Here is a 57671-nt window from a genome sequence, read left to right as displayed (position 1 = left end):
TAAACTGACTTAACTTGCAACGGCGGCCCTTTTCAGGTCGCCGTTTCTTGTGGCTGCACCTCTTGATTTCGACTACCTGATTGTGGGCGGCGGCGCGGCGGGCCTGAGTCTGGCCTACCACATCAGCCAGGAGCCGCGCCTGGCCGATAAACGCGTGCTGCTGCTGGAACCCGCCGCCAAAGACCAGAACGACCGGACCTGGTCATTCTGGACCGATGCGCCGATGCTCTTCGACAGCATTGTGGCGCACGAGTGGAGCCAGCTGGCGTTCCGCAGCCCCGGTTTCGAGCAGATATTGCCGCTGAAGCGCCACCGCTACAAGATGATTCGGGGCCTGGATTTCTACCAGTTTGTGCGGGCGGCACTGTTGGCCCGTCCGGAGCAGTTTACGCTGGTGCAGGCCTCGGTGGAAACGCTGGAAAACACGCCTGAGGGTGCGCAAGCCATTAGTTCGGCCGGCACCTACACCGCCCGCTACGCCTTCGATAGCCGCCCGCCGCATTTGGTACCGCAGCCGGAGAAGTATCACTACCTGCTGCAGCACTTCGTGGGATGGGAGGTGAAAACGAAGGAGGATGTTTTCGACCCGGAAACGCAGGAGTTCATGGATTTTCGGGGGGAGCAGCACCACGAGGCGCGTTTCATCTACGTGCTACCGTTCAGCAAGCGGCGGGCACTGGTGGAGTACACCTTGTTCTCAGCGCAGGTGCTGCCGCAAGCGGAGTACGAGTACGCCATACGTACTTATCTGGAGCAGCTGGGCGTAACGGATTTTCGCATCGAGGCCGTGGAGATTGGGGCTATTCCGATGACCGACCACCCCATGCCCGCGTCAGATGGGCCAAACATCGTGAACCTAGGCACGCGGGCCGGCCGGGCAAAGCCTAGCACGGGCTACGCCTTCAAGCGCATTCAGGAGCACTCGGCGCGGTTGGTGGCCGCGCTGGCCGCTACCGGCCGGCCTCCCCGTAACCTCACCGGCGACCGGTGGCAGTTCGGGCTGTTTGATGCGCTATTACTGGACATCATGCAACGGCGCGGCGAAACCACGCGCAACATCTTCACCGAGCTGTTTCGCCGCAACCCGGTGGAGCGCATCTTCGACTTTCTGGATGAGCGGACCTCGCCCCTCACCAACCTGCGGGTGATGAATTCCGTGACTCCATGGCCATTTCTGCGCTCTATTGGACACGTGCTGCGCGGCCGGCCCGGGCAGCGGAAGGCCTAACGCTATTTCACTGCCAACGACGCCTCGCTCTCCAGAAATGCGCGGGCGGCCTGCACGGTGGCCGGCGTGAGCGGCTGCAGGGCTGGTGCCGGAGCTGATAGGTTGAGCAGGTGGCCGCCGGGCAGGGCCAGCAGGTTGTCGAGGTCGTGGGTGATGCAGAGCACGGTGCGCTGCTGCTCCTGCACCCAGCTCAGCAGCAAATCGAACACGCGGCGGCGGTAGTACACATCGAGCTGCTGGGTGGGCTCATCAAGCAAGTAGAGCGGCGCTTCCTGCAAACTGAGCTGCGCCAGCCACACCAGCTGCTGCTCGCCGCCGGAAAGCAGCGTGAAGTCGCGCTCGGCGAGGTGGGCGCCACCTACGCGGGCCAATGCCGTTTCGGCCAGCTGATAATCGGTAGGAGAATAAGCGCTGAGCAGGCCGTGGTGGCGGTAGCGGCCCATCACCACCATCTCCCGCACCCGAATGGAAAAGCCAACAGCGGTACGCTGGGGCAGATAAGCCAAATGGCCATCGGCAGCCGGGCGGCGAAGCGTGCGTAGGTCGTGGCCACCTATTTCAATAGTGCCGGCGTAAGGTATCTGGCCAGTCAGGGCCCGGAACAGCGTGGTTTTGCCGCAGCCGTTGTGCCCGACGATGGCCACAAATGCCGGTGCCGGAACACATAAAAAAAGGTTGCGGAGCAGAACACGCTGTTCATACCCCGCAACCAGATTTTCGATGACGATTGTTGGCTGTTGATTAGTGATTATGAGGGCTTGCTTGTCAGGTGATTGATAACTCAAAACGGAGCGTACATCCAGCATTCAACAAGGTCCTTTTGCAATCAGCCGTCAACAATCGGCAGTTGCTTAGTATTCGTCTTCGTTGAACATGAAGTCTTCTTTGGTCGGATAGTCCGGCCAAACTTCCTCGATGTTTTCGTAAGGCTGGCCATCATCTTCCAGGGCCTGCAGGTTTTCAACTACCTCCATTGGCGCACCCGAGCGAATGGAATAGTCAATCAATTCATCCTTGGTGGCAGGCCAGGGAGCGTCTTCAAGGTACGAAGCGAGTTCCAGCGTCCAATACATAGTGGTGTGGGGTACGTAAAAAAGGTGGTCGAATGAAAAAGTCCGGCTATCAAAAACCCGGCCGGGACAGGTGAACTGACAACGTGGCCTGATACCCACGGTGAATTCCAGCGTCAGCTTTCGGCAGCCAACGTAAGATAACCGCTAAGGTTGTCCTACGCAACCAATCGTTGCCGCAATAGTGTAATCAACTCGTTTTTGGTTCGGATTTTACGGTCGAAGGCCCGGATTTTCCCTTGCAGCATTTGCCGGAAGGCGTCGTTGGCCGAAGAAGCACTGAGTTTGTCGAGATTGTCCTGCAGCGTCTCTTTTTCCTGCTGATCATACTTGATAAAGTCGCGCAGGGCTTGAACCCGCATCGTCACCTGCTCGTCGGGAGCCGCGGCTGCATTTTCCGGCCGTTTGCGGATAAAGTGCTCTAATGCACTCATTTCAAATACTTTGTCGCAGGCCAGAATGAACTGCTCCCACACCCGGTCCGACTCTTCGCCGCGCACCGGGCCCACCGTTTTCCAGGCTGCCTGCAGCTCTTTCGCCCGCGCTACAGCTTCATGCATCGGCTTGCCCAACAGGGCCGTGGCTTCCGTAACCAAGGCCCGCTTGCGGGTGAGGTTATCGTCCATGAAATGCTCTTTGGCGTCGGTGCGCTTGCTGTCAATGTGCACTTTTAGGCGCTCAAAAAACAGGTTGTGCGCAGCCCGGAACTGCGTCCAGAGGTCGTTGGCCTGCTTGCGGGGCAAGGAGCCGCCCACTTCTTTCCACTCTTGCTGCAGCTGCTTGAGCTTGGCGGTGGTATGCTCGAAGTCGTCGGAGTTCTGGAGTGCTTCCGACCTGCGAATCAGGGCTTTGTACTGGTCGGCCGCGTGGTTGGTCATGGCCTTCTTCTCGTTCTGGAAGGCTTTGCGCCGCTGGAAAAAGTCGTCAACGGCCACCCGGAAGCGGGTTTCCAGTTCCTCGGTGAGTTGCTTGTCTACGGGGCCGGTTTTAATCCAGGCCTGGCGCAGCTCATGAATCTGCTCACCGGCCGTGGCCCAGTCGAGCGTATTGCGGAGCTCCTCCGCCTGCTCAATGAGGCTGATTTTAGTGGCCAGGTTTTTCTCCCGGTTGCGGCTTACCGTCACTTTCACGGCCTCTTCGGCTTCGGTGAGGCGGTTGTATAAGCCGGTAAAGTCGCCCAGGCCATCGTAGCTGCCTACTTGTTCTTTCAGGTGTAAGGCCTTCATCAGAAACGAGCCCTTATTCTCGGATTCCTCGATTTTCTGTAGCAGGTCTTCTACTTTGGTGCGAAACAGGCGGAAGCGGTTGGCAAAATACAGTAGAGAAGCATCAGGCGAATCTTTTACCTGGCCAACCTGGCGGGCGGGCAGGTCCATAAACGGCCGGAGCCACACCTGGTCGCCTTCGACATAGCCATAGAGGCGGGCATCGGCCAGCAAGTGGTCTTGTTGTTCCATAATCTGATAACGCGAGGGCGAATAGGTGGTGTGATGAAAATGCGCAGCGGCAACACTCAGGGTGGAAAGATGGGCAAGTTTACGGCATGTTCCAACAAGACTGCCCAGCTTGCAGGGTAGTAAACTCCCTGGCCCCTGCCTACCTTTGGCAACTCCGGCTGGCAGCTACAAACTACTTGGCCGAACGTAACCCCACTTCTGAAGGTTGGGTCGTATTGGTCGGAAGAACTGCCCCAATGGCTGAAAATAGTATTTTCCAGCCAATGCGTCAGCTGACCGGATTTCAACCTTACTGCCACTCCAACTTTTTCCATGAGCGACCAGCCCACCATTATTTTCTCCATGGCCGGGGTAACCAAGGTGTACCCGCCCCAGAAACAGGTTCTCAAAAACATCTATCTCTCTTTTTTCTACGGCGCCAAAATTGGTGTGCTCGGCCTCAACGGTTCCGGCAAATCCTCTCTGCTGAAGGTTATTGCCGGCGTTGATAAACAGATTCAGGGCGACGTGGTGTGGTCGCCGGGCTACTCGGTAGGCTACCTGGAGCAGGAGCCGCAGCTCGATGCCACCAAAACGGTGCTGGAAGTGGTGCAGGAAGGCGTGGCCGAGACCGTGGCGCTACTCAAGGAATTCGAGGAAATCAACGAAGCTTTCGGCGGCGAAGACCCCGACTTCGACAAGCTGCTGGAGCGCCAGGGCACCGTGCAGGAGCGCCTCGACCAGCTCGACGCCTGGAACCTCGACAGCAAGCTGGAGCGCGCCATGGACGCCCTGCGCACGCCCGACCCCGACGCCATCATCGGCAACCTCTCGGGTGGTGAGAAGCGCCGCGTAGCGCTGTGCCGCCTGCTGCTGCAGGAGCCCGACGTGCTGCTGCTCGACGAACCTACCAACCACTTAGACGCCGAATCGGTGCTGTGGCTGGAGCAGCATTTGCAGCAATACAAAGGCACCGTCATTGCCGTAACCCACGACCGGTATTTCCTGGACAACGTGGCCGGCTGGATTCTGGAGCTGGACCGCGGCGAAGGTATTCCGTGGAAAGGCAACTACAGCTCGTGGCTGGAGCAGAAGTCCAACCGCCTGGCGCAGGAAGAGAAAACCGAGAGCAAGCGACAGAAAACGCTGGCCCGAGAGCTGGAGTGGGTGCGCATGTCGCCGAAAGCCCGCCAGGCCAAGAGCAAGGCCCGCGTGGCCGGCTATGACAAGCTGGTGAGCGAGGAAGCCAAGGAGAAAGAGCAGCGGTTGGAGCTGTTCATCCCCGACGGCCCGCGCCTGGGCGGCCAGGTGATAGAAGCCAACGGCATCACGAAAGCCTTCGGCGACAAGCTGCTGTTCCAGAACCTGAGCTTTGCGCTGCCGCAGGGGGGTATCGTAGGTATCATCGGGCCAAACGGCGCTGGTAAGTCCACGCTGTTCCGCCTGATTACCGAGCAGCTGCAGCCCGACGCCGGCAGCTTCACAGTGGGCCCCACGGTGCAGTATGCCTACGTCGATCAGCAGCACGACACGCTGGATGGCAACAAGTCGGTGTTCGAAACCATTTCGGGCGGCACCGAAACCATGCTGCTTGCCGGCCGCCCCATCAACTCGCGGGCATATGTCAGCAACTTCAACTTCCGCGGCGGCGACCAGGAGAAGAAGGTTGGCAGCCTTTCGGGCGGCGAGCGGAACCGGGTGCACCTGGCCACCACGCTCAAGCAGGGCGCCAACCTGCTGCTGCTCGACGAGCCCACCAACGACTTGGACATCAACGCCATCCGAGCTCTAGAAGATGCGCTGGAGAACTTCGCCGGCTGCGCCGTTATCATCAGCCACGACCGTTGGTTCCTGGACCGCCTCGCCACCCACATCCTGGCCTTTGAGGGCGACTCGGAAGTGGTGTGGTTTGAAGGCAACTTTTCCGACTACGAGGAAGCCAAGAAGAAGCGTCTCGGCGACGTGGAGCCCAAGCGCGTGCGCTACCGCAAGCTGGGCTAAGCGGTACAAGCTACTGCCATACATCAACGTCCTTTCCTGGTTTCGGCCGGGAGAGGACGTTTGGGTTTTGGGGAAGATGGTATTCAGAAAAATCAGAACGTCATGCTGAGCGGAGCCGAAGCATCTCTACCGCTTAGTTGGATTACTACTGCAACGAAGCGGTAGAGATGCTTCGGCTCCGCTCAGCATGACTGTTCAATTATTCTCAGCGGCTTATACCCGCCATTTAGTGCGGCATGTGGCTGATTTTGGCCTCATCCAGGTCAAGTTGGGCTTCCTGGTGGCGGAGCATTTCTTCCTCGAATACGTCCTGGCTGCGGAGCACGAACAGCTCTTCGCGCTGCACGCGCAATACGTCCAGCAGCACTTGGTGGTAGCGTTTCAGGGCCTGGCGTTTCGAGTCGTCGTAGTCGAGGGCTTCGAGTAGGTTGCCGGTGCGCTGGGCTTCGGCCTGCATGCGCTGCTGCAGGGCCTTGATCAGCTCGTTTTCCTGCATGTCCGCTACGTAGTTGCGCTCCATGTGCGTGAGGGCCGCCTGGCGTAGGTGCAGCCGAATGCCGGCTTCCTGGGCATCGGTGGGCATCCGCTCCTCCAGTGTATCAATACCCGTGAATCGGATGAGGGCCGGCAGTGTAAGGCCTTGGAAAACCAGCGTCACGAGAATGACCACGAAGGTGATGAACAGCATCAGGTTGCGCTGCGGAAACTCCTGCCCGTTGCTGAGCAGCAGCGGCACCGACAGCGCCGACGCCAACGACACCACGCCCCGCATGCCCGCCCAGCCAATAACCAACGGCCCCTGCCAGCCGGGGCTGGTTTCCCGGGTACGGATGCTGCGAAACAGCCAGCGCGGCACAAACGCCGCCGGAAACATCCAGACCAGCCGAATTAGAATAACGATGCCGCTGATAATCAGGCCATACGTAATGGCCTGCCCCAGCGAGTAGCTGCCCAACCCTTCCACCGCCACCGGCAGCTCCAGCCCAATAAGAATGAACACCAGCCCATTGAGAGCGAAGCCCACGCTGGCCCACACACTGTTGGCCTGCAGGCGGGTATCGGCATCGAACACGCGGTGCGAGCGAAACGACAGCAGCAGCCCTCCACTAACCACGGCCAGCACACCGGAAAAGTGGAACTCCTCGGCGAGCAGATACATGCTGTAGGGCGCAATGAACGTAAGCACCGTGTTGATGCTGGGCGTAGTAGGTAGGTGCTTATGGATGAGGTAGAAGCCGTGCGCCACCACCAAACCCACCGCCAGGCCCATTGCACTCACCAGCAAGAAGCTGGACACCGCCTGCTGCCATACAAACGTGCCCGACAGCACCGTGGCCAGCGCAAACCGGAACACAATCAGACTGCTGGCGTCGTTGATAAGACTTTCTCCTTCCAGGATGCTCGTTACGCGGCGCGGCACTTGCACATCCTTCAGCACAGAAGTGGCCGCCACGGCATCGGGCGGCGAGATGATGCCGCCCAGCAGAAACCCCAGCGGCAGCGTGAAGCCTGGAATCATGGCCCGGCTTACGTACGCCACAATGGTAGACGTGAAGAACACCAGCCCAAACGCCAGCAGCGCAATGGGCCGCTTCCACCGCCAGAAATCCTGCCAGGAGGTTTCCCAGGCCGCCTGGTAGAGCAGCGGCGGCAGGAAAATCAGGAAGATGAGGTCGGGGCTGATGACGATGCGCGGCAGCCCCGGCACGAAGCCCAGCGCCAGCCCGGCCAGCACCAGGAAAATAGGGTAGGAGATGCGCAGCTTCTGGCCCAGCATCACCAGCAGCAGCATGGCAAACAGCAGCCCCAGGACCAGCAGAATCGTTTCGTGTAACGTGTTGTCGGGCATAGGGGCAAAACAAGCAGAAGGAACGAGCTTGCAAGCGGAAGGTAGCGGCTGCCGGGCAAAAACGCTACCCGCAGTGGGATGGGCGAGTGCGCGGACCCGGCAGGAAGAAAAACAAGTTGTTTTTTTATTGCTGTGATTCAGGTAGTTATCAATATAAATTCAGGGCATCCCTAAGGATTTCCCGCTTTCTCCGACTAATGGGCAAACACCGAGCATCTTGAAAGATCAGTTCCTTCTCCTCATCAATAGCCACCCGGGCCTTATCCAGAAGGTCTGCAGCATGTACTGCCACTCCAGGGAGGATCAGGAAGACCTCTTCCAGGATATCGTGCTGCAACTCTGGCGGTCCTACCCCTCGTTCCGGAGTGGCTCCAAAGTTACCACCTGGCTGTACCGCGTTGCCCTCAATACTGCCATCACCCGGCTCCGGCAGCAGCCCAAGGCCGAGCGGTTTGCCGAGCTGGGGCCCGAAGCCTTGCAGGTACCGGCCGTGGAAGAAGGCCCCAGCGAGGAAATGGCGGCCATGTACCGGGCAATCCGGCGGCTTTCTCAGGTAGACCAGGCCCTGACCCTGCTTTATCTGGAAGATTGCAGCTACCGGGAAATGGCCGAGGTGCTGGGCATCTCGGAAACCAACGTGGGCTACAAGCTCAACCGCATCAAGGCCCAACTACGCACACTCATCAGCCTAGCCTAGCATGGAACTGGACGAATTCAAAAAAAACTGGGGCGCCGCCCGCCGCGGAGGGCCCGAACAGAGCAGCCCCACCCGGGAGGCAGTCGAGCGGATCATCGAGCGCAACACCCGCTCTTTGGGGGAACTGCGGGCGAAGAGTGCTTTCTGGAACCGGATTGGCGGGTGGAATGCCATTCTGCTGGTGCTGCTGGCGGTCGGCTACCTAGGGTGGCAGTACCACCGGGGCCTGGCCGGGGCCACGCTGGCCGGCAATCTTCTGCTGGTGGCCGTGCTGGTGGGGTTTGCGCTGTTTTCCGGGTGGAGCTACCGCCGCCAAGAGGAAATCTTCTCGCAGCATACCGATGCCAGCTCGCGGGAAGCGCTCCGCCGGACCCTGGCGGCGTTCAAACACTACTACCGGTTCACCAACGCCGTGTTCCTGCTTGGCTCCCCGGTGGCGTTCTATGCGGTGTTCGAGGTGCCTGGCATCGGCCTGTCGTTTGCCGCCAGCAGCCTTGCGGCTGTGGCCCTCACCGGTTTCTCATTCCTGCTTCGGTACGGCTACTACCGGGCGGTTTTTTTTCCACGCATCAGGGAAATGGAAGCCAACCTGCGCGACCTGGAAGAAACCCCCGGCTCCTGAGCTGCTTGCTGACGTTTTTCTATCAATTAATTCTTTCTAAACCCTTTTCCCTTTCACATGAAACAACTGCTACTCACCCTGGCCCTAGTCGTTAGCGGCCTGGCCGCCGCCGCTCAAAACTTTGAGGGTAAAGTCGTTTACCACAACACCTACACGAGCAAAACCCCTGGTCTCTCCGACGGGCAGCTCAGTGCCCTGATGGGCAACGTGCAGACTTGGTACCTGAAAGGCGGGGACTACCTCTCAGAGCTCAACGGGACGCAGGTGGTCTGGCAACTGTACCGCAACAGCGACAACAAGCTGTACAGTAAGTTTGCCGGCTCCGAAAAGCTACTCTGGCAGGCAGGCGCCTCGAACCCCGACAGCGTACTGAGCACCACGCTTCGCAAAGGCGCCACCGAGATTCTGGGCTACCAATGCGACGAGCTGACCCTGGTTTGCAGAAGCGGCATTCAGAAATACTACTTCAGCTCGCGCCTGCCCGTGCAGCAGGATCTGTACAAAGGCCACCGGTACGCCAACTGGTATGCCTACCTCTCGAAAGCCGGAGCGGTGCCGTTGAAAATTATGATCGAAACCCCGCAGTATAGCATGCAGAGCGTGGCCACCGGCGTGCATCCGCTCCCGCTCAGCGCCACGCTCTTCGCGCTTCCCGCTAATGCGCAGACCCTGAAGAGTTCTTACTAAAACCACCGGAGCTTCCTCCAGACAATCGGGCTGGCAAGCAGAAATCCTTCCGGCTAGCCCGGTTGCACAGGAAACGAACTTTTGTACTGGTGGCACTGCGCGTCTGGGGTGGAGGCGTGCTCGGCTCCTACGCGCTGCTGCGCAGCGGCTTCGCGCCGGACGTGCTCAGTGCCGCCACCGTTATTTTCATCATCGTCTGGTACTTTTTCTGTCCTGATCCGGCTGCTGGCTACGACCATACCACTGGTAATGGTGCCCGTTCCCGGCGGCAGGGCTGGGGAAGAAGGTCATGCCGTCCGCGTAGCGTGCGCCTCACCCTCGGCCCCTCTCCGAAGAAGGAGCGGGGGAGCCTGCCACCAGAATCGTTGAACGCACCCTTCTCCTCTTTCGGAGAGGGGCCGGGGGTGAGGCGCACAGTACGCGTTACCTTGCGCCCCGCATGACCGGCCTACCGCTCGACGAACCGCCTGTAGTGACATTCAATGTTACTACAAACTGAAACGTGTAGGGCCTGCACCACGGGGTAGCACTCGTGCTGGCTCAACTGTCGCACAGTCTGAAAGCCCTTTGATGCTTGGTATTGGTATCAAAAACTAAAATAGCCCCGCCCGCACGACTGCGGATGGGGCTGTTGGTTTCTGGTGAGAGAATAACAGCACGCTACCTCAGTGCCACCGGAAGCTTAGGCCGGTGTAGTGCCGTTGCTGACATCACTCTTGGCTTGCCGGGTGGCTTTGCGTGCCTTGGCTTCGGCGTTGCGGCCATAGCTGGCGTCGTCTACGCGCATGGCTTCGCGCAGGCGGGCATACAGCAGCGGGTGCGTATCCACCAGCAGTTCGGTGGCCGGTTTGAAGTCGTCTTTGAGGTGGCGGTTCAAATCCTGCACCAGCTGGGCGGTGGCCGTGGTGGTTACCTTGCCGGCTTCGGTAGCGGTTTAGGGCTGTCGATGCTGGCGTCGTAGGCCTTGGCGGCGGCCAGCTGCTGCACGGCGGCCGTGCTCAGGTTGTAGCGGCCTAGGTCGGCGGCGCGCAGGGCGGCAGCCTCACTCACGGCCATGGCCTGCTCGTTGAATAGCAGCGCGCTCAGGTTGCGGTAGTCGCTGCGGGTGCGCAGCTGCGTGCGGGCCGCTTCCAGGTTGCCTTCCTTTTTTTAGAGCAAATACAGCGCGTTGCTGCCCTTCACCAGCGCCGCTGTCAGCTCGCCGCGGTGCAGGCCCTTCTGCTCCGTGGCGCCCTCCGATTTGCGCCGGGGGCTGATGCCCGCCACCAGCGCCAGCTTGTTGCGCAGCTCCTCGGCCACCTCGGCAAAAGCCGCTACCGCCTTCGTTTCCTGTGGGTACTCCTCCAACACTTCTACCACTTTGCGGTGGCGAAATACCTGGGATTCCTGCTTGCGGTTCATATAACGGATAAAGAAAAAGGCGAAAATTGTATCACACCAGGAAGATGGCCATCCACGGCGTTATTTTCAACTGTTCACCTGCTTCCCGCTGTTGCCAGCAGCCTTCCCGCCCTCGCTAAGGCCATTCCCGCGTCCGGCAGCCGCCTTCTCGCGTGCGCCACCAGCACAAAACGGACCGTCAGTAAGATTTCTTTGTTTTCCAGCGGCCTTCCTGCGTTCGTCAGTTTGCTTCCCGCCATCGTCACCCAGTTTCCGCCGCCGCCAGTAGGATTTCTTTGAGCGGTGGCGGGGTTGCGGGAGTGGGTGGAATGGCCTTCTGCGTTGGCAGGGATAGTTCTTGCTGTAGCCATTAAGTAAGCCTGGCGGCGCTGCAGGCTGCCTGCCGGACTAGTGCGCTAGGCGGGTGTGATGGCAAGGGGGCCAAGCTGCCAGTAGGGAAGCGGACTAGTACCGGGTGTGCGGAAGGGGGAGCACCTATTCGCTACAAAAGGCACTATGATCTGGCGTCAGCGAGGTTTTGTTGATGCAGTTGTTTGGGGGCCATTACTACCTGCATCTTTGGCACTGGCATCTTCTGGCTTGAAGATGCTGAATCCGATGCCAGCCGCAAACCAGCGTTTTTTGTTATAGCGCCACGAAGCACTGCCTTCGCCTAGAATATCGGTTCCTAGTAATACTCCCACTTGTAGCCTTTCCCATTGGTACAAGCCGCACACCGATGGCGTAATGGCAGCTTGGTCTCGATTCTCAGTTACTAAGCTGTTTTTAGGGGTTAGCGTCACCGATGTTATACCCACGCCGACTAAAAGAGAAAAAGCATGTTCAGTACGACGACCGGGATGCACGCTGATACCTCCTAATACGCTAAGCGTGATATCCTTGGTGAAATCGCCGTTTTGCGGCCTAAACTTGAAAGGCATTACCACCGTCCCCGCAGTAGGGGTAATTAGTGCAGACAATACGTAGGCACTAGCATCTAGTTGAGCTTGCGAAATCACGAAATAACGTTCTAGTCCAGTGGATGGGTCATAATTAAGGTTGAAGTAATAGCTATTAAGAACCGAATATTGCTGATCATCCGACAGTTGTTTAGGAGTGCCAGTGCCCGCTATAGTGTAAGTAGCAGTATCAGCGGTAAGTAAATTGATAGGAACCTTATCAGCGCCATATATTGGGCCCCATTCGGCGAACTGTATCAGATAATTTCCAGCAGTATCTTATTGAGGCTTAATTATTGTGAAATTTGCCCCCGCAGGAGCAGTGCGTAAGGGTTTACTGGCTTTGTTGCCTGAAGCATCACACTCCTGTAATTGAGTATTTGCTCTAAGCCGATAGACAAGAGGCATCTTGTCTGCCGCAAAGCTTCTGGAAGTAGTTAGTGCTAGTAGCATAACACTGAGAACTACTAAAAAACGGTGTTGAATGGTAGCGGGCATATAGTGGAGAAAATTTCTTCAAGACAATGTCGCTACGAGTAGCGGATTGCTCTTTGAAGAGAGTAATACAGATGTGGAAGGACGTGAATCAAACTTCTCACTTTCCAGCCCTTTTTTCCTCCGTACTACCACTGAACCTTACGCCACCGGTACCCAACCTTCTCGCACGGCCTGCACTACCAGCCCGATCAACGTTTTGGCACCCGTTTTCTGGAGCAGCGTCCGGCGATGACTTTCCACGGTGCGCACGCTCAGAAACAGCCGGTCGGCTATTTCCTGGTTGCAGCAGTCGGCCACTACCAGGCGCAGCACTTCTACCTCGCGGGCACTAAAGGGCGTGGGGGGCGCCGTGTGGCGGGCCGGTAGAGGGCTGGTGTGCGTGCCGCCGGCCGTACCGCGGAGTAGGGCCGCAACCGTGGCCAGCACCGCGGCGGGTGCCACGTGGTGGCACAGCAGTGCCCCGGCCCCGGCCTGCAGCAAATGCTGGCGTATTCCGGCTGCTAAGCGGCGGCCCGTAAGCACCAGCACTGGCTGGCAACTGCGGATGCGACGAAGCTGCCCCAGCAGCAGCGGCAGTGGTGGCCCGCTCAGTTCACTGTCTAATACCACGAGGCTGTAGGACTGCTGTCGCAGCAGCGGCAGCAGTTGCGTGGTGTCAGGCGTGATGGTGCACGCCAGTGTGGGCCATTGGTCGCGGAGGGTGGCCAGCAGGCCCTGGCGGTGCAACGAGGGAGGCGCGGCTACCAGCATACTTGGGGTGCCAGTGCAAACGAATGTGCTCATAGCTTATAGCTTAGAAACGGTGGAGGCACACGTGGAAACGGCCGCCCGAAGGCAGCAGAAGCAGCTATAGCAACAGGGTGTGTGGTAGAGAGGGTAACCGGCAGAAAGGCCATTACCAGAGCAGAGAGTCTCTAAAATACAAGGTCACTTTCAATATATCAACATATTTTTATAAATATATTTAAAATATATATTGGATAGGTTAAATTAAAGGCCGCAAAATAAAGGGCTCGTGTGTGCTAGTGAACTGTAACTCGGGTACCAGTGGTAGAAGATGCGGACAATAAGCAGCGCGTAAAATAGCGGCCCTGATATCTAGTGCATCAGCAAAAAGCCCGTCCGCATGATGGCGGGCCGGGCTTTTCATCAACAGTACTATACTCGACTACTGGCTTACAGATTCTTCAGCCACGCCTGGCGTAAGGCTAGCTGGGCGGGCGTGGGGTTAGGCATCACTGTGAGCTGGTAGCGCTTCACCTCTTCTTTGGCCTGCAGGCGGCAGCGGATTTTCTTTGCTACGCCTTCGTGGCGGATGGTCAGCTCGCTTTCCTGGCCAACGGGGCTGGCTTCAATGCGCTGGATGAGGGCGCGGGCGGTGGCAGGCTGCACGGCTTCGCCCTGGTAGGCCACAAATTCGTCGCCGTTGGCCACGCCGCAGGCCTGCAGCGCTGCGCTCACCTGTTGAAACAGAAAGCGGCCGTCGGCGTTGGTGCGGAAGCCGGTGCCGAGCGTGGAGAGGTGGCGGCCGGTGCGCAATACCGGCGTGTACTGCACACCAACGCTGGCGTAGTACTCGGCCAGCGGCAGGGGCTGAGCTTGCTGCACATAGCGCGCAAAAAAGTCGCCGATTTCAGGATAGGTGAGCTGGGTGAAATCCTGGAAAAACGTCTTTTCCGAAAACGGCTTGTCGGGGCCGTAGCGCTTGGTGAGCTCCAGAATGACTTCGCGCAGCCCGCGCTTACCGCCCGACAGCTGTAGCAGCCGCAGATCGAGCAGGGCCGCCGTGAGGGCCCCGCGCTGGTAGATGTTGCCATACTGGCGCTGTCCCTCGTCGGAAAAGGAGTTCAAGCCCAGCTTGCTCAGCGAGTACGTGGTATCGGTGCGTTGGCGGTCATAGGCAATCTTGCCGCTCATTTCCTCCAGATATTTCTCCAGCGGCAGCAGGCCACCGCGCAGCTGCATCATGCCAGCGGCCCATTCGGTGGTGCCTTCATACAGCCACAAATGCTCGGAGCCGGTGGGCTGCACAAAGTTGAACTGCTGAATGATTTCGGAGTGAATGTTAAGCGGCGTCACGACGTGAAAAAACTCGTGGGCGGCAATGCTGGTGATGCCCGCCGCCGACTCCGGCGTGAGCGGCTCCTCGCGCAGCACGTACTCCGAGCTGTAGGAATGCTCCCAGGCGCCGTTGCTCCGGTCGTCGAAATGGTAGAGGAAAGTGTAGCGCTGCACCGGCAGCTGCACCAGAAACTGCTGGGCGGCGGTCAGCATCTGCTGCATCTCTTTGAGCAGCGGCTGCGCCTGCACTTGGTCGGTGCGGGAGTAGCAGAACAGGTCGATTTTGGTGGGGCCGAGCATAGTGCTGGCCTGCGTGAGGCGGCCCAACAGAAACGGCGAATCCACGGCTTGGTCATAGTTCTTGGCCATGTAGTAGCCTTGCGCATCCGCCGTCAGGGCCGTCCCGATTTTCCAGTCGGCGGGGTAGTTAAGTTTGATGCGTAGCGGGCGGCCCTGCCAGCCCTGCGGATAGCCCAGCATGGTCTGGCCATTGAGCAGCGCGTGGTCGGTTTCCAGCGACGAGCCGCACATGCGGTAGATGCTGTGCTCGGTCACGGGCGTGTCCCAGGTTTCGGCCATGGTGTAGCGGATTTCGCGCGTTTTCTCGGGCTTCAGCAGCTGCCATTGGTTGGTGGAAAGCTGCTTGGAAGGCAGCAACCGGCCTTTCTTGTCGAACGCCTCAAACTTGCGCACAAACCGGCCGATGTCCATGACCTGGTAGGTGCCCGGCGCGGTGGCCGCAAACTGATAGATGCCTTGCTCTTTGCTCAACTTCGGCAAGGCCAGCTGCACCTGAAACTCATTGCTGTTGGTGGCCGGATCGAGGGTGATGCTGTAGGCAAGCGGCTCCTGGGCCCGGGCTGCCGAGAGTGGGCCTGCCAGCAGCGCGGCAACAAGTAGGAAATGTGCGAGACGCAACAGGTTTTTCATATGCAAAGGAACACCGAATGGAAAAATAGTGCGGTGTTGCCAAGGATAGCAAAATTGGCTAAGCGTTGCGTGAAACTGCATAATCCAGCCATTCAATCTGGGTGGGCTTACCTGAACAGAGCAGGACCAGGCACAAAAAAGCCCTCCGCTTCCGAGGAAACAGAGGGCTTACAGTCAGGCGTTGGCCTTAGGCAGGCTTGGCGCTGGTGTGTGCGGCGTCCTTCTTGTGGCTGTCGTAGCTGGTTCCGTGGTCGTCTTCGCTGACCGCATCGGCAGCTTTCTTGGCGGCAATGATGGCAACTATGGCTACCCCGGCAATACCCAGAATGAGCTGCGTGGTGGTAAAGCGCTGGGCCGCTTTTTTGATCAGTACGCCACTGTGCTTGAGCAGATCATCAAACTGATCGGCTTCGCCCTGGAATACTTTGTAGCCGCTTTGCAGGGCGTTGATAACGTCTTCGGGCAGGATCTTTTCGATTTCCTTTTCTACGGTCGAGAGTTGGTTTGCCATATAGCGTAAGGGAGAGAACAGTGAAACACAAAGCCGATAAAGCGGCCCCGGAGGCACTATACGCGAAAACCCGCCGCCGGGCTACACCGACAGCGGGTTTTTTAGTTGTTCGTTGATTGCTGTTGGTTGATTGTTAATAGTTGTTGGTCAATGGGCTTATTTCTAACAACAATCAACCAACACCAATCAGCAACTAACTCACCACCACCAGCCGCGAGCTTACGCGGGCACCTTCGCGTATCTGGCAGTGGTAGGAGCCGGAGGCGAGGCCCGTGGCAAACGGAATCTGGCGGCGGCCGCGGGGCTGTACCCGGTCGAGCAGGCGCGCCACCTCGCGGCCCAGCGCATCGAGCACCACCACCTGCACGTGCCCGCCTTCACTCTCAAACTCCACCGTGGCGTGGTCAAGCACCGGATTCGGATACACGCTGAAGCCGGCTACGTTGGTGTTGGCGGCCGTGCTGGTGCCGTTCACGATGCCGGGGCGGATAACCGGCACATTCGGGAACTGGCCCAAGCTGGACGGCAGTAAGGCGTTAAGCGTCGTCTGGGGCACCCGGAACCAGTCTTTGAGCACGTTGGCGTAGATAGCCCGGAAGTCGAACTGCATAGCCACCTGGTCGTTGACGCCGGCATTGGCGGGCAGCACGGGGTTGGTACCGTGAATGATGGGGTTGACGCTGGTGCCGAACACGATAAGCGGCGCCGCGGCCCCGTGGTCGGTGCCCTTGCTGGAGTTGGCCTTGATGCGGCGTCCAAACTCCGAAAACGTCATACCCACCACCCGGTCCTGCACGGCCAAGCGGCGCAAGTCATCCTGGAAGGCTTCCAGCGCCTGCGAAATGCGGCCGAGCAGCGTGGCGTGCGTGCCGGTAGTGGTGCTGCCCGTAGTCGGCACCTGCCCGGCGTGAGTATCGAAGCCGCCCAGGTTGCAGACGTACACCCGCGTCTGGAGGCCGCCCGCTACTAGTTGAGCCACAATCTTGAGCTGGTCGGCGAGGGAATTCTGGCCGGCAGCAGGGTAGAGCGGCGAGAGGTTTCGGGCACGTGCTGCTGCCGCCTGAATTGCCGTAGTGTACACCTGCGTCTGGGCAATTACCTGCCGGATAAACGTCAGCTCGTGGCCGGCCGGTGTGTTAGGCGCCGTATCAACCCCACCTGAAAGCAGCTGGTAGAACGACGTGGTGCTGGCAATGGCCATGCCCATGTTCACGCTGGGGCCCTGCACGCAGTTGCTCACCACTGAGCCGATGCTGATGGCCAGCGGATCGGGGTTTTGGGCGTTGGGGTAGCCGGTGGGGTAGTTGGCGTATTCCGAGTTGAGGTAGCGCCCGGCCCAGCCCGAGGTGATGGTAACGTTGGAGTCAGATGCCGACGTCCAGATGTCGGTGGCGCGGAAGTGCGAGTAGTTGGGGTTGGGGTAACCCACGCTCTGCACCACGCCAATCTTGCCGTCATCGAACAGGTTTTTCACACCCGCCATAGCTGGGTGAATGCCCGTAGCAGCGCGCAGCGGCAGCACCTGGTTTTGCGGAATGGCAATTTCGGCGCGGGCATTCATCAAAGCCGGATACTGGTCAGTCGGGATGATCATGTTCAGGCCGTCGTTGCCGCCGTTCAGCTGAATCAGCACCAGCACCCGGTCGGTTTGGGTGGCGCCGCCGGTCAGCTCAAAAAGCTCCGGCGAGAAGCCGTAGGCCCCAATCGGCAGCCCGCCCAGCAGCGTGGGCAGCACAGTGGCAGCGGCGGTGGTCTGGAGGAAATGTCTGCGTTTCATAAGAAGGGTCTTGGTTAGTTGGGGTCTTAGGATCTTGGTGTTGCGAGGGCCAGAGGGCAAGAACCCGGACCGCCAGCTTGCCACTGACCGTCCAAGACCCTAAGACCCCAGGCCCCCAAGACCCCGACTAAGACAAATGATATTCAGCCAGGCCCATGATGGTGCGCAGCAGCGACTGAAGCTTGGTTTGCACGGCGGCGCGCTTGGCTGCATTGGTGGGCGCGGCCAGATACTCGTTCCATTCTATCGTCCACTCGAAATCAGGCAAACCCGGCAGCAGCGTGTCGTTGAGGTAGCTGAGCTGGGTGGCCGTTAGCGTGATGGGCAGCAGCAGCCGAACCAGCTCCGCAATCAGCAGATTGGGGTCGGCGGCGGTGGCGGCAGGCAAGGCCAGCACCAGCGCAATCGGGTCAATCTTGATGTTGGCGCCGCTGGTAGTGTAGCCGTTGTTGCTGATGAGCAGGTCGGTGAGTTGGTTGCGGCGGGGCAGCGTCACGGCATTGATCCACATTTCGTAATACTGTGGCGTCTGCCAGTAGGCCGGCCAGCCGGCCACGTTTGGCGGGTCGCCGAGTACCTGCTGCTGCAGGTTCGTGACGCCGTTGAGGTAGTTCCACATGGCGTACTGGGCCGTAGGATTGGTAGCAGCCGGAAACGCCACCTGCAGCTGCCGGGCCGTGCCCACCGTGAAATCCAGCGGGCTCTTAATCACGCAGCCCATGTTCACGCTGTCGAAGAAATGCTCACTCGCCAGCAACGCCCGCAATACCGGCGCCACCTCGTAGTTGCTTTGCAGCAGTAGCTGCGCCATCGGCTCGATGATTTGCGCCTCAGTGGTGGCATCAATCACGTAGTACACAAACCAGCGGTAGAGCTTGCGGCACAGAAAGCGCGCCGTTTCCAGCTGCCGGAACACCAGTGCAATCAGCGCTTTGTACTCCTGGTCGCTCTGGTTGCTGATGGTGGCGTTCTGAAAGGCGCTGCTGAAGGTTTTGGTGGTAGTGTCGTGGCGCGAAGCCGTGAAGTAGCCGGCCTGGGTGGTGGCGTTGTCGCGCCAGCCGGTGAGCACGCGCGCGGCGGCCTGCACGTCGGCTTCGGTATAATTGGTGTAGTTGCCGGGGCCGATTTGCGGGCCTTTGCCCACCGTAAACAGTTCCAGCAGCTCGCGGCCATAGTTTTCGTTGGGGGCAGTGGCGGTGCTTTGGTTGCCGTTGAGGTAGCGCAGCATGGCCGGATTCACCGTTACGTCCTCGGCCAGGCGCTGAATATTGCCAAGGGCGTGGCGCCGCAGCAGCGCGCAATACTGGTAGCCGTAGCGGGCATCGTTGATGTCGCCCAGCTCCACTACAAAGTGATTGTGCCAGAACAGCGTCATCTTCTCGCTCAGCGACGGGCCCTGGCCCAGCAATTGCCCCAGCCACCACGCCCTTAGCGAAGTACGCCGCACGCCCTCAAAATTCTGGTCGAATGCCTGGTTCACCCACGTCTGGCCCAGCGGCACGCTCGTGTCGGTGGCCGACACGTTGAGCGGAGGCGCCGGCGCGGCCGGCGCCGTGAGCAGCGTGTTCAGTACCTGCGACAGACTCTGGCCGGCCGCCGCCAGAATCTCGGGACGGGTGGGCCCAAACAGCGTGCGGCGCAATAGGTGCGCCGCCTGCGTGTAGCCCCATGGCCCCGTGTACGGCCCCAGGCCTGCAGTGGAGCGGGGCTCGGTGGGTAGGCGTGTGTTGGCGTAGCGACTCACGGTTTCGTCGCCGCCACTGCCGGCGGGCGGGGTGGGAGCCTCCAGCACGGCAGCGGCCGGAGCTGCCAGGGTAGCAACGGGTTTGCGGAGGAAAGCTCTACGATCCATAAGCGGGCGGTTGTGGTAGTGAGGCGGCAGGTAACTGTCTTGTAAGGAAGCGGTTAATTAGCATTTGTACAAGAGCAGAACCTATTGACTCGTCAAAATAGAGAAAGTTTAATAGACGATTGCTAGGACAAGGCCATTCCTCTGCGCAACGTAATCTGCTCTTGAGAAGAAACACTTTCGCAGCCCACTGCCGAGGCTGTTTTACCTACCGGAAAGCAGGGAGAAAATCACAAAAAAAGCCCCGCCGGAAGTGGGCGGGGCTTGCATAAGACCGGTAGGTGCCGGGGGCTATTCGTAGACTTTCACCACAAACACGTAGTCCTGGAGCTTGCGGATCTGCTGGGGGCGCGAGGTGCCGGCCAGTTGGTTGGTGCGGGGCAGGTTGTAAGGCTGCGCCGGCGTGGCCGCCGCACTCAGCGAATCCACAAGCCGCATCAGATACGACGACTTGGTGGCAAAAGCGGCGCTTTGCACATCCATCTGGCGGCCGCTGATAATACCAATCATGTTGCCCCGGTCATCCAGCAGCGGACCACCGGAGTTGCCGGGGTTCACCGGAATGCTGATCTGGTAGAACGCCGAGTCGCCTTCGAAGCCTGAGCGGGCACTCAGCGAGCCATCATTGAACACCAGGTCTTCGCGCGGATAGCCCAGCGTGTACACTTTCTCCCCCAGGTCGGCGGTGCCGCGCTTGAAGGAGTAAGGCAGGCGGCCGAAACCGTCGAATTTCTTGTCGTTGATGCGCAGAATGGCCAGATCGTGGGCTACGTCGGTGAATACCGGCTCGGCGCGGTAGCTGCGCCGGTCGCGGCCCTCAATCAGCAGCGAGTCGGCGCCCTGGATAACGTGGTAGCTGGTAACCAGGTAGCCATCGGAAGTAAGAGCGAAGCCCGTACCGCTGAACTTACCCGGATTTACGGCTTCCAGCGCCGGGGCTTGGCCACGAATGGCGCGGTTCATAGCCAGCTGGGTGCGCCGGATGCGCTCCACTTCCTTGCGCAGCACCGTGTAGCCGTACAAAGAGGGTTTCTGCGAGGCGCGCCACCACTCAATGCCCAGTAGCGTGGTAAACACGGCCAGCACGGCTACCGAGGCGGCCACCATCATAGTGGCGCGGTGGCCCTGCCAGAAGCGGCGCAGCTGCTGCTCGGTGCGCGAAATGTGCACCTGCGGCATCAAGGGGTTGCCGGTTTGCAGCACTTCGCCGTCCTCGGTTTCATCCAGCCTCACAGCCTGCTCGGCATCCAGCTCGGCCTGAATGGCGCGCAGCTTGCGGCGCGTGCTCAGGCGCTGGCCGTAGCTGTGCAGCGTGTCGGTTAGGGACGTGAAGTCGGCGTAGCGTTCGGCCAGCACGGGGTCAGCGGCAAGGCGGCGCTCCAGATCGGTGCGCGCCGGCACCGCCAACTCGCCGCGCTGGTAGGCCTCAAATAAAGCGTAATAGTCAGCTTCCGTCATCATAGGGCTAAGCGGGTGGGTGAGGCCCGCCATTTTCTTGAAGAAGAGCGTAGAAGAAAAAGGGTGGCTGCTACCGAGTGGTTAAGTTGGTTGGCAAGCGTAATTCTTCAGAACACTCTCCTGCAATCAGGTTTCACTTTCCTGATAATGCGTGAAAAAGAGTTTTTTCAGCCGTACCAGGCACTTGTACTTTTGATTTTTGGCATTGTCGGCGTTGGTGTAGCCGAAGTCTGCCGTAAGCTGCTGCATCGATTTATCGAGCAGGTAAAAGCCTTCCAGCAACGAGCGGCACGGTTCGCCGAGGCGTTCCATGGCTTCGTTCATGGTGGCAAAGCGCCGGTCCCGCTCCTCGGCTTCCTCCAAGTCGGCCTCGGCTCCTGTTTCCAGAAAAGGCTCGTGGTCATCAAGGCGGGTGCCGAAGCGGGTTTTCTCGGCAAGACGTTTCAGCCAAAGGCGGCGGCACACGGCGTAGAGGTAAGTCTTGATCTGGCAGCTCAACTCCAGCGAGTTGTCGCGCACCTTCTCATAAAAAACCATCACGCCTTCCTGGTACACGTCCCGGGCGTCGTCTTCGGTGCCGCTGTTTTGCAGCACGTAGTGCGACACCATGGGCAGATGCAGCCGGTAAAGCTGCGCCAGGGCGCGGTCGTCGCCGTGGCGGATGGCCGCCACGAACTCGTCGTCAGTGTAAGAAGCAGTGGCCTTCGCCATTCACTTTAGCAGTTAATACCCTGGAAGCGCCAGGGTAACCCCACACAAAAATTATTTTCGGGCGTGGGTTACCTTCCGGCTTATTCTGGATGAACGGGGTTTTCAGACAAATTTTTCAAACTTACCACAACGATGAACAACCTCCTGAAGGTATCCGCTCTATTCTGCGCCGTAGCTCTTGCTTCGTGCGAGTCGAAGCCCGCCACTACCGAATCTACCACTACCACCGAAACCGGCACTGTAGAGACTACGGCTCCTGCTATGGATTCGACGGCTATGGCCACTGATTCGACGGCTACGGTTGCTCCAGCTACCACGGCTCCTGCTACTACCACCGAGGCTTCGTCGACCACCACGACGACGACCGAGCAGAAGTAATTGTTTGGAGGCTAGCATTTGCTGGACTCCGCAGAAGCCCGGCTTCCTATACGGAGGTCGGGCTTTTCTTTTAGGGTAGCAGTAGAAAATGTCTGGAAATATTGAAGTATTTGATATTTAAAATGCAAACTTTATAGCTCGCTCTCCCAGGTGCAGTTTTAATCAGATAAGTTGCCTTAATTTTTTTGCCGTGCTGCATTCTTCATCCCGTGTTCCTGGTCCACAAGATGTATCTGCGGAATCTACAGCTGCTACCAAACCAGCAAGCCTAGAAGCGCCCATCACTCCAACTGAAGAGGTGCCGGTAGCTGATTCCGTATTTATGGTGGGCGACTTTCTGATAGGTGATGGAGAGGACGTTAAGCTGGGAGGCCATCCCGATATCCGCTACTAGCCAAGTGGTATCTCCTTCCAAGCCCAAGCCGGACAGCGGACGGTCTGTCCTTAAAGCAAGTATGCAGGCAGGTAGCTGCTAGCTGTACGTGGTTGATATGTCAGGCAACTATAGTTTCTCTTCCAGCCACAGAAAGCCAGCGGCCACTATAAACAGAGCTACAAACCAACCTGCCGGCCAGGCCACTTGCACATGTGTGGGAATGGCGGGCAGATATGAAGCCACCCGCCATGGCCGGGCCGCCGCTACCCGGCGCAACGCCTCGGGCCCCTGCCAATTCTGCGAACCAAAGATGTAGAGCCATTGGGCAGCCTGCCCTGGCCGCTGCAATTGCTGCCATCCGGTCCGGGTTGGCCAATACATAGCCGTGTGCCACTCAGGCAAGAGGGCGTCTTGGCGGAGTGGCAGCTGGGCCAGCGCTACCCCAGTAGCTTCCGACACTAGTAATGGTTGAGCTGCCTTTGTAACTCCTGCCATCTGCAGTGCCACAGGCAGGCCAGCCCTGGGCCAGGGCTCAGTAGCCAGCCACTCGGTGGCGGCAGCCACCGGCCGGGCGGCCGCCGAGAGCAAGCGGCTCCAATAGGCAGCGTAAGCGGCGGTTTCATTCTGCAGCAGCCACGGATACGTTTCGGGTAGCACCGACACCACTACCGTACCGGCCCCTAAACGCTGGGCTGCCACCACTGCCCGCGCCGGACGGCTGGCAGCTACCAGTGGTCGGGCCGGGCTGCTTAACTGCAGTGTGGCAGGTACCAGCGCCTGGGTGGCGGGCCACACGAGGCGTTGCGGCCGGTCGGGGGCGGCAGGTTGGGAAAGCACCCGCATGGTAGTGGCGCCACCCAGGCTGCGTGGCTGCGTATTGGCTTCGGCCAACACCACTAGGCCCAGCCCAGTAGCACGCTGAGCGCTGCGAAGAGTCTGCGCTTCAACTCCGCTTATGTTACTTAAAAATGGTGCATCGGCCACCACTACATCGTAGCGAGAGAGAAGGGCTGGCGTGAGGCGGCTAAGGTCGGTGGCGGGCTGGTTGCTGAACTCTGTTTGTGTGAGGCCCCGGCTGATGCCAGTGCGCCAGGCTACGGCGTGCTGCCGGGAGGCCAGATGGTTGCGCAGAAATTTCAACTCGAAGGAAGGAGTAGTGCCCAGCAGCAATACCCGCAACGGCCGGGTAGGCAGCACTTCAGCTGGAACGGGTTCGGTGGCCAACAGCTGTTTTGTAGGGCCTGCCGATACGGTAGCCACCAGCCGCCCGGCGGTTTTGGGTGTGTAGCGCAGCCGGAAGCTGCCGCGCCCGGCGGGCAGCCGGACGGAGTCGTGGGTGGTGCCGGCCGCCTGCAGCCGTACCCAGACTGGCGCGCGGGTTGGGCTGTGGTAGGAGCCTTCCACCAGGAGCGGCTGGCCCAGTTCTAGACGGTGGTTCCAGGAAGCAGCCTGAAAGCCAGCCGGGGCAGCAGGTGGATGCCACAGAAGTTTCAACGGACCCAACTCAGGTAGTACGGCCGGGGGCAGGCCCGTGCCCAGCAGATGTAGGTAGCGCAAAGCTGGCAGCTGTTCTTGCAGCGCACCCAGGCGCGCAACGGAAACTACTCCGGCGGTAGTCTGCGCTGAGTCAGGAGCGTATTGCCACACGCGGGTAGCAGGGCCCAGGCGGCGGAGCAACGCCCGCAACGTATCGGGAGAGTAGCCGGCCGTGAGCAGAATACCTTCGGAGCGAGGTACTGCTATAGTGCGTTGCGGCGGATAGGCCAGAAACCAGAGCGCCGCCACGGCTGCAATGCAGGCCAGCAGACGCCCCCCACGCCGGCGGGTATCGGGCCGGTAGGCGGCCGCGCCAACTATCCCCAACCCCAGCAGCAGGCAGGCGCTCAGCAAAACATAGAACATCATAAAGCTTGCAGGTAGCGTTGGCCCAGGCGGTCGGGGCGGGAGGAGCGGGTAGGAGCGGCCGGCGGCGGGGGCAGCAGGGCCGTCAGGGCTTTTTCGGCGGGGGCAAAGCAGGTAGCGCACGGAACATGGCCGGCACGGGCATCAGCGGAAAGCTGGCGGAGTGCCCGCACAGCTGCCAGATAAGCACCTGGGCGCTGCAGGGCGGCCTGCGCCACGGCTTGGCCGGCGCGGTCCAGGAGCACGGCATCGGCGGGGGTAGCGCGCTGCCCAGCACGCAGAGCTGCCAATAGACGCACGGCCGCTCTGATTTCGGGCTGGGTGGCGGGAACCGGCAGCTGGCGGGTGCGGCGGGGGGCGGCAGCATTGCCCAGCTCGCCGGACAGACGCAACGTAGCTTCGGGCAAAGCGGGTGGGTCGTAGCCGGCATTGCGCACGTAAGCACGGGTTTGCTGCTGCACCTGCTTGAGCAAGCGTAGCGCCCGATACTCATAGGGCAGGGCTTCGGCGGGCTTGGCCAGGCGCAGGCGCAGCTCGGCTTCCCACATCTGGCTGAGCACGCCGCGCAACTTGGCTTTCACTTCGGGCTCCAGGAAATCGGCAGTTTCAGAGTCGTCGTGCTTGTGCACGTAGGCATCCATGAGGGCCGCGGCGCCATTGGCGGAGCCGGCTTCACCAGCTGGCGAATGGTCGGTGCCGTGGTCATGGCTGGCGTGCTCGGCAGGATTTTCGTCGGCGTGGTCGACTTCCCCTTCCTTGTTATCGTCAGCGTGTTCGTCGCCAGATTTGGCGGGCGGACCGGCGGTTTCCCCGATGCTGCCTTCAAACTCCTCGCCCAGAAACTTGCCGTAGCGCAAACGCAGCACCTTCTGGTCGAAACCGAGGGTATTGCCACGCTCCGCAAAATCGGTGGCCGTCAGCTTGGGTTTTTCCGCCAGCAGCTTCTCGGTGTCGATGATGATCTGGCGCTGGCTGCGGAAGTAGGCGGGTACCACGTTTACGCTCAGTGAAATGTCGGTGAGGCCATCCTGCACGGTGGTGTCTTCCCATTGCACAAGGTAGGTGTCGGAGCGGGTGAGCTGGCGGAAATTGTCGCGGGCCCGAACGTGGAAGTACACTTCGTCGCCGTAGGTGAGGCCTAGTTTGGGCAGGTTGAGCAGCGAGCTTAGCGTGGCCTGCTGCGGCTGCCCGCGCAAGGGGCCACTCAGGTCGGATATCACCTCTCTGAACTTCACGGCCTCGCCCTGGCCCTGGGCCACGGTGGCCACTAGCTGGGCTTCGGACAGGCCGTAGTCGTCGCGCATGGCCACGCGCACCGCCACCTGCGGGCGTTGGCCGAACTCGATGAGCGAGTAGGGCTTGGGCGTTTGTATCTGCAGCGTCGGGGCGCGGTCGGGCTGCACATCGAGGGCGTAATCTTCGGAATTCTGCCCGGCAAAGCGCAGGTGATACAGCCCCGACGCCGTGGCCGACAGCTCCACTACAAACTGCGTGGGCTGGCCGGGCACTGCTCGCATTGGCCGGCGCTGCCGCCCCAACTCCAGCAGGGGCGGCGCACTGCCCGGCTTACTGACCTGCACTGTCCAACGCACCCGCGAACCAGCCGGGCAGCTGAAGCTCAGACTAGTGGGAGCAAAAGCGGCCCGGCGCGTGTAAGCAGGAGGCTGCACCCAGATGCGGGTGCTCAGCAGCCGGGGCGGAGTGGGCTGGCCGGGTTTGGCAGCTGCCGCGGCGGCTTCCGGAAAGTGCACGGCCAGTAGTGGTGCCGGTTTGGCACCGGCCGGCTGATATAGTGAACTGCAAGCCGCTAGCAGTAGCAACGCGCCCATTGCCCACGTTGCGGGCTGCCAGGAAAAAGGCAGCAGGTAGGGCTGTGCGTGCTGCAAAGCTGTCAGCCGCTCCGCAATGCGCTGCTGCTGCAGTTGCTCCAGTAGGTTGAGTGGCCTGGCTTCCTCGGTGTGCAATAGCAGGCCCGTGCTGTCTTCCAGCGTTGGATAGAGACGGTCGAGGCGACGGGTGAGAGCAGGTAGGCGGGGCTGGTTTAGTCGGTACAGCACTGCCGCGCCCAGCGCCAGCGCCAGCAGGAAAGCCGCACCGGCTGCGGGCCATGCCGCCGGCCAGCGCCAGCCCCAGGCTCCGGCTGCTACGCCAGCTGCTGCCAGTACCAGCAGCACGGCGGCGCTGGGGCGGCGCGCTTCGTGGCGGGCAATACTGCGCAGCAAATTCAAGTAAGGCACGGTCGCAGTGGTGGGCATCAGGCTACGGGAGAAGAAGGCGAAACAGAGGCCCGGCGGTAAGCGAGTCCTCTTTCCAACGCAAACAGCAACAAAGCCACCAGCACCACCCAGGGCCGCAACGCCACCAGCAGCGACGGCAGCGCCTGCAGTTTGGTTTGGGTTGGAATGCTACTCACGGGGTGCCAGCTGGCGGCGCCCAGCTGGCGGGCATCCAGCCGCCGACGCTCCGCCGGGGCAGGCTGGGCGGCAACTAGCTGCGCATCTACGGATTCAGTGCGGAGTAGCTGCAGCAGCAGAGTAGGTAGGGCGGTAGTTTCAGGGAGATTGGTCCAGGAGGGCTGCAGGCGGGTGCGCAGGTGGTAGCGGCTGCCTTTGCCCGCTTGCTGCCGGAGCAGCACCGGCTGGCCGGTGCCCGTTTGCCACACAATACTCTGTGTGGCCAGGATATGGCTGGTGTCTAGCCGTGTAACCTCTACGGCCGCAGCAGCCTCAGAAACCAGGCCGGTCAGATCAAGCTGAGCAGCCACGGGAGTACCGGCGGTGGTTTCCTGCCAGAGATGGCTGCCCCGTTGTGCTTGCGCCAGCCACGCAGCCGGTGCTGGCTGGTCGCTGAGCCAGAACAGCCAGTCGGGCGGAGTGTTGAAGCGGGCTGCGGGCATTATGGTGCGGACTTCCAGCGGCTGCGGAAGGCCCGGCGCCACGGCCCGTAGCGCCGCCTGCAGATATCGGGCCGCCGGCGCGTGCGCGGCGTCAGCATACAGTACTACCCGCAGCGGCGCGGTGAGTACCGGCACATCAGTCTGGCCTGCGGAGCGCAGCACCGCCGGGCTGCCCGCCCGATACTGCAGCCCGGGCAAGCCGGGCACCGGCACGGGCCCGCTGGCACGCGGCGAAGCCACATGCACGGTCCGGAAATTAGTGGCTTCTTCCTGACTATAGCCCACCAGCAAACGCAGCGAATCGGGGTGAGGCTGGAATGCCTGAGCTAGCCACGCCGTAGAATCGGGCAGCGGGACGGTTTGCCAGGTGAGGCGCGTTGGCAGCGTAGGCCGGGCGCCGCGGAAATGTGGCAGCGCGGAGCCACTCAGCACCTGCAGCGGCCGGCCCGGAAACGAGTCGGCAGCCTGCCGGGCCCGCAGCCAGTAGTCATCGGGCAGCGCAGTAGCGGGGGGCAGCAGCAACGCCAGCGAATCGGGTTGAGCCCAGGTGGCAGCGGAAACCGTGCGGAAGCCTGGCGCGAACAGCCGCAGTTCGTAGTCGCGGCGGCGCAACGAGTCGATAGTAGGGCGCAGAGCGGGCAGCACGTCGGGTTGCAGCACGTCGGGAGCCAAGAGTATCAGGCCGCGGATTGGCCGGGCTGGTTGGCGCTGCTGCCACTGTGGCCCCGCTACGGCCAGCGCCACCAGGCCTACAATGGCGGCCCGCAGCAGCAGCAGAGCCAGCTGTTCCAGCCGCAGGTTGCGCAAACGGCGGTTGGCAGCAGCCTGCAGCCAACGCACACTGCCCACCTGCACCGTGCGCCCCGGCCGCCGGTTCCACAAGTGAATAGCCACCGGAACCGCCAGCGCCAGCAGCGCCAGCCAGCCGGCAGCAGCATCAGAAAGAAGAATCGTGGGCAAAACGAACGGCAAGTGAAATGGTAGAAGAAAGGTCGGGAATTTGAGCGGCAGGCTGCTTGTGGTAGATTGTGGTGGAGTCGTAGGGTGATGCAGAAACGTCATGCAGAGCGCAGCATCTCGCGTGCTGACGTTGTAATTGTAACCCTGTGCGATATTAACCCTGCGTCAGTACGCGAGATGCTGCGCTCTGCATGACTATCCTTGTACTTTATCACTCTACCACCTCATTACCCCATAGCATCCCGGCGGCGCAGAAACTCTCGCAACGCTTTGTCGAGCGGCTCGGCGGTGCTGAGTTGGTGGTAGTCGAAGTGGTGGCGGCGGGCCTGCTGGGCGGTGGCGCGCAGCCACTCCTGCAGCTGCAACTGCCAGGCGGCGCGCTGCTGGTCGGCATTGAGCTGTAGGCGCTGGCCGGTTTCCAGGTCCTCGAACGTCACGGAGCCGCGGAAGCTGAAATTCAGCTCGTTGCCGGCCATCAGGTGCAATAGCAGCACCTCGCCCGAGGCGGCGCGCAGCCGCGTAAGCAGGCGTTCCATTTCCGCGTCCTGCTCATACATATCGGTGGCGCACACCACCAGGGCGCGCTGGCGGCGGGCCGTGAGCGGAGCCAGGGTTTCCTGGGTTGGGAAGGTGCCGGCGGCTTCGGCGGTTTCGAGGGCGTGGTAGAGGCGCGGCAGCTGGCGGGCGTCGGCGCGGGGCGGTAGGTGGCGCAAACCGGCCGGGTGCAGAATCGTAAGGCCTACAGCGTCGCCCTGCTGCTGGGCCAGGTAGGCCAGCGCGCCCAGCAGCAGCCGGGCATAGTCGAGCTTGGTGAGGCCGTTGTCGTCGGGGTGGTTCATGCTGGCGGTGGCGTCCAGCACGAGGTGCACCGTCAGGCTGGTGTCCACGTCCGACTCACGCAGGTAATACCGGTCGGAGCGAGCGGCCAGGCGCCAGTCGAGGCGACGCAGGTCGTCGCCGGGCTGGTAGGGGCGGTACTGGCTGAACTCCATGCCTGCGCCTTTGCGCCGGCTCACGTGGGCACCATGCAGGAAGCCCTCGGCCGCCCGCTTAGCCGCCAGCGGCAGGTTGTGAAGGGCGTGGAGAAGTTCGGGGGAAAGCATGTGGTTAGTTTCAATTAGTGAACGTCATGCTGAGCTTGCCGAAGCATCTCTACCGCAGTGCTAATCAAAAAAGTTAGCCAGAGGTAGAGATGCTTCGGCAAACTCAGCATGACGTGCTTTTAGACCGCCACAATCCCTACACCGCCACCGCCTTCAGCAGCGCGGCCACGGCGTCGTCGGAGGTCAGGTTTTCGGCTTCGGCGTTGAAGTTGAGCAGCACGCGGTGGCGCAGCACGGCCGGGGCCAGCGCCCGGATATCTTCCAGAGTAGCGGCGAAGCGGCCTTGCAGCAGCGCCCGGGCTTTAGCACACAGAATCAGGGCCTGGCCGGCGCGCGGCCCGGCGCCCCAGCGGCCGTAGTCCTGAATGAACTTCACCTCCGACGTGGCCGGGCGCGTGGCGCGCACCAGCCGGTTCACGAAGCTCAGCAGCTCCGGGCTCAGGCTCACCTGCCGCACCAGCTGCTGCAGCTGCCGCACATCTTCGCCCGCCAGCACCGACTTCACCTCGGGGCGCGCCGTGCCAGTGGTGCCGCTTAGCACGGCCAGCTCTTCCTGCTCGGTGGGGTAGCCGATGCGGATGTAAAGCAGAAACCGGTCGAGCTGGGCCTCAGGCAGCGGGTAGGTGCCGCTTTGCTCGATGGGGTTTTGGGTGGCCAGCAAAAAGAACGGCTTGGGCAGCGCGTGCTCCTGGCCGGCGTAGGTCACGTGGCCTTCCTGCATGGCTTCCAGCAGCGCGGCCTGCGTCTTGGGCGGCGTCCGGTTGATTTCGTCGGCCAGCACGAGGCTGGCGAAAATGGGGCCTTCATTGAACTTGAACGAGCGGTGCCCGGTGCCGTGGTCTTCCTCCAGAATCTCGGTGCCGAGAATATCAGTCGGCATCAGGTCGGGCGTGAACTGGATGCGGCGGAAGGGCAGGTCGGTGGCCTGGGCGAGGGTGCGCACGAGCAGGGTTTTGGCCAAACCCGGCACGCCCTCCAACAGGGCGTGGCCGCCGGCCAGCAGCGCCACCAGCACCTCATCCAGCACGGCCTCCTGGCCCACAATCACCTTGGCAATTTCCTGGCGCAGCGGTGGCAGCTTGGCCAGCAAGGTATGAACGGCAGTTTCGGTTGAAATCACAGAGAAAAACAGAAAGTAGAGGAAGGCTTATAAAGTCTGATGCAAGGTTGGTTTTTCGGCTTTTAAACGGCCATAAGGCAGGAAGATGATGGAAAGGTAAAGTCAGAGGAACGGCCCTAATGGTTTGCCCACCGGACGCCACCTGCACACTTTTGATTCATCCTTATCCACCTCGCCATATTCACCGCATATGAACACGTTTACTGGTTGCCGGACGTTCTTCTACAAACGCGCTTTGCTGCTGTTGGCTGCATCGGGTATAGCCTTTGCTGCGGCTGCCCAGCACCAGCACCTGGAAACGGCCAACCCCAGCGCCATCAGCGCCCAACAGCTGCGGCAGCTGCTGGCCGGCCCGGCTGGCGCCGCCAATCTGACAGGCAGTGTGCTTGCCAGCAACGACTCCATCCGTGCAACGTCGCCAAGATACGGGCAGCCGGCAGATGCGCCGGCCCGGCCCGCCGACGCAGGCACCCCGGCTCCGGGAGTCGCTCCTACCACCGCGGGCCGCAACGTGCTGCGCGTGGATCTGGCCAATATGGTGTTCGAAAACGCGGTCAACTATGATCTGTTTACCCCGAAGCCCTGGGCGCTGCCGGTGCTGCTCAGCTACGAGCGGCAGCTGGGCAAACGCACCAGCGTGGGCCTGGAGGCACTGCTGAACGGCGGCAACTCCGAGCAGCGCCGGGGCGGTGGCGGGCTGCAGCTGCGCTACTACGCAGTGCCCAGCCGCCGGGTGTCGGCGCTGGCGGGCCTTTACGTGGCCCCCACGGTGGCATACCGTAAGATTGGGTTTCAGGATGAGCGTATTCTGGCCGGCAAGCCCTACGCCACGGTGCGCGCCGCCGGGGCTGGTGTATACGGCGGCTGGCAGGCCGGCACCCGCCCTAATGCCCACGGCCGGCGCCTGATTCTGGATGTAGCCATCGGGGCTATGCATTGGGTGCCCACCAGCACCACCTTCAACGGCGAGGCCGCTGTGCCCAACACCTACGAGTACCGCTGGGCCCGCACCCGCACCGCCCTGGATGCCCGCCTCGGGCTGGGCGTGCAGTTCTAAGTTGCTACGCCGTGAGGGCATACAGCAGGATGTTCACCCCGAACTTGGTGTTGTCTTCGGCCAGGAAACGCTTGTTGCGGAAGTCGTAGTCCCACTCGCAGCCGTAGTCTTTGTTGGAGTAGAGCACGCCTAGCCGGCCGTTGATTTCGATGCCTTTCAGGTAGTCGTGCACCAGGTCGTCGCCCCAGCCGTTAAGCTCGAAGGAGGTAGGCGGCGGCCCATCCGGAAACTGAAAAAACTGCGAGTAAATGGCGTGCGTCTTGGGGATTTTCTTGAGCGCTCCGGCCCCGAAGCACTGTCGCATCTGCTCTTCGAAGCTACGCGCAAACAGCCCGTCGATGTCGTGGTTGCAGTCATCCACAAACACGAAACCGCCGTTGCGCACGTACTGCGTGAAGTTCTTTTTCTCCTCGGCCGAAAACTGCACCAGCCGATGCCCCGACAGGTAGCAGAATGGGTAGCGAAACAGCTCGGCCGAGTCTAGGGCCACTACTTTTTCCTTTTGCACTACCGGCACTTTGGTGTACTGAATCAGCGAGTGGAGCAGGTTGGTGGGCATCCGCTCGTCTACGCCGTTCCAATCGCCGGAGCGGTATTGCAGGCGCACAAAGGTGAAAGGAGCGGGCATTGCTGTTAAAATAAAAAAGAAGCGAGGCGATGAAGTGGGCGCAGGCGGCCCGTACCGCAGCTACAGACGCGGCAACTGGTATAAGGTGGCTTCAAGTGCAATAAACGCAGCAAAATACAGCCCGTGCGCTGCTTCAACAGCTCATTGCCGAATGTTGTGGCCTCCGGTTATACGCTGATTGCCGGTGCTTTACGTTAAAGGCTTCTACACCAACTAACTGCTCTGCGCTATGAAAGCCTGCCACCTATTTGCGTTATTGCCCGTGTTGCTGGCTGCCGCCAGCAGCGCCCAGGCCCAGGTCGGTATTAAAGCCGGCGTCAACGGGGCCATTCTTAATGGCGAGAATGTTGATATGGATACGCGCTATAAGACCAGCTACCACGTAGGCGCATTTGCGCGTATTCCGGTGCTAGGGCCGCTGTCCATTCAGCCCGAGGTGCTGTACTCACTGCAGGGCTCCGAGTTCCGCTCGACGCTGGCCAACTACGATACCAAGCTGCACTACCTCAACGTGCCCATTCTGGCGCATGTGAAAGTAGGGCCGGTATATGTGGAAGGCGGCCCGCAATTTGGGGTACTGCTGGGTGCCCGCGAAGATGGCACACTGCGTATCAGCGCGGCCGACGGCTACGGCCCCGTAAACCGCGACGCCGCCAGCAACTACAAGAAAACCGATTTCAGCTTAGCGGCCGGCGCTGGTTTCGAGGTGGGCCCGTTCATCCTGGGAGCCCGCTACACTGCCGGCCTCAACGACGTGAATGATGTGGATGATTTAAACGGCGCCAACGACCCGCGCCTGAAAAACCGCGTCATTCAGGCGTTTGTAGGGTTAAAGTTCGGTGGCGACTAGTCGTAGGGCCACGTGGGTTCCACCTGGAGGGCGTTTTTTGCGGCCGGCCAAGCCCGGACTGGCTGAGCGGCTAGTTGGTGACTTTGCTTGAAGTTGCGGTCTGCTGGTTGTATTCGCTGATGATGCGCACCATATCTTGGTAGCGGTAGCCATCTTCCTTGGCACGAACCTTAGTGGCCAGCGTGGGCTGCGCGCTTAGATACGCGCTGATCTGCTCCTCAAACTTGCCGCGCTTCACTTCCACCAGTTCACCGTTGCGGCGCAGGTACCAGTGGTTTTTGGTGTACGGAATGCCTACTATCGGCACCAGTGCTGCGCCGGGTATTGGGATGGGCAACGGCACCGATTTCGCCTCGGCAAAATTGAACAACTCCACGGGGCCCTGTACCAGCCGTGCGGCCAGCAGGTGCAGGCTTTTGCCATTCATACTCAGCGTTTCGGAGTATTGGCCCCGCACTGTCATGCTATGGATTTTATCGACGCTGATAAAGTGGGGCTTCGGAAACGGCCGCACCTCCGGGTGCGAGTAGTAGTAGGAAATGGTTTTCTCGAACCCATTCACGCTGATGGGGAAATAAGCCTTTACCAGCTTGCCATCTGGCGTCACCACTTCGCCCGGAGCGTAGTCACTTTGGCGGCTGGTTTCCGCTGCGCGGGTGGTGTCGGCAGAAATTGCTGTGGCAGATTGTTGCGCATGGGCCGCCCCACCCAGCAGGAGCAAAAAAGCAAGTAAACAGTGCTTCATCAAAAATGATGGAAATAGAATAACACAATGCAGTAAGGCCTTCCCGCACAGTATTGTAGTGCAGGAAGGCCAAAAATACCACTTACGCTGTAATCTGCTACACCGCGTCCGACAGGCTCGTGAACGTGAAGTCCCGAATTTTCAATGGGGGCACCATGTTGCCGCCGAGCCGCTGGGGCTTGCCGATGGCCTCGATGTTGTTGAGCATGATGACCGGGCTTTCGTTGAAGCGCATGTTTTTGATGGGGTGCTTGATTTTGCCGTTCTCGATGTAGAACGTGCCGTCGCGCGTCAGGCCCGTTACCAACAGCGTCTGCGGGTCCACGTCGCGGATGTACCACAGGCGCGTGATGAGGATACCTTTGGCGGTGCTTTTTATGAGGTCTTCCACGCTTTGGGTGCCGCCTTCCATCACGAAGCCGCTGGGGAAGGCCGTGGCCTGCTTCTTGTTTTTCTCGGCCCAGAAGCGCGAATAAAACAGGTTTTTCATCACGCCTTTCTCCACCCAGTTCATGCGCTTCACGGGCAGCCCGTCGCCGTCGAACACGCGGCCGGGGGCGGTGGCATTCAGCGGGTCGGAGTAGATGGTGACGCGCGGATCGAACAGCTTTTCGCCCAGCTTATTGCCGCCGCCTTTCTTGCTCAGAAACGAACGGCCTTCGTCGGCTTCGCGGGCGCCCAGCGCGTAAATCAGCCGGTTCAGAATGCCCTCATCCGACACCAGCGCGGCCGGCTCCAGAATCACGGTGTACTTGCCCGGCTCAATGGCCTTGGCATTTACCGAGCCGGCGGCTTTGTCGGCGGCGCGCTTGGTGAGGGCCTTGGCGTCGAACTTGGCCACGTCGGTGAAGTCGGCCACGGCGTAGCCCGAGCCGGTGCCGTCGGGCGTACGCACCGTCACCGAAAAGTCGAGGTTGGTAAGCTGCTGGTAGCCTTCGAGGCCCTTGTTGTTGCGGATGGCCGTGAAGGTTGGGCCGTCTTCGAGGTAGCCGGCCGCCGTGAGCTTGCGGGCTTCGCAGAGCGCAATACTGTCCTGGGCTACCTGTGCCCGGAAGTCGGGCGTGATGCCGGCCGTGCTGGCGGCGTAGGTGGCGGGCGTCAGGTATTGCTGTGGGCCTAGCATGGGCATATATTCGGGGTCTTCGGGGGCGAGGCGCGCAATTTCCTCGGCCCGCTGCACGCAGCGGCGTAGCGTGGCGTCGTCAAACTGGTTGCAGGTAGCCACGCCGCTGCGCTTGCCGAAGCGCGCTTCCACGGCCAGACTTACGTTACTGGACGAGCCGGCCGTGCTGACGTTGTTGCGGGCGTAGCGGATGTTGCCGGTGGTGCGCCCGTCGAGCTGGGCCGCGCACTCGTCGGCGGTAGAGTAGCCCAGCACCTTTTTCAGGATGGCCTGGGCTTCGTCTTTAGAAAGAATTGCCATGTCGTGTCGTTCTGATGGTGGCCTCACCCCCTAGCCCCCTCTCCCAAGGAGAGAGGGGGAACTAGCTACTAGTTTTCTAGTGCTGGTTTGGGGAGTTGAGTGAGGCGTGTGGTTAGAGGTAGAAAAGCTAGAAAGCTAGTTCCTCCTCTCCTTGAGAGAGGGGGCTAGGGGGTGAGGCCCCGATGGGGCCGTCATATTTTCCGGGCCGTGTTGATGACGTTGACGCCGTTGAAGCGGGTGGTGCTGGAGCCGTGGCTGACAGCCGACACCTGGCTGGGCTGGCCCTTGCCATCGAAGAACGTGCCCAAGAAGCGGTAGTCGGAGGCGTCGCAGGAGCCGGCGCAGCTGTTCCAGAACTCCTGGGTGTTGGCCTGGTACGCCACGTCCTCAAGCATGCCCGCGATTTTGCCTTTCTCAATGGCGTAAAACACCTTGCCGCCGAACTGGAAGTTGTAGCGCTGCTGGTCGATGGAGTAAGACCCCTCGCCGGCAATGTAGATGCCTTTGTCCACCTTACTGATCATCTCATCCACGCTCAGCTTTTCCTTGCCGGGCCGCAAGCTCACGTTGGGCATGCGCTGAAACTGCACGCTGCTCCAGGAGTCGGCGTAGCAGCAGCCGTCGGACTCAGTTTGGCCCACGATGGCAGCCTGGTCGCGAATTTTCTGATAGTCGACGAGCTTGCCCTCTTTGATCAAGTCCCACTCTTTGGTCTTCACGCCTTCGTCGTCGTAGCCCACGGCGCCCAGCGAGCCGGGCTGCAGCTTATCGGCCACAATATTGACCAGCTTGGAGCCGTAGGGCAGGTTCTTGGCCTTCCATTCCAATGTGGCGAAGCTAGTGCCGGCGTAGTTGGCCTCGTAGCCCAGCACGCGGTCCAGTTCCAGCGGGTGGCCTACAGATTCGTGGATGGTCAAACCCAGGTGCGAAGGGTCGAGGACCAAGTCGTATTTGCCGGGCGTTACGGATTTGCAGGTGAGTTTTTCCTTGGCCTGCTTGGCGGCCAGCGCGGCATCTTCCAGCATGTCGTAGCGCTGCTTGTAGCCGATGACGCTGGTGCCCTGCGGGCCGGCTATCTTGTCGGCGGCTCTGGGGCTGAGGTACTCGTAGCCCAGGCCCATCGGTGAGGCCATAGCGCCACGCGAGCGGAACTTGCCGGTCGTGCGGTCCACCACCGTCACGTCGAAGGTGGGCCAGATGCGGTGAATATCCTGGTCGATGTAGGAGCCATCAGTGCTGGCGAAATACTTCTGCTCGTTCACCTGAAACAAGGCTGAATTCACGTAGCTGGCGCCGTTGCTGAGAGCCGCGCCGTTGGCGGCCAGCAGCAGGTCCACTTTCTCTTTCACCGGTACCTCGGCAAAGTTGCGCTCGATGGGTGTTTTCCAGCTCACCTCGCCGTAGCCGCGCTGCGGTGCTAACTGCACCGGCTGTTTCTGCACCTTCTGGTTGGCTTTGGCAATGGCCACCGCCGTGCGCGCCGCCTCAGCGAGGCCGGCTTCGGTGACGGTATTGGTGGAGGCGAAGCCCCAGGCCCCGTTTACCAGCGCCCGCACGCCGGCCCCGAAGCTTTCGGTGCTGACGATGTTCTGCACCTGCTTTTCGCGCGTGAAAACGTACTGGTTGAGGTAGCGCCCGATGCGCACATCAGTGTAGCCGGCGCCGGCGGCTTTGGCCGCGTTCAGGGCCGCATCGGCCAGCCGCTTTTTCAGGGCCGGGTCGATGACGTCGAGCAGTTGCTCGGGCTCGACGAAGATACCGCCCATGCCGGGGAGGCTAGGGAGCAACAGGCCCCCGGCCGCCAGGCCGGTGAGTCCCACAAAATCACGTCTTTTCAAAGTGTAAAGGGGTTAGGGGAGAGGATACACACGTCAGGCAAAAGATGCGGCAATCGGAAGTATGGTTGTTTGGCGCCGCCGTAATATTTGGAAAAGCTAATAAAAAAACCGCCCGGAATTGCCGGGCGGTTTTTTGTGGCTGACTTAAACGTAAGAGGCCGTCATGCTGAGCTTGTCGAAGCATCTCTACCGCTTCGTTGTAATAGCGTTGATTAGCCAGAGGTAGAGATGCTTCGACAAGCTCAGCATGACGTTCTGTGAACAGCTTCCTTAAATCTTGCGGGCCGTATTGATTACGTTGACGCCGTTGAAGCGGGTAGTGGCCGAGCCGTGGCTCACGGCCGAGCTTTGCGAAGGCTGGCCTTTGCCGTCGTTGAAGAAGCCTGCCAGCCGGTAGTCGGAGGCGTCGCAGGAGCCGGCGCAGCTGTTCCAGAACTCCAGCGTGTTGGTTTGGTAAGCCACGTCTTCGAGCATGCCCGTGATTTTGCCTTTCTCGATGGCGTAAAACACCTGCCCGCCAAACTGGGAATTGTAGCGCTGCTGGTCGATGCTGAACGAGCCGTTGCCGGCAATGTAGATGCCCTTGTCCACCTTGCTCACCATCTCGTCGACGCTCATCTTGGTGGTGCTGGGACGCAAACTCACGTTGGGCATGCGCTGGAACTGCACGTCACGCCACGACTGCGAGTAGCAGCAGCCGTCAGACTCGGTCTGGCCCACCATAGCGGCTTGGTCGCGGATTTTTTCGTAATCCACGAGCGTGCCTTCCTTGATGAGGTCCCACTCCTTGGTTTTCACACCTTCGTCGTCGTAACCTACCGCGCCCAGCGAGCCGGGCTGCAGCTTATCGGCCACGATGTTGACCTGCTTGGAGCCGTAGGGCGTGCCTTTGGCTTTCCACTCCAGCGTGGCGAAAGAGGTGCCGGCGTAGTTGGCCTCGTAGCCCAGCACGCGGTCCAGCTCCAGCGGGTGGCCCACCGATTCGTGGATGGTCAAACCCAGGTGGTGCGGGTCGAGGACCAAGTCGTATTTGCCGGGCGTCACGCTCTTGGCGGTCAACTTCTGCTTGACTTGCTTGGTAGCGCGCACGATGTCCTCCAGCATGTCGTAGGAGTTGCGGTAGCCGAATACGTCGGAGCCGGCCGGGCCGGCTACTTTATCCTCGGGCTTGGGCGTGAGGTACTCGTAGCCGAGGCCCATGGGCGCGCTCAACGACTGCCGCGAGCGAAATTTGCCGGAAGCCCGGTCAATGGCCGTGACGCCAAACGTGGGCCAGATGCGGTGAATGTCCTGGTCGATGTAGGAGCCGTCGGTGCTGGCGAAATACTTCTGCTCGTTCACCTGAAACAGCACCGAATTGACGAATGAAGCGCCGTTTTCCAAGGCTTTGGCATTGGCGTTCAGCAGCAGATCCACCTTGTCCTTGATGGGCACGGCAAAAGCGTTCTGCTGTATCGGGGCCTTCCAGCTTACCTCGCCAAACCCGCGCTGCGGGGCCAGCTGCACCGGCTGCTTCTGCACTTTGGAGTTGGCTTTAGCAATCTGCACGGCCAGCTGCGCGGCCTTGGCCAGGCCGGCTTCCGTCACAATGTTGGTGGAGGCAAACCCCCAGGTGCCGTTGGCAATAACGCGGATGCCCGCGCCGTAGCTTTCCGAGCTGACGATGTTCTGCACCTGCTTTTCGCGGGTGAACACACCTTGGTTGAGGTAGCGCCCAATGCGCACGTCGGCATAAGTAGCGCCGGCCGACTTGGCCGCATTCAGCGCCGCATCCGACAGCCGTTTTTTAATAGCCGGGTCGTCGGCCGCGTCCAGCAGACGGAGCGGATCTACCGCCAGGCCGTCGCCGAAACCGGGAATGGAAGGCAGCAGCAAACCGCCGGTAGCCAGGCCCGTAAGGCCCACAAAATCACGTCTTTTCATGGAAGAAGGGATGCTGTCATTCCGACGAAGGAGGAATCTGGATTATACTAGTATGTACGATTCTACCCAGATTCCTCTTTTATCGAAATGACAAGATTCAAAAGCAAAAACCGATGCGCTAATAGCCGCGAATAATCCAGAGTGGCGAGATTTGCACCCTGAAATTGTCGGGTGATTATCATTCCGACGAAAGGGGAATCTGGGTTGAAATCGTCAGACGTCTTTGTTCAGATTCCTCCTTCGTCGGAATGACAGTTCTACACCGCGTCAGAGAGGCTGGTGAACGTGAAGTCGCGGATCTTGAGCGGGGGCACGAGGTTGCCACCCACGCGCACCGGCTTGCCGATGGCTTCCAGGTTGTTGAGCATGATAATCGGCGACTCGTTGAAGCGGAAGTTTTTCACCGGGTGCTTGATGCGGCCGTTTTCAATGTAAAACGTTCCGTCGCGGGTGAGGCCGGTGTAGAGCAGTGTCTGCGGATCAACGGGGCGGATGTACCACAGGCGCGTCACGAGGATGCCCTTGGCCGTGCCCTTGATCATGTCCTGCACGCTTTGAGTGCCGCCTTCCATCACCCAGCCATCGGGGCGGGGCAGGTCCGGAATGCCGGCTTTCTGGGCCCAGAACCGCGAAGAATACAGGTTCTTCACTACGCCCTTCTCAATCCAGGTGGTTTTCTTCTGTGGGCGGCCGTCGCCGGAAAAGCCGAGGCTGGCAATTTCGGGGTTGCTCGGGTCGGAGTAGATGGTTACCCGCTCATCAAATAGCTTTTCGCCCTTCTTGTTTCCGCCGCCTTTCTTGCTCAGGAATGAGCGGCCTTCGTCGGCGTTGCGGGCGTCCATGGCGCTCATCAGGGCTTGCAGCAGCGAGGCGTCGGTGTTGGCAACCAAGGCGGCTGGCTCCAGAATCACGGTGTATTTGCCGGGCTCCAGCGCCTTGGCATTGCGCGACATGGCGGCCTTATCGGCGGCTACGCGGGTGAGGGCGGCGGCATCGAACTTGCCGGAATCGTTGTAGTCGGCGGTGGCGTAGCCCGAGCCGGTGCCGTCGGGGGTGCGCACCGTGATGCTAAACTCCAGGTTGGTGAGTTGCTGGTAGGCTTCCAGGCCTTTGCTGTTGCGCTTGGCAATGAAGGTGGCGCCATCGTTGAGGAACGCGGCCGACGACAGTTTTTTCTCGTCGCAGATTTTCATGCTGGCTCCCACCTGCTGGGCGCGGTAGTCGGGTGTGATGCCGGCCGTGCTGGCCGCGTATGACTTCGGTGCCGACCCATACTGCTGGGCACCCAGGAACGGCATGTACTCGGGGCTTTCGGGGGCGAGGCGCGCAATTTCTTCGGCCCGCTGCACGCAGCGGCGCAGCGTGGCGTCGTCGAACTCGTTGCAGGTAGCCACGCCGCTGCGCTTACCGAAGCGCGCTTCCACGGCCATGCTCACATTATCAACGGCGCCGCTGGTGCTGATGGAGTTGCGGGCGGAGCGGACGTTGCCGCCGGTTTCGCCGGTGAGCGTGGCTTCACACTCGTCGGCGGTGGAAAAGCTCAGTACCTTTTTTAGGATAGCCTGGGCTTCGTCTTTGGAAAGAATTGCCATTGGGTTGATGTGCTGATTTTCGATGAGTTGATGGGTCCTAGCTCTAGTTGCCTCACCCCAACCCCTCTCCAAAGGGAGAGGGATTCTAATTCTAGTGTTTTAGCTGGGCTATCTTTTTAGAGCTAGTTCCGCCTCTCCCTTTGGAGAGAGGGCTAGGGGGTGAGGTCGCCGTTGCTATACTTTCCGGGCCGTGTTGATGATGTTGACACCGTTGAAGCGGGTGGTGCTGGAGCCGTGGCTCACGGCCGACACCTGGCTGGGCTGGCCCTTGCCGTCGAAGAACGAGCCAAACAGCCGGTAGTCCGACTGGTCGCAGATGGCGTTGCAGCTGTTCCAGAACTCCTGGGTGTTGGCTTGGTACGCCACGTCCTCAAGCATGCCGGTTATTTTGCCTTTCTCGATGGCATAGAACACGGTACCGCCGAACTGGAAGTTGTAGCGCTGCTGGTCGATGCTGAACGAGCCGCGGCCGGCAATATAGATGCCCTTATCTACGCCGCGCACCATGTCATCCACGCTCATCTGTGAGGTGCCCGGCTTGAGGCTGATGTTGGCCATGCGCTGGAACTGCACATCCTGCCACGACTGCGCATAGCAGCAGCCGTCGGAGTGGTCCTGGCCGACGATGGCCGCCTGGTCGCGGATCTTCTGGTAATCCACGAGCTTGCCTTCCTTGATAATATCCCACTGACCGGTTTTCACACCTTCGTCGTCGTAGCCGACCGCGCCCAGCGAGCCGGGCTGCGTCTTGTCGGCCACAATATTGACCAGCTTGGAGCCGTAGGGCAGGTTTTTGGCTTTCCACTCCAGCGTAGCAAAGCTGGTGCCGGCGTAGTTGGCTTCATAGCCCAGCACGCGGTCCAGCTCGGTAGCGTGGCCGATGCTCTCGTGAATCGTGAGACCCAAATGGTTGGGGTCGAGCACGAGGTCGTACTTGCCGGGCGTTACGCTCTTGGCCGTCAGCTTTTCCTTAGCCTGCTTGGCCGCCAGGGCGGCGTCTTCCAGGATGTCGTAAGAGTTGCGGTAGCCGATCAGGCCGGTGCCGGCCGGGCCGTTGATCCGGTCGGCGGCTTTTGGCGTGAGGTACTCGTAGCCGAGACCCATGGGCGCACTCAGGGCCTCACGGGTTCGGAACTTGCCGGTGCTGCGGTCGATGGCCGTGGCGCTGAACGTGGGCCAGATGCGGTGGATATCCTGGTCGATATAAGAGCCGTCGGTGCTGGCAAAATACTTCTGCTCGTTGATCTGGAATAGAGCCGAATTGACGAACGACGCGCCGTTGTCGAGGGCCTTGGCGTTGGCGGCCAGCAGCAGCTCCACTTTTTCTTTCACGGGCACCTCAAAGGAATTCTTCTCGATGGGCGTTTTCCAGCTTACCTCACCATACCCGTTCTGCGGCGCCAGCTTCACCTGGTCTTTCTGCACTTTGGCGTTGGCCTTGGCAATCTGTACGGCCAGTTGCGCGGCTTTGGCCAGGCCGGCCTCCGTCACGGTGTTGGTAGAAGCAAACCCCCAAGTGCCGTTGGCAATAACGCGAATGCCCGCGCCGTAGCTTTCGCCACTGGCAATATTCTGCACCTGCTTTTCGCGGGTGAAAATGCTTTGGTTGAGGTAGCGCCCAATGCGCACATCGGCATAAGTAGCGCCGGCCGATTTCGCTGCGTTCAACGCCGCATCGGCCAGCCGCTTCTTAATGGCGGGGTCTACGGCTTCCAGCAGTTGGAGTGGGTCTATGGGCGTCGCGCTCAGACCCGGCACAGCGGGCAGAAACAGGGCGCCGGTTGCTAGGCCAGTGAGGCCCACAAAGTCGCGTCTTTTCAAAAGAGTACAGGTTTGGTGATTGGAGTTGGAAGGGTAGGGGAAGCGTAAAGACTTCTATTTACAACCTACTGACGCAATAGCCATATCAGGGCTGCACATTTCCTGAAAACGCTGTGCCCAGCGGTGAATTTGAGTTTTCAAGTAAGCCCAGCAAATCAGCTGCAATGTCCGCCCACGGCTGCGCCAAATCTACCGTCACAACGCGTACAGGGTGGCCACCCAAGGTGTAGCGTACATCGAGGGTTTGCGCCGCGGCAGGATAAAGTAAGATGCCTTCCAACTGTTGGCCAGGCTGCAGGGCCTGGTTCTGCAGGTAAGCGTAGAGTTGATACAGGTGTGGCGAAATCAGTTTCTGCTGGTCGTAGCGGGGGCGTAGGGAGGCGGCGTAGTACTTCGTGTCAAGGATGATTTTGCGCTCCGGGCTTTCCAACGACGTGTCCGTTATCATAGTAGGCAGCAGGGCTAGCGCCTCGGTTGTTTCAGCTTCTGCCTGCCACGCTATAGTTTCCGAGGCCACCCGGAACTGGCGCTGCTCCAGGCGGTAGAAGTTGCGCACGAATTGCTCGAACAACTGCGCCATTAATTGCTCGTTGCGGCGGAAGTCGCGAAAGCGGAGTTGGCTGGTTGCTTCCGGATTGGGTAGCGCGCTTAGGTGCACCAATTCGCACACATTCACTAGAAAGCCCGGTAGCCCGGCAGGCCGTAGCCGGCGCACAGCCCGCAGGGTGGCGGCAGAAAGTGGTAAGGGCGTTACTGCTGCCGGCAACCGGCGTAGCGTATGCTTGAGGTTGTGCCGCAGTGTGGCTGGCAGCAGCCTTGGCCGCGCCAGTTGCAGCAAAGTGCCCAATAGCAGCTGGCTGAAAGGAGTGTTGGCACTCAATGTGTCGTACGCGCATGTAGCGCGCCCCTGCGGCAGTAAGTTGCGGGCGAGGGTAGGGGCCAGCAGCACCCGGCCCCGCAATTCTGGTAGCGTCTCTACTTGCTCAGAGTAGCCAACTGGTAAGCCTTGGCGCAAAAGTCGTTGCGTGCCAGCAAGCAGCACGTGCGCCAGCAGCTCCAACGGGCGGTGGAAAGTGGTGGCTTCCATACCTCGTAGCTCGGCTTGCTCCGGCATCCGGTTCCAGGCGTAGCACAGCAGGTAGTAGAGATTCTGAATCGGAATCATGAGCCCGCTTGCTAAGCCAGCAACTTCTTTTTCTGCGCGGCAGCCTTTGCAGGCTGGTCCAGCCAATAGTCATCGAGCAGCGGCGCTATTTCCTGCTTTAGTATTAAGGTGAGCCAGGCATCAGCAGTTGCCGGGTCGGATGGGGGGTGGCAGAAGTAGCTATGGCCGATGCAAAACGCAGTGCCTAAGTCAGGGTCGTCGCTGATAGTTCGGTTGAGGACCGTAAGCCGCTGAGTAAGGCGCTCTACCACGGCGGCCGGCACGCCCCGGCCCGATAGAAACTTCTGCAAAGGGGCCCCGAACTCCGGTGCCAGCTCCACAAAGGCGAAACGGCGGCGTAGCGCATAGTCCAGCGGAGCAAGGCTGCGGTCGGCCAGATTCATAGTACCGATAATGAACACGTTTTCGGGTACAAAAAATCGGGGTGCACCAGCCGGGCTGTACGGCAGACGCACGGCGTGTGCCGGGCCCCGCTTGTCGGCTTCGAGCAGCACCAGCAGCTCTCCGAAGATACGGCTCAGGTTGCCCCGGTTCAGCTCATCAACCAGCAGAAAATAAGGCTGGCCTGGGTGTTGAGCTGCCCGGCGGCAGAAATCGGGCAGGACACCATCCTGCAGCTGAAATTTGCCGTCTGCATCGGGCCGAAAACCCTGCACGAAGTCTTCGTAGCTGTAGCTGGGGTGAAACTGCACCAGTTCTATGTTGGTGGCGGCGGTAGTGCCCAGCTCCAGCCACGCCAGGCGGCGCGCCAGAAACGTTTTGCCCGTGCCGGGTGGCCCCTGCAAAATAAGGTTGCGGCGGCGGCGTAGTCCGGCCAGAATAGCTGCCAGCTTATCTTCCGGAACAAACAGCTCCTGCGCGGCTTGCTCCAGGCTATACGGCGCAGCTGGCAGCTCGTAAGCAGCAGCCGGCTCAGACGCCTGTATGAAAGCTGCTTTCGGGTTAGGCGGAGTTGCTTTCTTCAGCGCTTTTGGCGTGACTTCCCTGCCAGTATAAAGAGCCTGCATATCCTGCTGGGCAGCTACGTCGCCATCCAGAGGAGAATTAGCAAGAGTAGGTCGTTTGGTGGCAATAGTGAAGTCCAGCTGCTCTAGCACCCGGTTGGTAGGAGCGCCGGCGGCCAGCGGCCACACAGCTGCGGGTTGGCCCAGCGCCAGCCGAAATGCCAGTTGCGCCACCGCCCGCGGCGCGTAGCGGCGGCCCCGATACACCAAGTCATATACGGTACTCAGAGGCATGCGTGGGCCTTCACGGTCGAGCTGGCGCAGGGCGCGAAGCACCTGCTCGCGGGTGAGCTGCGTGGGGTCAGGGACTGAGGTGGGCATAGATGGTAAAGTACGGGCAAAACAGCAGGAGGCCAGATAAAATGCCACCTGGCACCCCAAACGAAACGCCCGGCTTCCTGCAAAGAAAGTCGGGCGTTAGGGAACAGGGAGCAGCTTACTTCTGCTGCGTGGTTTTCTTTTTGCCGTCTGGCTTGTCTTTCACCGTCTCCTCGTTCTTCTTCTCGTCGCGTTTGGTCTCGGGGTCGGTATGCTTGGGGGTGGTGGCAGTCTGGGCCATGATGCGAAAAGCTAAAATGAATAGATAACAGGGTGTACGCAAGCAGCAACCTAGTGGCTGCCGAGACAAGGAAATTTTAAGTAATCTGGCTTGCCTTTAGTGCTGCTGTAAACTTAAAACGAGGTGCTGCATAAGTATGGAGCAGCAGCTAGCACAGCGAAAGGAGTTACAGAATTGCTTTTTGTGATGCTATATTATATATAGTACCTTGTTTTGCATACTACCGATTCTTATGTTTGCAATAATGAATACTAGCGCACAGCAAACCCAGCGGAAGCTGCAGCCTCTGTGCCAATGTGGTGCCTTTGCCTTCCCTTTTTTCCCTTCCTGATTATGAAAAACCTGCTTACTGCTGCCGGTTGCGTGCTGGCCACGGCGGCCTTGGCCCAACAGGCTCCGCCAACCCCACCTGCTAACCCGGCGCTGCAGATCTACCGCGCTTCTGCCACCAAAGTCAACGACCTGGTGCACACCAAGCTCGATGTGCGCTTCGACTATGCCAAGCGCTACCTCTACGGCAAGGAGTGGGTGACGCTGAAGCCGCACGCCTATGCCACCGACTCGCTCCGGCTTGATGCCAAAGGTATGGATATCAAGCAGGTGGCGTTGGTAAATGGCCAGCAGCTGACGCCGCTCAAGTTCGACTACACCGACCAAAACAACCTGCGCATCTACCTGGGCAAGGCCATGGCGCCCGGCACCAGCTACACCGTTTACATCGAGTACACGGCCAAGCCCGACGAGCTGAAAGTGGCAGGCAGCGCGGCCATTTCCGATGCCAAGGGTTTGTACTTCATCAACCCCGATAGCGCCGTGGCCGGTAAGCCGGTGCAGATCTGGACCCAGGGCGAGACGGAAGCCTCGTCGGCGTGGTTCCCGACCATCGATAGGCCCAACCAGAAAACCACCTCGGAAATCAGCCTGACGGTGCCCAGCAAGTACGTGACGCTCAGCAACGGCGCCCTCGTCAGCCAGACGCCCGCCGGCCCCGGCCTGCGCACCGACACCTGGAAGATGGAGCTGCCCCACGCGCCTTATCTGTTTATGATGGCCGTCGGTGACTTCAAAATCTATAAGGAGACCTGGCGCGGCAAAGAAGTGAGCTACTACCTGGAGCCTAAATACGCGCCCTTCGCCAAGCAGATTTTCGGCAACACGCCCGACATGCTGGAGTTCTTCTCCAACCGCCTCGGCGTGGAGTATCCGTGGAACAAGTACGCTCAGGTGGTGGTGCGCGACTACGTGAGCGGCGCCATGGAAAACACCTCGGCCACGCTGCACGGCGAGTTTGTGCAGATGACCGACAAGCAGCTATTGGACCGCGAATACAGCAACGAATCCGTCATTGCGCATGAGCTGTTTCACCAGTGGTTCGGCGACTACGTGACGGCTGAAAGCTGGAGCAACCTCACGGTGAACGAGAGTATGGCCGACTTCTCTGAAGGCCTCTACGCCGAGCACAAGTACGGCGCCGACGCCGGCGACTCGCACAACCACCGCAACCTGCGCAACTACCTGCGCAGCGCCCCCGACGCCCAGAAAAACCTGGTCCGCTTCCATTACGCTGACAAGGAGGACATGTTTGACCTGGTGAGCTACCAGAAGGGCGGCGCCATCTTGGATATGCTGCGTACCTACCTCGGCGACGATGTATTCTTTGCCGGCCTGCAGAAATACCTCAAAGACAACGCCCTCGGCAACGGCGAGGCGCACCAGCAGCGTTTGGCAATGGAGGCCGTGTCGGGCCAGGATCTGAACTGGTTCTATAATCAGTGGTACTTCGGCACGGGTCACCCCGTCGTCACGATTGACTACGCCTGGGATGCCACCCAGAAGATGCAGTCCGTGACCGTAAAGCAGACCCAGCCCGGCCAGCCGTTTCAGTTGCCCTTCGCCATTGATTACTACGTGAACGGCAAGCCCCAGCGCCAGCGCGTGATGATGACGCAGGCCACCCAAACCTTCACGATGCCGCTTTCAGCCAAGCCCGATTTAGTGGACGTGGACGCCGAAAAAACGCTGGTGTGGCAGCAAACCGACAACAAGCCGGTAGCCGAGTTTGCCTACCAGTACGCCCACGCCCCGCTCTATGTGGCGCGCCGTGAGGCCCTGCTGGCCGCCGACGCCAAGCAAACCACCGATGCCGCCGCCCGCAAGCTGCTGCTGGCCGGCCTCAACGACCCGTTCAATAACCTGCGCATGGTAGCGGCTGAGCGCCTGAAGCTCGACGATAAAGCCGTGGCTAAGGACGCCGCACCGGCGCTCCGCAAACGGATAGCCACCGAAAAGGACCTGCACGCCCTGGCCACGGAACTGGCCGCGCTGGCCAAGCTCCAGGATAAGAAAGACGAAAAGCTGTTCACCCGGCAACTTAGCGCGCCGTCGTACACGGTGCAGGCGGCTGCGCTGCAGGCGCTGGCTGAGGTGAAGCCCGCATTGGCTTTGAGCAAAGCGCAGGCCCTGGAAAACTCCGAGGAAGCCAGCATCAGCCAGGCGGTGGCCAGCGTCTACAGCCAGCATGGCGGCGACGCCCAGTGGAACTACGTGCGCACCCGCTTCGATGCCGCCGACGGCCAGAACAAATTCGGCTACTTTGAAGGAATGGGCATCATGCTCACTCGCCTCAACGACCCCAAGGCCTTTGCCGAAGACGTAGAGCGCCTGCGCGACCTGGCCATCAAGTACAAGCGCTACGGCGTTGATGAGCCCGTAATTGCGGCGCTGCAGGCCGGTGCCAAAGCCCAGGCTGGCAAGCCCGCCGCCGCCGCTAACCAGGCCGCCGCCGAAAAAGCCGTAACCGATATTCAGGCCGCGAAATAAGGCAGTCAGTACGAAAACAAAAAGGCCATTCTGCGCAAGCAGGATGGCCTTTTTTGCTGGAACGTATGCTGTTGGGGGCATCTACAACCTGTAGGCTTGCTGCCATAGTTTGAGGCTATGGCACCCCGTTTCTACAAATGCCAGCGTGCTTCAGTAGAGTTGCTTTTCACTTATAACTATCATTTAGATAAAGCTGCAGAATAGAAAATCAATGGAAAGTACCACTCCTGGTATACTGCCTGCGTATACCTTGCGGTGTCTGCATAACGTGCTAGCAGAGAGTAGCAAACAGCAGTGCGGCACCGCTTCGTTTGTGATTCTGTACGGCCAGCCACCCTCTAAACCACAACAGATATGGGCACCACGCTACGCACTATTTTCTGCCTCCTGCTTTTCCTGCCTTTCTGCAGCTGCTCCAATGAGAAAGAGGCGGCTGCCGAGCCAGAACCGGCTGCGAAAATCCTGGTCTTCTACAAAACGGCCGGCTTCAGTCACGCGTCCATTCCGGTTGCCGTTGCGGCCCTCCAAAAGCTAGGAGCCGAAAACAACCTGATAGTTGACACCACCAAGGTGGCAACCAATTTCAACCCAGCGAATCTGGCCAACTACCGGGCGGTGGTGTTTCTGAGCACAACGGGTGATGTGCTCAACGACGCGCAGCAGCAGGCCTTTGAACAGTATATCAGCGCCGGGAATGGGTTTGTCGGCATCCACGCCGCCACCGACACTGAGTATGGCTGGCCGTGGTACAATGGGTTAGTGGGCGCGTACTTCAAAGACCACCCCGCCATCCAGCAGGCCACCATCCAGGTTACAAACAAAAACCACGATGCCACGGCTGCTCTGCCCGATGCGTGGCAGCGCACCGACGAGTGGTACAACTTCCGAGACCTGAATCCGGGAGTGCAGGTGCTGGCAAACCTGGACGAACGAACGTATTCCGGCGGCAGCCATGGCAGCAGCCACCCTATTGCCTGGTATCACGGATACCAGGGCGGGCGGTCTTTTTACACCGCGGGCGGCCACACCGAGGAAAGCTACCGGGAGCCGCTGTTTTTGCAGCACCTGCTGGGGGGCATCCAGTACGCGGCCGGCACCTCAACCCGCGTAATGACTTCAAGCCCAACTCCCACTTACCTGTGGAATACTATGCTCGACCAGAGCTTAACACAGTGGGATAAATTCATTGGGGTACCGCACTTCAGCCTCAACCTGCCGGGCTACCCGGCCGGAGATGGCATGAACGGCACTCCTATTGGCTTAAATAACGACCCGCTGCAGGTGTTCAAAGTCGAGCAGGAAGACGGTAGGCCCGTGCTCCACATTTCCGGACAAATCTATGGCGGCCTGAGCACCAAGCAGGAGCTAGGCAACTACCACTTCAAAACGGAGTTTCGGTGGGGTACGCGCAAGTACGAGCCGCGCCTGACGGCGAAGCGCGACAACGGCATTTTGTACCACGCCAAGGGCAACCACGGCGCTTTCTGGAATGTGTGGATGCTCTCGCAGGAAATGCAGATTCAGGAAGGGGATATGGGCGATTATTTCGCCTTAGGCCCCGGTATGGACATCCGAGCTGCCTACCGCACAGAAGACAACGAGCTTGACTGGATTTATGACCCCGCCGCGCCCGTTAAACCGTTTGGCCTCGGTCAGCCCGGCCGTTGTCGCCGGGGCAGCAACCGGGAGCGGCCGTTGGGCCAGTGGAACACAATTGAGCTTATTTGCCTGGGAGCCAAGAGTATTCATGTGGTCAATGGCGAAGTGGTGATGGTGCTGGAAAATTCCAGGGAAACCAAGCCAGATAACTCGCAGGGGCCGCTGACCAACGGTAAAATTCAGCTTCAATCGGAAGGTGCCGAAGCGTATTACCGCAACATGCAGATCAGGCCCATCACAGCAATTCCAGCAGAATACCGGTGATGTTATAGAATGGACATAAGCGCCAATTAAGGGAGCTAGCTCCTGCTTATTACCCTTAAAGCTCCTGCTGACTGTTTCTGAAGCAGAATGAGAATAGCTCCGGCTTTTCCCTACTGCCACACTTATCCGCCAACTTCCACCGTGCGCCGAATGCCCAGCTTCTTCATGCGGGCTTCCAGCGTCTTGGGGTTAATGTCGAGCAAAATGGCCGCGCCGTTGGGGCCGCTCACCCGGCCGCCGGTGCGATGCAGTGCCGCCAGAATATGGTCGCGCTCCTGCTCGCGCAAAGTTTTGAGCGGGCCGCCGGCATCGCCTGGAGCCGGCGCCACCTGGGTGGCAGCCGCAAAGCCCTGAAACTCCAGAAACGGCCCTTGGCTGACAATCACGGCCTGTTCCAGCACGTGTTCCAGCTCGCGCACGTTGCCGGGCCAGCCGTATTGCTGCAAGGCACGTAAATCCCGCTCGCGCAGGCCGCGTACGGGCTTGCCCATCTGCTTGGTGAAGCGCTCCAGAAAATGCCGCATCAGAGGCTCGATATCCTCGGGCCGCTCGCGCAGCGCCGGCAGCCGGATCGGAAACACGTTGAGGCGGTAGTAGAGGTCGGCGCGGAAATGGCCAGCTGCTACTTCATCTTCCAGCACACGGTTGGTGGCGGCAATCACGCGCACATCGGTCTGGATGACGCGCCGCCCGCCGATTCGCTCAAATTCCTTTTCCTGCAGCACCCGCAGCAGCTTGGCCTGCAAATCAAGCGGCAACTCGCCCACTTCATCTAGGAAAATGGTGCCGCCGTCGGCCAGCTCAAACTTGCCAATGCGCCGGTCGTGGGCCCCAGTAAATGCCCCTTTTTCATGCCCGAATAGCTCACTTTCGATAAGCTGCGCCGGTAACGCGGCGCAATTAAGCTTGATGAGGGCCCGCTCTTTGCGCGGCGACAAATTGTGCAAAGCCCGCGCCACCAGCTCCTTGCCGGTGCCGGTTTCACCCTGAATCAGCACTGTGGTATCGGTGGGCGCTACCTGCCGGATGCGGGTCTGGACTTGCTGCATCACCGGGCTGGTGCCGATGAAGTCCTCGAACTTGGCCGTGGTGTTGATTTCGTCGAGCAGGTAGGTTTTCTCGCGTTCCAGCTGGGCGCGCAACGCCTCAATCTGCTCGAAGGCAAACAGGTTGCGCATGGCCAGCGTGATTTGCGGCGCCAGGCCGGCCACCAAGTCCAGGTCGGCGGTGCTGAAGGCGTCGGGACGGTGGCTGGCCAGCACCAACACGGCGGCTTGGTTTTCTTCGGTCCAGAGCGGTACGCCCAGCATAGCACGGGTGCCGTTTTTCTCCATGGTATACTGCAGAATCCGGTAGCGCTGGGCCGCCAGCTCGTAGTCGAGGCCGGTAAGCAGCAGCGGCCGCGAGAAGATGCCGAATGTCTCACGCTGCATCTGCTCACGGTCGGCTACCCCTTCCCAGCGGCTTTCATCGAGTGCAGCAAAAGAGCCATCAGCTTGTTTCGAAAACTCGGCAAACCCTTCGGTGCTGCTGGTACGCCGCTGAATGCGAAGCCCGAAATAGTCGAGGGGCACAATGCGGTTAATTTCCTCGGCTACGGTCTGGAACAATGCCTGCCGGTCTTTCCGGCTGAGTAGTACATTGGTCACTGAGAGTTGTACCGATTTCTCCCGCTCGCGCCAAGCCATTTCCTCGAAAGCCAATGCGTTAGTTACGGCCACTGCCACCAGGCCCCCAATTTTTTCCAGCAGGGCCAAGTCGGCAGGCGGCAGGGCCGGCGGATGGCGGGCAGCCATGCAGAGCAGCCCAATCAGCTGCCCACCAGTACGCAGTGGAACCACCGTGAGGTAGTGCACTTCGCGCTGCTGCAGGAGTAGGAAAGGCATAAAATCCGGATAATCCGGCGTCAGCTCCCGAATGTCAATCTGCTGCACACGTGGGTCGCGCATGAACAGTTCGGTGGGCGAATTCTCGACGGGCATCATGCCGGCCGCAGTCTGGGGCATCGGGTAAGGCACTTCGCCCAGGTAGTCGCGCATGAACAGCCGCTTGTAGCGGTGTGCATTGTCCAGCGTGATAATGGCAATAATATCAAACGGAAATATCAGTCGCAGCTTCTCCGTGACAAGTTGAAAAAGCTTATCCTTGCTGCGAGTGTTGGCAATGGCCTCGTTGAGGTAGAGCAGCAGTGATTCTTCGGTCTGTGGCATATGAGTTTGCTTAAATAACAGGAATAAAGTTAAGCAAATCCTGATATAACAGGAAATAGTGTATGGGCCTTGGTGGGCATTAGTAGTTGTGGGGAAAATTTAATCGGGGTTTAAAGCGTGTGAAGGCGGTATTCTGTCATATTAAAATAGATTTAATGAATTGGCACTGCATTGGGTAAGAGCGGCCTATCAACAAGCTGTAACCCGATGCTTTCCCGACCTCAATTTGCTGCTTCACTCCTAACGCTAGGGCTGTTGACTGCCACCAGCACCGCGCAGGCCCAAGTGCTGTCCGATTCGCTGACCTTGGATGGTACTATCCGGTCGGTGCTGGATGCCAATCCGGCCATCACGACGCTGGAAGAAGAAGTGAATGCTGCTACCAGCCGCGTCACGCAAAGCCGCGGCGGCTTTCTGCCCCAGATTACGGGCACGGCCACCTATACCCGCATCGATCCGGTCGTACAGGTGCAGCTCAGCCCCGACGCGCCGGCATTTCAGCTGGCGCCTAACAACAACTACGACGCCCACATCACGCTACAATACGGCTTGCTGGACTTCGGCAAGAAGGATGCTACCTACAACCTGGCCGAAAGCCGCCGCCTGACGGCCGTTGACCAGATCAACGTGACGCGCCGCGACCTGGCGTATTCTGCCGCGCAGGCTTACTACAACATCCTGTTTGTGCGTGAAAGCATCAAGGTGCAGAACGCCCAGATAGCCTCGTTGCAGCAGCACAAGCGTGAAATGGAGAAGCGGGTGGAAGGGGGCGTGAGCACGCGCTTCGACGTGACGACCACCGACGTGCGCATTACGCAGGCCCAAAACACCAAAATCGACCTCGAAAACCAGCTCCGCAACCAGCAGGTGCAGCTAGCCCGCCTACTGCACAAGCCCGAGTACGTAGATGTGCCAGTGCGCGGCGCTTTTGCTTACCAGCCCACGGCCGTTGACCTCAACCAAGCCTTGGCGCAGGCCACCGAAAATCGCCCGGAAGTGAAGCTGGCCCGTGACGCTGAGCAGACCGCTAACCTCAACCTCAAGCTAATTGAGCGTGCCAACACGCCCACACTGGGAGTAGGGGCGCAGCTGGGGGGCAAAAACGGCTACCTGCCCAACCTCGACAAGTTCCGGCCCAACTCGGTGGGCGTGGTGCAGTTTTCGGTACCTATATATGACGGGGGCAAAAACAAAAACCAGCGGGTAGAGGCTTTGGCCAACATTCGCGGCTCGCAGGCTCGTAGCCAGGACACGCAGGAGCAGATCCGGGCCGATGTGCGGCAGGCGGTGAACAACCTGCAGTCGAGCACGGCCCGCTACGACAACGCCCAACTGCAGATTGCGCAGGCCACCGACGCCCTTACCCGTGCCAAAGCCCGCTACCGCTACGATGTAGGCACCAACCTCGACGTACTGGACGCGGAAACCTCGCTGGCGCAGGCCCGGCTGGCGCGGCTACAGGCCATCTACAACTACACGTTGGGCCAGTATCAGCTTAAACGCGCCACCGGCGAGCAAATCTGGGCTGGCACGGCGCCCGCCAAGTAGTTGAGTAGCGAGTAACTGACTGGTTGAGTTACTGAGTAAGGGAGCTTTGCTCATGTATTCAATAGCCCACTACTCAGTTACTCGCTACCTACTACTCAGTTACTCAGTTACTCAACTACTCAGCTACTTTCCGTATGACTATTGCCACCATTCTTTGCCCAATCGACTTTTCGGACGCCACGGCGCCGCTGGTTGCGTATGCGGCGGCATTGGCGGCTGGTACTGGTGCCGAGTTACGGCTGTTGCACGTATCGGAGCGCCAGCCTGTGGTAAGTAACCTGCCTGATCTGGCCATAACTCAGCAGTTAGCGCACTACCAAATGTTGGCTGCCGCCGCCGGAGCTCAGGTCAGCACTTCTGTCCTGCACACTGCCGATGTAGCGCAAGCCATAGTAGCCGAAGCCCGGCAGCATCCCGCCGACCTCATCGTTATTGGGGCGCACGGCCGCACGGGCCTCAACCGGTTTCTGATGGGCAGCACCGCCGAAACCGTGGTGCGCACGGCTGCCTGTGTCACGCTGCTGGTGAAGTCGCCGGCCGCCACTCCCTACCGGGCTTCGGCCTGATCAGGCAAGTAGTTGTCAGCGGTTGGTTGTCGGTTGTCAGCTTTCCCGAAGCTTGACGACCAGCAACTGACAGCCAGCAACCAACACTTAACAACTTCAAAAAACCTCCTTCATATTCCGACATGGCAACTCCCGTTCAACAAGATCCGGCCGTAGCTACTTCCCGCCCCGCTGCTTCCGCCTACGAGCCCGCCGTGGACGAACAGCCCGCTGGCCGCTCCAAGCGCCCTATCATTCTCATTATCGTGGCCCTGGTGCTGCTGGTTGGCGGCTACTTCGGCTGGCAGCAATACCAGTTCGGCCTCAGCCACGAAGAAACCGACGACGCTCAAGTGGAAGGCGACGTGTACCCGATTCTGCCGCGCATTGGTGGGCCGGTGGTAGATGTGAAGGTGCAGGACAACCAGGCCGTGAAGAAGGGCGACGTGCTCGTGACCCTCGACCCCGCCGATTATCAGCAGCGCGTGAATGCCGCTGAAGCTGCGTTGGCTGCTGCCCGCGCCAACGTAGTAGCGGCGCAGGCTGGCGTGGGCACTGCCCAGGCCAACGTAAGCAGCGCCCAGTCGGCCATTGGCGTCAGCGACGCCAACCGCTCCCGCCTCGAAAAGGACCTGAAGCGTAGCGCCTTCCTGCGCAAAGAAGACATCATCCCGCAGAGTGAATACGACGCCGTGCAGGCCAACCTGAAATCAACCAGCGCCCAGCGCTCCACGGCCCAGCAGCAGGTGCGCGTGGCCCAGCAGCAGGTAGCCGCCGCCCGCCAGCAGATTGCCGTGGCTGAAGCCATAGTAAAGCAGCGCCAAGCCGACCTCGATAACGCCAAGCTCCAACTCAGCTACACCACCATCACGGCCCCCGGCAATGGGGTGGTTAGCAAAAAGGGCGTGCAGCCTGGCCAGGTAGTAAGCCCCGGCCAGCAGATGATGGGCCTGGTAGCTTCCGAGCAAACCTGGATTATCGCCAACTTCAAGGAAACCCAGCTGGAAAACATGAAAGTAGGCCAGCCCGTGAACGTGGAAGTGGACGCCTACCCCAACGAGGAGTTCCAGGGCCACATCGAGTCGCTGTCGGCCGCTACCGGCGCCCGGTTCGCCCTGCTGCCTCCCGACAACGCCTCCGGCAACTTCGTGAAAGTAACCCAGCGCGTGCCCGTCAAGATCGTGCTCGACAAAGCCGACCCCGAACACCCGCTCCGCGCCGGCATGAGCGTGGTAGCCACGGTGAAGGTGAAGTAGGCTTTAAGGTTTGGGCTGCAGAAAATCTGCTTTGCCTGAGCACGAAAGCACCAACAACTAAGCACTACTAGATGGAAACCGGATTAACCAAATGGATCATCGTGGCGACGGTGGTGCTGTGTACGCTGCTGGAGCTCATTGATACCAGCATCGTGAACGTAGCCCTGACGCAGATGATGGGCAACCTCTCGGCCACGCAACAAGAAGTGAGCTGGGTGGTGGCCTCCTATGGCATTGCCAACGTCATCGTCATCCCAATGACGGGCTTTCTGGCCGAGCAGTTTGGCCGGCGCAACTACTACCTCTTCTCCGTTATTCTGTTCACGCTGGCTTCTATGGCCTGCGGACAAAGCACCAACATCTGGGAGCTGGTGGCGTTTCGCTTTATTCAGGGCATTGGCGGCGGTGCCCTCATGGCCACCTCGCAAGCCATCCTTATTGATACGTTTCCGCCTAAACAGCTTGCCCTCGGGCAGGCACTATTCGGTATGGGCGTGATTATCGGGCCCACCATCGGCCCCACGCTCGGCGGCTACATTGTCGATAATTACTCCTGGCCCTGGATTTTCTACGTCAATGTACCCGTGGGCATCGTGGCCGCTTTCTGTACCGTGCTCTTCATCCGCGACCCGGAGCGCATCAAAAACGCCATTCCTCGTCCATTGCGCGACATCGACTGGACCGGCATCTTCCTGCTGATTCTGGGCGTCGGCTCCTTGCAGCTGGTGCTGGAACAGGGAGAGCGGGAAGAGTGGTTTGAAAGCGCCTACATTCTGGCCTTCACCGCCGCCTCTATTATAGGAGTGGTCGGCTTCATCTGGCGCGAGCTAACCGCCGAACAGCCTATTGTCGATTTGCGCGTGCTCACCAAAAGCCGCAATCTGGCCGTAGGTGCGTTCCTGTCGTTTATTCTTGGCTTCGGGCTGTTTGCCTCTGTATTCGTGTTCCCGATTTTCTGCCAGCGCATCCTCGGCTTTACCGCCGCCCAAACAGGTTTGCTGCTGCTGCCCGGCGCCTTGCTTTCAGGCTTTATGATGCCTATTGTGGGTAAGATGATCCAGAAAGGTGTCCCGCAGAAGTTCATGCTGCCCATCGGGTTCGGTGTCTTCTTTATCTTCTCCTACTGGATGAGCCGGCGCATCACGCCCCTAGCCGGCGAAAGTGACTTCTTCTGGCCCCTGATGTTGCGCGGTTTCGGACTGGCCTTGCTGTTCCTGCCCATCACCACTATGTCGCTATCCGGTATCAGTGGCAAAGATGCCGGCCAGGCCGCCGGCCTAACCGGCATGATCCGGCAACTGGGTGGTTCGTTCGGCGTGGCCTTGGTAGGTACGTATATAGAGCGCACCTCCTTTCACAACCGCGTGGCCCTACTGCCCAACATCTCGCTCTACGACCCCGAAACCCAGCAACGCGTCCAGGGGCTCACCGCTGGCTTCATGGCTAAAGGCGCTTCCCTACTCCAGGCCCAGCAGCAAGCCTACGCCGCCCTCGAAGGAATGCTCATGAAACAGACTGCCATCATCACTTACGGCCAGACCTTCCTGTTAATCGGCTTGTTCTTCCTGGCATGCCTGCCATTGGTGCTCATCATCAAACGCGCCCGTCCCGGCGAAAAGGTTGACCTTAATGCCGCTCACTAGGTTCGCTCGCCCACTCTATAATAGTAGCTAGCATGTTGAAAGGGCTGCGGGAGCAAAAGATGAAAAAATCTCATCTCTTGCTCCCGCAGCCCTTTCAACATCCTGAGCATAGCACCAAGCACCTTAAGAAGTAGCTAGCAAAGCATCGTTCACATTCTCTGCCTTAAACTGACAAATAACATATTTCAGCAAGTTCTTGATGCCCGGAGTTCACCACAAAATCCTGCCTATAATGTATTTGCAAAAGTCAAGAGTTGTGGATAATCACGTCAACAATCATTATAAGCTTATTTCTTGTGCATAGCTGTTTGCAAAAGCCAACAAGCAACGTACCTTTGCAGCCCGCTTCAACCGGAAGGGGACACGGAAAACACCAGGCAAGGAAAAACAGCAAAACTTTTTCTTGCAGACTGCAAAAGCTTGTGTACCTTTGCAGCCCGCTTCAACCGGAAGCTAGCACACTGACAGAAGATCGAGAAAAGGCAGCAAGATTTTTCTTGCAACTTCGAAAAGGTTGTGTACCTTTGCAGCCCGCTTCGCTCGGAAGGGGCCAACACCGACTCAGCCATTGAGTCACCGGGTTTCACCAGAAGGGTGGGACGCACGTTCTTTGAATGGATGGAAATGACAAATGGGTAAGCTTTCCTGCGCGCCTTCTTTCG

The 57671-nt window shown here is 59.9% G+C and carries 46 protein-coding genes; 15 read left to right on the top strand and 31 right to left on the bottom strand.

What is annotated here, in order from left to right; genetic code table 11:
- The first annotated feature begins 49 nt into the window (after window positions 1-49).
- On the top strand, window positions 50-1228 hold the full coding sequence (locus H8B14_RS20030; protein WP_187317452.1) for a lycopene cyclase family protein: 1179 nt from the start codon (window positions 50-52) through the stop codon (window positions 1226-1228).
- A gap of 2 nt (window positions 1229-1230) precedes the next feature.
- Here H8B14_RS20030 and H8B14_RS20025 read toward each other — a convergent pair whose 3' ends face one another.
- The 3 genes from H8B14_RS20025 to H8B14_RS20015 form a co-directional block, all read right to left on the bottom strand.
- Entirely contained in the window at window positions 1231-2013 is a 783-nt protein-coding gene (locus H8B14_RS20025) for an ABC transporter ATP-binding protein (protein WP_261990111.1), read from the bottom strand.
- A gap of 66 nt (window positions 2014-2079) precedes the next feature.
- Window positions 2080-2301, bottom strand: a complete 222-nt coding sequence (locus tag H8B14_RS20020; RefSeq protein WP_019948259.1) for a DUF2795 domain-containing protein — start codon at window positions 2299-2301, stop codon at window positions 2080-2082.
- A gap of 155 nt (window positions 2302-2456) precedes the next feature.
- On the bottom strand, window positions 2457-3755 hold the full coding sequence (locus tag H8B14_RS20015) for a DUF349 domain-containing protein (protein WP_187317450.1): 1299 nt from the start codon (window positions 3753-3755) through the stop codon (window positions 2457-2459).
- A 312-nt stretch (window positions 3756-4067) separates the two neighbouring features.
- On the opposite strand from H8B14_RS20015, the gene ettA reads away from it, so the two are divergent.
- On the top strand, window positions 4068-5735 hold the full coding sequence (gene ettA / locus H8B14_RS20010) for an energy-dependent translational throttle protein EttA (protein WP_187317449.1): 1668 nt from the start codon (window positions 4068-4070) through the stop codon (window positions 5733-5735).
- Between the two features lie 226 nt (window positions 5736-5961).
- Here ettA and H8B14_RS20005 read toward each other — a convergent pair whose 3' ends face one another.
- Complete coding sequence (locus H8B14_RS20005) at window positions 5962-7584, bottom strand: Na+/H+ antiporter (protein ID WP_187317448.1); 1623 nt, start codon at window positions 7582-7584, stop codon at window positions 5962-5964.
- Window positions 7585-7801: 217 nt separating this feature from the next.
- Here H8B14_RS20005 and H8B14_RS20000 point away from each other — a divergent pair, with 217 nt between their 5' ends.
- The 4 genes from H8B14_RS20000 (at window position 7802) to H8B14_RS19985 (ending at window position 10033) form a co-directional block, all read left to right on the top strand.
- Window positions 7802-8281: an RNA polymerase sigma factor gene (locus H8B14_RS20000; protein WP_261990110.1), complete on the top strand. Its 480-nt coding sequence runs from the start codon at window positions 7802-7804 to the stop codon at window positions 8279-8281.
- Window position 8282: 1 nt separating this feature from the next.
- The gene (locus H8B14_RS19995) at window positions 8283-8903 is read left to right on the top strand and encodes a hypothetical protein (RefSeq protein ID WP_187317447.1); all 621 of its coding nucleotides are present in this window, start codon (window positions 8283-8285) and stop codon (window positions 8901-8903) included.
- Between the two features lie 57 nt (window positions 8904-8960).
- Entirely contained in the window at window positions 8961-9590 is a 630-nt protein-coding gene (locus tag H8B14_RS19990; RefSeq protein WP_187317446.1) for a hypothetical protein, read from the top strand.
- Between the two features lie 62 nt (window positions 9591-9652).
- Window positions 9653-10033, top strand: a complete 381-nt coding sequence (locus H8B14_RS19985) for a hypothetical protein (protein ID WP_187317445.1) — start codon at window positions 9653-9655, stop codon at window positions 10031-10033.
- A gap of 239 nt (window positions 10034-10272) precedes the next feature.
- Here H8B14_RS19985 and H8B14_RS19980 read toward each other — a convergent pair whose 3' ends face one another.
- The 11 genes from H8B14_RS19980 to H8B14_RS19930 form a co-directional block, all read right to left on the bottom strand.
- Entirely contained in the window at window positions 10273-10467 is a 195-nt protein-coding gene (locus H8B14_RS19980) for a hypothetical protein (protein WP_187317444.1), read from the bottom strand.
- A gap of 32 nt (window positions 10468-10499) precedes the next feature.
- Window positions 10500-10646, bottom strand: a complete 147-nt coding sequence (locus H8B14_RS19975) for a hypothetical protein (protein ID WP_187317443.1) — start codon at window positions 10644-10646, stop codon at window positions 10500-10502.
- A gap of 93 nt (window positions 10647-10739) precedes the next feature.
- Window positions 10740-10991 (bottom strand): hypothetical protein, encoded by a 252-nt coding sequence (locus H8B14_RS19970; protein ID WP_187317442.1) that lies wholly within the window; start codon window positions 10989-10991, stop codon window positions 10740-10742.
- 506 nt (window positions 10992-11497) lie between these two features.
- Window positions 11498-11911: a hypothetical protein gene (locus H8B14_RS19965; protein ID WP_187317441.1), complete on the bottom strand. Its 414-nt coding sequence runs from the start codon at window positions 11909-11911 to the stop codon at window positions 11498-11500.
- 654 nt (window positions 11912-12565) lie between these two features.
- Window positions 12566-13210 (bottom strand): helix-turn-helix transcriptional regulator, encoded by a 645-nt coding sequence (locus tag H8B14_RS19960; RefSeq protein WP_187317440.1) that lies wholly within the window; start codon window positions 13208-13210, stop codon window positions 12566-12568.
- Window positions 13211-13603: 393 nt separating this feature from the next.
- Window positions 13604-15418: a M61 family metallopeptidase gene (locus H8B14_RS19955; protein WP_187317439.1), complete on the bottom strand. Its 1815-nt coding sequence runs from the start codon at window positions 15416-15418 to the stop codon at window positions 13604-13606.
- A gap of 187 nt (window positions 15419-15605) precedes the next feature.
- Window positions 15606-15929, bottom strand: coding sequence for a hypothetical protein (locus H8B14_RS19950; protein WP_187317438.1), 324 nt, complete (start codon window positions 15927-15929; stop codon window positions 15606-15608).
- A 193-nt stretch (window positions 15930-16122) separates the two neighbouring features.
- Entirely contained in the window at window positions 16123-17706 is a 1584-nt protein-coding gene (locus tag H8B14_RS19945; protein WP_187317437.1) for a DUF1501 domain-containing protein, read from the bottom strand.
- A 127-nt stretch (window positions 17707-17833) separates the two neighbouring features.
- Window positions 17834-19558: a DUF1800 domain-containing protein gene (locus H8B14_RS19940; RefSeq protein ID WP_187317436.1), complete on the bottom strand. Its 1725-nt coding sequence runs from the start codon at window positions 19556-19558 to the stop codon at window positions 17834-17836.
- A 288-nt stretch (window positions 19559-19846) separates the two neighbouring features.
- Complete coding sequence (locus tag H8B14_RS19935) at window positions 19847-21016, bottom strand: S1 family peptidase (RefSeq protein ID WP_187317435.1); 1170 nt, start codon at window positions 21014-21016, stop codon at window positions 19847-19849.
- A 123-nt stretch (window positions 21017-21139) separates the two neighbouring features.
- Window positions 21140-21724: an RNA polymerase sigma factor gene (locus H8B14_RS19930; protein WP_187317434.1), complete on the bottom strand. Its 585-nt coding sequence runs from the start codon at window positions 21722-21724 to the stop codon at window positions 21140-21142.
- A gap of 132 nt (window positions 21725-21856) precedes the next feature.
- On the opposite strand from H8B14_RS19930, the gene H8B14_RS19925 reads away from it, so the two are divergent.
- Window positions 21857-22102 (top strand): hypothetical protein, encoded by a 246-nt coding sequence (locus tag H8B14_RS19925; protein ID WP_187317433.1) that lies wholly within the window; start codon window positions 21857-21859, stop codon window positions 22100-22102.
- A 502-nt stretch (window positions 22103-22604) separates the two neighbouring features.
- Here H8B14_RS19925 and H8B14_RS19920 read toward each other — a convergent pair.
- The 5 genes from H8B14_RS19920 to H8B14_RS19900 all read right to left on the bottom strand — a co-directional run bounded on the left by H8B14_RS19920 (window position 22605) and on the right by H8B14_RS19900 (window position 30459).
- Window positions 22605-24383 (bottom strand): hypothetical protein, encoded by a 1779-nt coding sequence (locus tag H8B14_RS19920; protein ID WP_187317432.1) that lies wholly within the window; start codon window positions 24381-24383, stop codon window positions 22605-22607.
- On the bottom strand, window positions 24380-26635 hold the full coding sequence (locus tag H8B14_RS19915) for a DUF4175 family protein (RefSeq protein WP_187317431.1): 2256 nt from the start codon (window positions 26633-26635) through the stop codon (window positions 24380-24382). The genes H8B14_RS19920 and H8B14_RS19915 overlap by 4 nt, the downstream gene beginning before the upstream one ends.
- Window positions 26635-28236 (bottom strand): BatA domain-containing protein, encoded by a 1602-nt coding sequence (locus H8B14_RS19910; protein WP_187317430.1) that lies wholly within the window; start codon window positions 28234-28236, stop codon window positions 26635-26637. Before H8B14_RS19910 ends, H8B14_RS19915 begins: the two co-directional genes overlap by 1 nt.
- Window positions 28237-28463: 227 nt before the next feature.
- Window positions 28464-29339 carry a DUF58 domain-containing protein gene (locus tag H8B14_RS19905; protein ID WP_187317429.1) on the bottom strand — a complete coding sequence of 292 codons (876 nt, stop codon included), beginning with the start codon at window positions 29337-29339 and terminating at the stop codon, window positions 28464-28466.
- A gap of 136 nt (window positions 29340-29475) precedes the next feature.
- Window positions 29476-30459 (bottom strand): AAA family ATPase, encoded by a 984-nt coding sequence (locus H8B14_RS19900; RefSeq protein WP_187317428.1) that lies wholly within the window; start codon window positions 30457-30459, stop codon window positions 29476-29478.
- Between the two features lie 190 nt (window positions 30460-30649).
- Between H8B14_RS19900 and H8B14_RS19895 the strand changes: the two genes are divergently transcribed.
- Window positions 30650-31516: a hypothetical protein gene (locus H8B14_RS19895; protein ID WP_187317427.1), complete on the top strand. Its 867-nt coding sequence runs from the start codon at window positions 30650-30652 to the stop codon at window positions 31514-31516.
- A 4-nt stretch (window positions 31517-31520) separates the two neighbouring features.
- On the opposite strand, the gene H8B14_RS19890 is transcribed toward H8B14_RS19895, so the two are convergent.
- Window positions 31521-32144 (bottom strand): DUF4159 domain-containing protein, encoded by a 624-nt coding sequence (locus H8B14_RS19890; RefSeq protein WP_187317426.1) that lies wholly within the window; start codon window positions 32142-32144, stop codon window positions 31521-31523.
- A gap of 229 nt (window positions 32145-32373) precedes the next feature.
- Between H8B14_RS19890 and H8B14_RS19885 the strand changes: the two genes are divergently transcribed.
- A complete protein-coding gene (locus H8B14_RS19885; RefSeq protein WP_187317425.1) occupies window positions 32374-32994 on the top strand; it encodes a porin family protein in 621 nt (206 codons plus the stop codon).
- Window positions 32995-33064: 70 nt separating this feature from the next.
- Here H8B14_RS19885 and H8B14_RS19880 read toward each other — a convergent pair whose 3' ends face one another.
- From H8B14_RS19880 to H8B14_RS21230, 9 genes are all read right to left on the bottom strand, one after another.
- The gene (locus H8B14_RS19880; RefSeq protein WP_187317424.1) at window positions 33065-33715 is read right to left on the bottom strand and encodes a hypothetical protein; all 651 of its coding nucleotides are present in this window, start codon (window positions 33713-33715) and stop codon (window positions 33065-33067) included.
- Between the two features lie 121 nt (window positions 33716-33836).
- A complete protein-coding gene (locus H8B14_RS19875) occupies window positions 33837-35162 on the bottom strand; it encodes a TldD/PmbA family protein (RefSeq protein ID WP_187317423.1) in 1326 nt (441 codons plus the stop codon).
- A gap of 191 nt (window positions 35163-35353) precedes the next feature.
- A complete protein-coding gene (locus H8B14_RS19870; protein WP_187317422.1) occupies window positions 35354-37000 on the bottom strand; it encodes a TldD/PmbA family protein in 1647 nt (548 codons plus the stop codon).
- 270 nt (window positions 37001-37270) lie between these two features.
- Window positions 37271-38923 (bottom strand): TldD/PmbA family protein, encoded by a 1653-nt coding sequence (locus H8B14_RS19865; protein ID WP_187317421.1) that lies wholly within the window; start codon window positions 38921-38923, stop codon window positions 37271-37273.
- 257 nt (window positions 38924-39180) lie between these two features.
- Entirely contained in the window at window positions 39181-40515 is a 1335-nt protein-coding gene (locus H8B14_RS19860) for a TldD/PmbA family protein (RefSeq protein ID WP_187317420.1), read from the bottom strand.
- 174 nt (window positions 40516-40689) lie between these two features.
- Complete coding sequence (locus H8B14_RS19855; protein ID WP_187317419.1) at window positions 40690-42336, bottom strand: TldD/PmbA family protein; 1647 nt, start codon at window positions 42334-42336, stop codon at window positions 40690-40692.
- An 85-nt stretch (window positions 42337-42421) separates the two neighbouring features.
- Entirely contained in the window at window positions 42422-43501 is a 1080-nt protein-coding gene (locus H8B14_RS19850) for a 5-methylcytosine restriction system specificity protein McrC (RefSeq protein WP_187317418.1), read from the bottom strand.
- Window positions 43502-43512: 11 nt separating this feature from the next.
- On the bottom strand, window positions 43513-44826 hold the full coding sequence (locus H8B14_RS19845; RefSeq protein ID WP_187317417.1) for an AAA family ATPase: 1314 nt from the start codon (window positions 44824-44826) through the stop codon (window positions 43513-43515).
- A gap of 115 nt (window positions 44827-44941) precedes the next feature.
- Entirely contained in the window at window positions 44942-45064 is a 123-nt protein-coding gene (locus H8B14_RS21230; RefSeq protein WP_261990109.1) for a hypothetical protein, read from the bottom strand.
- A 333-nt stretch (window positions 45065-45397) separates the two neighbouring features.
- Here H8B14_RS21230 and H8B14_RS19840 point away from each other — a divergent pair, with 333 nt between their 5' ends.
- Both H8B14_RS19840 and H8B14_RS19835 read left to right on the top strand, forming a co-directional pair.
- Window positions 45398-47884, top strand: coding sequence for a M1 family metallopeptidase (locus H8B14_RS19840; protein ID WP_261990108.1), 2487 nt, complete (start codon window positions 45398-45400; stop codon window positions 47882-47884).
- Between the two features lie 354 nt (window positions 47885-48238).
- Entirely contained in the window at window positions 48239-49807 is a 1569-nt protein-coding gene (locus tag H8B14_RS19835; protein WP_187317416.1) for a ThuA domain-containing protein, read from the top strand.
- 122 nt (window positions 49808-49929) lie between these two features.
- On the opposite strand, the gene H8B14_RS19830 is transcribed toward H8B14_RS19835, so the two are convergent.
- Window positions 49930-52017 carry a sigma-54-dependent Fis family transcriptional regulator gene (locus H8B14_RS19830; protein ID WP_187317415.1) on the bottom strand — a complete coding sequence of 696 codons (2088 nt, stop codon included), beginning with the start codon at window positions 52015-52017 and terminating at the stop codon, window positions 49930-49932.
- Between the two features lie 207 nt (window positions 52018-52224).
- Between H8B14_RS19830 and H8B14_RS19825 the strand changes: the two genes are divergently transcribed.
- From H8B14_RS19825 to H8B14_RS19810, 4 genes are all read left to right on the top strand, one after another.
- Window positions 52225-53565 carry a TolC family protein gene (locus tag H8B14_RS19825; protein ID WP_187317414.1) on the top strand — a complete coding sequence of 447 codons (1341 nt, stop codon included), beginning with the start codon at window positions 52225-52227 and terminating at the stop codon, window positions 53563-53565.
- A 134-nt stretch (window positions 53566-53699) separates the two neighbouring features.
- A complete protein-coding gene (locus H8B14_RS19820) occupies window positions 53700-54131 on the top strand; it encodes a universal stress protein (protein ID WP_187317413.1) in 432 nt (143 codons plus the stop codon).
- A gap of 122 nt (window positions 54132-54253) precedes the next feature.
- A complete protein-coding gene (locus tag H8B14_RS19815; protein WP_187317412.1) occupies window positions 54254-55366 on the top strand; it encodes an HlyD family secretion protein in 1113 nt (370 codons plus the stop codon).
- Between the two features lie 71 nt (window positions 55367-55437).
- Window positions 55438-57009 carry a DHA2 family efflux MFS transporter permease subunit gene (locus H8B14_RS19810; RefSeq protein ID WP_187317411.1) on the top strand — a complete coding sequence of 524 codons (1572 nt, stop codon included), beginning with the start codon at window positions 55438-55440 and terminating at the stop codon, window positions 57007-57009.
- The last annotated feature ends 662 nt before the right edge of the window (window positions 57010-57671 follow it).

This window comes from Hymenobacter puniceus (assembly GCF_014333525.1).
Taxonomy (GTDB): domain Bacteria; phylum Bacteroidota; class Bacteroidia; order Cytophagales; family Hymenobacteraceae; genus Hymenobacter.
The sequence above is the reverse complement of the archived record's forward strand: the minus strand, read 5'-3'. Positions and strand labels throughout refer to the sequence as shown.

Bases quoted from the DNA above. Each gene is read 5' to 3' on its own strand.
- H8B14_RS20020 (WP_019948259.1), bottom strand. From the start codon at position 2,301: ATGTATTGGACGCTGGAACTCGCTTCGTACCTTGAAGACGCTCCCTGG.
- H8B14_RS20015 (WP_187317450.1), bottom strand. From the start codon at position 3,755: ATGGAACAACAAGACCACTTGCTGGCCGATGCCCGCCTCTATGGCTAT.
- ettA (WP_187317449.1), top strand. From the start codon at position 4,068: ATGAGCGACCAGCCCACCATTATTTTCTCCATGGCCGGGGTAACCAAG.
- H8B14_RS20005 (WP_187317448.1), bottom strand. From the start codon at position 7,584: ATGCCCGACAACACGTTACACGAAACGATTCTGCTGGTCCTGGGGCTG.
- H8B14_RS19995 (WP_187317447.1), top strand. From the start codon at position 8,283: ATGGAACTGGACGAATTCAAAAAAAACTGGGGCGCCGCCCGCCGCGGA.
- H8B14_RS19990 (WP_187317446.1), top strand. From the start codon at position 8,961: ATGAAACAACTGCTACTCACCCTGGCCCTAGTCGTTAGCGGCCTGGCC.
- H8B14_RS19975 (WP_187317443.1), bottom strand. From the start codon at position 10,646: ATGGCCGTGAGTGAGGCTGCCGCCCTGCGCGCCGCCGACCTAGGCCGC.
- H8B14_RS19970 (WP_187317442.1), bottom strand. From the start codon at position 10,991: ATGAACCGCAAGCAGGAATCCCAGGTATTTCGCCACCGCAAAGTGGTA.
- H8B14_RS19965 (WP_187317441.1), bottom strand. From the start codon at position 11,911: ATGCCTTTCAAGTTTAGGCCGCAAAACGGCGATTTCACCAAGGATATC.
- H8B14_RS19960 (WP_187317440.1), bottom strand. From the start codon at position 13,210: ATGAGCACATTCGTTTGCACTGGCACCCCAAGTATGCTGGTAGCCGCG.
- H8B14_RS19955 (WP_187317439.1), bottom strand. From the start codon at position 15,418: ATGAAAAACCTGTTGCGTCTCGCACATTTCCTACTTGTTGCCGCGCTG.
- H8B14_RS19950 (WP_187317438.1), bottom strand. From the start codon at position 15,929: ATGGCAAACCAACTCTCGACCGTAGAAAAGGAAATCGAAAAGATCCTG.
- H8B14_RS19945 (WP_187317437.1), bottom strand. From the start codon at position 17,706: ATGAAACGCAGACATTTCCTCCAGACCACCGCCGCTGCCACTGTGCTG.
- H8B14_RS19940 (WP_187317436.1), bottom strand. From the start codon at position 19,558: ATGGATCGTAGAGCTTTCCTCCGCAAACCCGTTGCTACCCTGGCAGCT.
- H8B14_RS19935 (WP_187317435.1), bottom strand. From the start codon at position 21,016: ATGATGACGGAAGCTGACTATTACGCTTTATTTGAGGCCTACCAGCGC.
- H8B14_RS19930 (WP_187317434.1), bottom strand. From the start codon at position 21,724: ATGGCGAAGGCCACTGCTTCTTACACTGACGACGAGTTCGTGGCGGCC.
- H8B14_RS19925 (WP_187317433.1), top strand. From the start codon at position 21,857: ATGAACAACCTCCTGAAGGTATCCGCTCTATTCTGCGCCGTAGCTCTT.
- H8B14_RS19920 (WP_187317432.1), bottom strand. From the start codon at position 24,383: ATGATGTTCTATGTTTTGCTGAGCGCCTGCCTGCTGCTGGGGTTGGGG.
- H8B14_RS19915 (WP_187317431.1), bottom strand. From the start codon at position 26,635: ATGCCCACCACTGCGACCGTGCCTTACTTGAATTTGCTGCGCAGTATT.
- H8B14_RS19905 (WP_187317429.1), bottom strand. From the start codon at position 29,339: ATGCTTTCCCCCGAACTTCTCCACGCCCTTCACAACCTGCCGCTGGCG.
- H8B14_RS19895 (WP_187317427.1), top strand. From the start codon at position 30,650: ATGAACACGTTTACTGGTTGCCGGACGTTCTTCTACAAACGCGCTTTG.
- H8B14_RS19890 (WP_187317426.1), bottom strand. From the start codon at position 32,144: ATGCCCGCTCCTTTCACCTTTGTGCGCCTGCAATACCGCTCCGGCGAT.
- H8B14_RS19885 (WP_187317425.1), top strand. From the start codon at position 32,374: ATGAAAGCCTGCCACCTATTTGCGTTATTGCCCGTGTTGCTGGCTGCC.
- H8B14_RS19875 (WP_187317423.1), bottom strand. From the start codon at position 35,162: ATGGCAATTCTTTCTAAAGACGAAGCCCAGGCCATCCTGAAAAAGGTG.
- H8B14_RS19865 (WP_187317421.1), bottom strand. From the start codon at position 38,923: ATGAAAAGACGTGATTTTGTGGGCCTTACGGGCCTGGCTACCGGCGGT.
- H8B14_RS19860 (WP_187317420.1), bottom strand. From the start codon at position 40,515: ATGGCAATTCTTTCCAAAGACGAAGCCCAGGCTATCCTAAAAAAGGTA.
- H8B14_RS19850 (WP_187317418.1), bottom strand. From the start codon at position 43,501: ATGATTCCGATTCAGAATCTCTACTACCTGCTGTGCTACGCCTGGAAC.
- H8B14_RS19845 (WP_187317417.1), bottom strand. From the start codon at position 44,826: ATGCCCACCTCAGTCCCTGACCCCACGCAGCTCACCCGCGAGCAGGTG.
- H8B14_RS21230 (WP_261990109.1), bottom strand. From the start codon at position 45,064: ATGGCCCAGACTGCCACCACCCCCAAGCATACCGACCCCGAGACCAAA.
- H8B14_RS19840 (WP_261990108.1), top strand. From the start codon at position 45,398: ATGAAAAACCTGCTTACTGCTGCCGGTTGCGTGCTGGCCACGGCGGCC.
- H8B14_RS19835 (WP_187317416.1), top strand. From the start codon at position 48,239: ATGGGCACCACGCTACGCACTATTTTCTGCCTCCTGCTTTTCCTGCCT.
- H8B14_RS19830 (WP_187317415.1), bottom strand. From the start codon at position 52,017: ATGCCACAGACCGAAGAATCACTGCTGCTCTACCTCAACGAGGCCATT.
- H8B14_RS19825 (WP_187317414.1), top strand. From the start codon at position 52,225: ATGCTTTCCCGACCTCAATTTGCTGCTTCACTCCTAACGCTAGGGCTG.
- H8B14_RS19820 (WP_187317413.1), top strand. From the start codon at position 53,700: ATGACTATTGCCACCATTCTTTGCCCAATCGACTTTTCGGACGCCACG.
- H8B14_RS19815 (WP_187317412.1), top strand. From the start codon at position 54,254: ATGGCAACTCCCGTTCAACAAGATCCGGCCGTAGCTACTTCCCGCCCC.
- H8B14_RS19810 (WP_187317411.1), top strand. From the start codon at position 55,438: ATGGAAACCGGATTAACCAAATGGATCATCGTGGCGACGGTGGTGCTG.